Raw genomic sequence first — 57671 nt, 5'->3', positions numbered from 1 at the left:
TCCCTGGAAGCGGTTGTCTCATACATTTCACTGCTACCGATCACCTGCCCATTCGAGGCTTTCAGGTTGAAGAAGTGTTTCTCGTTTTTCGATTTTTTGCTCTCGTAGCGGTTGTCAAAAGCTGCATTAATTCTGACAGATGCGATGCCGTTGTCACAACTCGCCCTGGATTTGTAGCCTTCACTCACTAAAATGGTTTGACCATTACCTGCTTTAAGGTTAAACTGGAATTCTCCGTTAGACCTTTTTGTAATAATGAATTTTCCCATCAGAATTGATTTTTATTAAATAAACTGGAGAAGTGGATACTTGTTTATTTTGAGAACGCTTGCCTTTATACGCCAGCTAGTAAAGCGGCCTTTCAGTTCAAATGTTGTCTTACAGTGCTGGTATCCGAAGAACTTGCCCAGGGTATATTTTATCCGGGTGAGTAAGCATAGGCTTATTAGCTTCGAAGATGACAGGGTATTTTTGTAAGTCCCCATAAACTTCCAAAGCAATTTTGGAAAGGCTGTCGCCACTTTTGACTGTATGATACCTTGCCGGCGATGCAGGTGTTGCAACTTTGAGCCTGCTGTCTACGAGCTCTACACCTTCCACATTACCCACTGCAAGCGCAATCTTTTCGGCGTCTGCCTGCGTTGTTACTTCGCCTTCGAGGATAACAGAATCCGCAGAAGTCTTCACTGAAAGGGAATTGTACGAAAGTCCAAGTGCTTTTACATGTGCAAGCAATGCACTTGCACGTAGCGGTTCTGCCTCAGCAACCGGTAAGGCAGCATCCTCTTTCTTAAAAATTTTTTCGCCTACACCTTTAAAAAATGATAGTAATCCCATGTTTCGGTTCTGTTTAGTTTGTGCCTTTCAGCATTATGTTTACTGTGCAAACATCCGTTTTTAGAAAGTGTCGATTTGTAGCAGATTGTTTGAAAGCTGATAGTATTTAGATGACAGTGTAAGTGACAATCCTACAACGTGTCCTAAGAAATCCTATCAAAACCTTCGTCGCCAGCTTTTAGTTTTGTGTAACACTTTTCGAAGTGGTGAGGAGGGTTAAATTTTCAGGCATACATAATTCCTTTGAAATGGATCCACAATACCATATCATCACCTGGTTCAGTCAGGAAGATTTTGCATTTATCGCGCAAATAAGACAAGTCCCGCAATGTATAGCCCAAGGTCAAACCGAAGAGGAGGCGTTGCTAAATCTTAAAACCTTAATTACCAACTATTCGCCGGATACGAATGGCCCTTTCAACTTCATTGTTACCTGATTTACTTTTTAATTCGTATTACCCTTTTTACCTCCGTTTTTCTAAATGAGCCTATCGTGTAAACCTAAACGTGTGTAGCAAAATAACTATAACACTAGTACAGAAACGCAGCGATTTCATCTTTTTTTTTACAATCCCTTTCTGCCGGACGTCCTAGTTTTGTCACCGTAAAAAATGAATGAAATACATCGCCATTTATCCTTGTGACATTCCAAAAAATACTGTTTAAAAATATAGTATACCTGATTGAAAGTTGTCGATAAAATCATTTATGAAACCGGCGACGGTGTGTAGAGCAAAGCTGTACTATATCAACGTTAAAAATACCAAAAGCACAATAACTCCCCGGTGGTTGCAAGGCAATCGTAGCCAAAATCGGAAGCGCCCTGCATCATACTTTACATACATTATCATCTTCATATAAAAGTAAAAGGTAGTTTCATGAACGTTGAGTGTAGTGTGGTCAACCTCCTGGCATTACCAGGAGGCTTGATTTTAAAACGGCTGCCTTAATGGGCAGATCACTGGTCTCTAATTCTGAAAAGCAACTTTAAGTATCGATTTACATTCTACAAAACGATTTTATGATCCAGGAAAACTTCAATTGGGAGCTAATCAAAACCCAGGGCATGGCGGCCATCACACAATATGGCGGAAAGCTTTTACTTGCTGTTGTTGTCTTCATAATTGGCCGTATTGTCATTGGCAAACTGACGTCTGTTATCCATAGGGCGATGGACAACAGAAAGGTTGACCCGCAGGTACAGCCTTTCCTGAATTCGCTGATAGGCGTTCTGCTGAACGTAATGCTGCTATTAAGTATCGCTGGGATCATTGGCATCGAAACTTCGTCATTTGTGGCAGTGCTTGGCGCAGCCGGTCTGGCCGTCGGCCTGGCTTTGCAGGGTAGCCTGGCAAATTTCGCAGGCGGCGTACTGCTCCTGATCTTTAAGCCTTTCCGCACCGGTGACCTGATCGCCGCCCAGGGCTTTACGGGCGTTGTAGAAGGCGTCCAGATATTTAATACAGTGCTTCTGACACCTGATAATAAAACCATCATTATACCCAACGGTCCGCTTTCAACATCTCCTATCGTCAACATTTCAGGGAAAGGCAAAATCCGCGTGGATATGGTCTTTGCCGCAGGGTCACAAAATGGGGCGGATAATATAAGATACTCGGTTCAGAAGGTCGTTGATGCCTGTCCTACCGCGCTCAGGGGTACGGAGCACGATGTGCTGGTAACGAAACTGACCGAAAACGCAATTTTCTTCGATGTCCGAGTATGGACGCTCAGCGAAAACTATTGGGCAACTTATTACAATGTCCACGAAGGAATCAGCCGTCAATTCGCAGCAGATGGCATTCAGGCCCCGAAACCAGCTGAAATAAGCGTAGCACTTAAGCAGTAAAGGCCTGAAAATTTGAGTATGAACCGGGATATAATCCTGGCTGAATAAGATCAACAACTGGAAATTAATCGTTCGCTCTTCTGTATTTCGGGAGAGCGAATTTTAATGCCCGTACCTCAGGTAGTGACCGTTTCAGCAAGTCGCGATATTTGTTTGTATATATCGGCAGGATACTCAGATACGTACCCGGGATAGCCCATGCCGGAATGCCGCGAAATTATTGTTAATGAAGACTTTCATCAGTAGTCGAATCCCAAACCTGGCAAAACATTTAATTGACAGGTGTCGAAAATATACTAATGACGTATATCAACCTTTCAGGCTAATAAAGAAGCAGGTCCCCAGTCTGACGGGTGTATTTGGCCGTAAGAATGGAAAGAAAAAGATTTTCATATTAAAAGAGGAGGATAAAATCAGTGCACGTATATAGTATGTAGTAAAGGAACTACAAGTGTCTTATTATATCTTCTCGGCTTCGCATTCAGACTGACATTGTACCTATAAACACATAACTACTTTTGCATGGTTTAAGCTCACCTCAAGCAAATCGGGGCCCTTAACTCGTACCAATTTAAAAAAGGTAGTACCTACCGATAGTTATGTTAACAATTGGAATAATTGATCCCTTCCCAATTATGAGGACCGGCTTATCGGTCTTGCTAAATACACATTATGAAGATGCCAGGCTTTTTCAATCCCGTAGTCTTGAAGAATTTCCGCAAATGCAGCAAGCGGATCTGCCGTTTGTTGTTATTTTGGGTATCAGCGAAAATGCCAAAGAAAACCGTCTTATATCAGTAAGGAAGTGTAAAAAGGCATTTCCAACAGCAAAGATTGTTGTATATGACTATGATTTAGTCCAGGAAATGATTTTTAGTTATTTTATGGTCGGTATAGACGGGTATCTTTTGAAGCAGCATAGTGAGCATCAGTTGATTACGTGTATAGAATCCATCATTGGCGGCAAACCTTTCCTGAGCCCCGAATTGCTTGACGACTTTGTGCAGCCGTTACTACTCAGGACGGATAGTCCGATAAGAAAAATTAGAAAATTGACAAGCTATGAATTTGAGCTTGCAGTTTATCTGAGTCAAGGCCAGAAGAATACAGTAATTGCCGGCATTCTTGATTGTAAACCGTCGTCAGTAAGTTCTATCAAGCGTGTGATTTTTAAAAAACTAATGATCCAATCACTGTCTGAACTCAGGGGAATATTGAACCTGAAGTAATTGTAAGACTGATGATGATCAATTTGGTATAGACAGCCGACAATACTGATATCTGCGATAAAACTATTCAATGCATGTCGGGCCCCTTCGCGCATTAGGGGATGGTCATCGGCAACAAGAATTCTATCATAAATGCTAAGCTCAGTATACGAATCGGATCTCGATTTTTAAATCTATTCCTGTGTAGATTTTGCACTATACCTATCATTGAATTATCTGAAAAATGCTTGGATTTTTTATAACCTGTTATTTTTATCAAAGTTAATTTTACAACTGTGTCAACAAGCAGTTAGACCAAATTTATTCACCAAATGCCTGCCAAATGTTAACGGTTTGCGTCATAGAGAGTTCCCCAATAACAATAAAAGGAGTTAGTATTTTGTTGAACAGGCATTTTTCGCCCATTCAACTATTTTCTGCCAGTAACCTCGAAGAATTGCTGCTGCAGCTCAACGGCATTGTACCAGACTTGATCATATTAGGTACTAACGATTCAGGTAGAAATCATTTTCGAACCGGGCAATCTGCACAAACAGTCCTTGCATGTCGGGAGCATTTTAAGCTCGTACCAGTTATTGTTTTTGAAGAAACCTATTCTATCGGTAGTACCGTTTCCTATTTTCAATTCGGCGCCAGGGGATATTTATTGAAAAAAAGTACCGAAAACGAATTTGTGAAATGTATCGAACGGGTGCTGAACAATAAGTATTACCTATCACCGGATTTACATATCCGGACGCTGGCGGAAGGCCCTGTTTTAACTGCCTGAACGGTGAGGAGAAATTGTTCACGATATCGTTTCTATTATGAAAAGGAACCCGCTGCTCTATTCTTCAAAAGCCCGAAAGTTTCCATTTCTCTGGACAGCGGTATTAACAATCATATTCGGTTTGCTATTTTGGCTTCTGGTCGTAATTATTTTTAATCGAATATGCAGCGTATTCGCTTAAATTTTCGATGCTGATCTTTGCTGACGAACACATAAAATCTGCATATTAAATAAGAAATGGAGCTCACGTTTAACGGGGCTCCATTTCTTATTCATTCTTCATATTATTTTTTAACAACCCTGATTGCAATCCTGCGGTTTTGGGCCCTTCCCTCCTCCGTATCATTGGTAGCTACGGGATGTTCTTTTCCATAACCTTCTGCCTCCACCCGTTCCGCCTTCACACCCTGGGAAACAATTGCATCCTTTACCTGCTCGGCCCGGCTTTGTGATAATTTCTGGTTAATTAGGTCATCGCCTGTATTGTCTGTGTAGCCGCCAATTTTCACTGACACATTTGGAAACGCTTTGAGGATTTCCGCAATATTTGCAGTCTGCTCCATTGACTCACTACTCAGCTTCGCGCTGCCGGTTTCAAAATTGATCCTGTCAAAATTAAACCAGGTGGTCACATCGACAGGTGTTGAAGGATCTTCAATGAATTTAATAAGCTTATTTTCCACACCCAGTTCCGGGATATCCAGTTCAATACCATTAGGTAATTTTCTTTTAAAGAAATCACCTAATGCATCTATGCCGGTTCCTACTTTACTAGCCACCGAATCGGCTATTTCCGAAATGCCGCCTGCAAGTGAATCCATCTCGACGTGGGTAGTTGCCAGGGTCGATTTTTTCTTATCCTCACAAGTTTTAAACATCCAGATACCAGCAATCAATAACAAAGCTCCTGCCAGCCATGGAAGCCAGCCAGGCATTCCACTTTGATCGCTCTTCTCGTTATAATCGACCTGCTGGACGTGCTTGCCAGACGAAGTGCCGGCTCCCCGATAATCACCCAAACCGGAAAAATTGGAGAACGTCAATAACCCGGCAGGCAAGGAAGCTTTCACAGCATCTTTCTGGCTCATCAAAAGATTGACCAGGCCGGAATTACCCATTCCTGAAGTTTTAAATTGCTTCCCAATCAAGCTCATCAAAACGGGTGCGGCAATGTTCAGAAGAACGGAAGCTCCCATCTTACTGATCCCACTCTCTTCGGAAACAACATCCTCTACTTTTTCTATCTTTTTTCCAAATATAGATTGCAGCATTGTGAATCCGGAGTAGATCAAATTATCCAATTGTTTCGTCTCACCCGCACCTTTAGAAAATGTTTTGAGCATGGATTCCTCATCATTCTTATTAAATATTGAAATGAGCTGCTCGATACCGTTGGCGGTAGATCCTTTTTCCATAATTCCCCCCAAAACAGAAGGCAGGATTGCATTCATCGCCGTTTGCACGACCGGCACATCTTCTCCGATTTTATCGGCGATTTTTTCGATAACAGACTTGGTAAAGAACTCTTTGGCAATTTCAAGAATTTCCATGTGTTAAATTGTTTTGCATGAGTATTTGATAAGGAATTGCAGTCCGACCATTTAAGTATAGATCGATAACTATGGCAGGGCAATGTAGGTTAATAATCGCGTTTGCGATTTCCATTATTTTTCGGTCTTCGTGTAGTTTTTAACCTATTTGTGTAGTTAATATTTGGTCTCCCCATGGCCGGAAATTCGTGCGTAGTTCAAGTATATGGTATATCATATAGATACTACAATTCAGCAGGTGAGATCCTGATAGGTCTTTGGCTATATGGCCTCAATTTTGAGTGCTGAATTACTGAGAATCAACCTGGTCAATCTACTTCATATTTATTAGGATGGGTAGTTCAATTGAGGTGTATTGACTTTGATACTGTTCGATGAAATATTTTGTCCCACTATTTAAAGTGCATGCATAAAAATGGACATGCAGTATCGTCTCAGTACTATTAAAACAATGAAAAACCCCTCTTGCGAAGCAGTCAATTAAAAACAGTTTCACTTAGTGATAGCACATTTACATCTACATATTCTCAGAGCGCAGATGGTATTAATTCTGCGGGTGGTTTTTTGTAATCCATGCTACATCTCTATTCACAACGATAACATTGACGCATACGCAGGGATATGTAAGCTCAACTCAAAATCAGGGTGGAGCGTCAGTCTCCGATGGGCAAACCGTGTATGCCGCCAGCAAAATGCCCCCTTAACCAGGCTCGTCGTCGGTCATGTTCCAAAAGATCTCTCCTATAATTTAGAAACATGTAGTATTAAATCTATAATTGCAGAATCTTCCTGGCTTTTATTTCGAAAATAACCGATGATTAGAAACGGATGATCTCTTCGCGCTACTTAAAAATGCATTGGATTATTAACCTGGTATTTGCGGCCTGGCTGGCTTCGTGGCCCAAACCAGCTGCCGCCCAGGATTATGCTATTGCAAAACTGAAGTTATTTCCTGACCGCGAGGAAGTTTTGATTAAAGACGTGACAAGAGACAGCCTGGGCTTCATCTGGTTTCTGACCAACGGCGAGATATATAGGTATGACGGTTATCGATCACTTGATATTTTAAAAACCATTGCAGACCAGCGGCCCATGGATGATATACCGCAACGTATCATCGTCGATCATCGAAACCGGCTTTGGATGGTGGGGAACACCAGTCTGAGTTACCTCGATCTTAAAACCTGGAAAGTACATCCGGTGGATTCGACGCTACTACCGCCTGTCAGGGATCGTACGGTATACTGGGTCAAAAAAGTATCGGATTCGGCTGTCATGGTCGCCTACGAAAATGGCCATCTCCTGCTTCTGGAAGGGGATCGGTGCACCCGGATTGATGGATTGTATGGACTCGGTGTCGGTGCCAACAACAATAAAGTCCTCCCCAGGAGCGCAACGTGGTGGAAAGGCAAATATTGGGTGGGCACAACCGTAGGCACTTTATTTTCAATCGACCCTCAACGGGGATACCGGATCGAGTATCACGCATTATACGGTGTCAGCAATGTGATTATGAGTCTGATCGCGCAGCAAAATGGCCTGATTCTGGATGTTTATGAACAGGGAGCCTTCCGGTTTCAAGGTGCAGATCGTTTGGATAAAGTAGTTATGGATGGTTTTATGATATCCCCTGACAAATTCAATGTACTGCAACAGGGAGGACGCATCCATGTGTATGCGGATGAAGAGTCGGCGTGCATACTCGATACAAACCTTCGTGTATTGCAGCGGCTGGCGATCCCGTCGGTACACCGTTTTCGAACGGCATCGGTTAACATTGTGGGTAATGAAGTATTGTTGGGGAATGAGGAAGGTATTTTCGTAGTTTATCCCAAAACCAAAGGGTTGTCACATTTGAACCCGGTCAACCCAGGTGCGAACAAAAGCACGAGGGGTATCTACGCTTATCCGGACGGAGCTATTTTTTATGGTACCTATAACGGGGCTGGCTACATTGAATCCGACGGGCGAACCTATACTTTTCAGGGGCTTCGGCATGCCTACGTAATGCTCCCGATGAACGATAACGATTTGCTGATCGGTACAGAGGGAGGTTTTCTTAAAATATTCGACCGGCGGAAGCGCAAAATAACCGACCTGAAATATACACTCTCTGCGGATGCTAAAAACTTGCATGCGTTCAACCTGCCTGGTTATGTGTTTAGTTTGGCCCAAACAGATACTGATTTCCTCATAGGTGGTACCAATGGTCTCTGGTTGCTGGACAAGAAAACTTTTGTCCTGAGCAGGTTTGAAGCATCCGTCAACGGTACGCAGGTTTCTGATCTTCAGGTGCGGCATATCCGGTTGGCCGACGGAGGCAGGGTCCTGTTAAGTACCAATCTTGGGCTTTTCGAGATTGACCACCAAACTTTAACCAAAAGATACCCTCAATCGGGCAATCTGGGAGTTTATAAATCGCTGGTCGTAGGCGATACGCTGTGGCTGGCTACTCAGGGAAAAGGCCTGGTGGCTATTGACGGACAGGGGCGCACTTTGCAGGCATTCACAACAGCAACAGAAAGACTCAGCAATAACCTCGTTTACAGCCTGGAGTATGCCGAAGGAACGCTGGTTGCTGGTACCGCGGACGGATTGAACCTGATCAAAGGGCACCAGATCCGGCGTATCGGTACGGCAGAAGGGTTGAATCAAACCGAATTCAACTCCGGGGCTTCGTTTTGGGACGCTTCCAAAAAACGCCTGTACATCGGCGGCCTGATGGGTTACACGGTGCTGGATATGACCCAACGTTGGTTCGAAACCGGGAATCAACTGGAGAGTTACGTAACTGAAATATATACCTCGACAAGGAATTCCGGCGAGAAGAAAGCGGACTATACCTGGCCCTATTGCGGTGAGCGGACTTTGGTGCTCAATCCCGGGCAAAGCCTCACTGGATTGTATGTCGGCACACCACAAAATTACCGCGCCGATGGAAGGGTAAAATATGCACTTAATGCAGGGGAGTGGGAAGAACTGAGGCGGGGGCAGTTTATTTCTCTCATCGGGCCATCACCGGGAGACTACCACATCCGGTTAGACACCCGGAGCACAGGCACGGAAGGCCGGCAAAAGGAGTTTACCATCGTCAAACGCCCTTATTATTACGAAACCTGGTGGTTTAAGAGCCTGATCGTTCTGTCGGCAATGAGCCTGGTACTGCTATGGTACCGGAGCCGTTTGGAGAAAATCCGTCGCGAGCAGGACATCCGCAACCGCATTGCAGCAGATCTCCATGATGAGGTGGGCAGCTCGTTGACCCGTATCTTTTTGCAGGCCGCTACCCTGTCGGCTACGCAGGGATTGGGGGATAAGGAGGATAAACAACTGCAACTGATAGCCGACACAAGCAAACACGCGCTGCTGACCATGAGCGATATGGTCTGGTCTATCGATTCGAGGTTCGATACGATGAAAGACCTGGTTATTCGCATGAAAGACTACGCGTATCGGCTCCGTGAGGAAATTGACTTTAGTTACCGGTTTGAAGAGTTTGGTAATATAGAATCGGCCAAAGTTTCTCAGGCTGTACGCCAGAATTTGTTTCTCATTTTTAAGGAATCTCTCACCAATGCCATCAAATATGGAGACGGCTCAAAAATATTTATTTCCCTTCATATAGATTCGGTCATCAGACTGATTATTGCCAACCGTTATACCGGTAATCAAACTGAGGTAGATTACCGTCAGGGTGGGCGCGGCCGGGAGAACATGGAGCAACGGGCAGCGAAGGTCGGCGGCAAACTTCTCCTTACAGAGGATGATGGTATGTTCCAGGTTATGTTTGAGCTACCACCCAAGAGAGGGATATAAACCGACCTAAGCATACTATAACTTTGTATCATGATACGCCTTGGCATTATTGAAGACGACGATCAAATCAGGAGCATGCTGGATCAGTATTTCAGCAGCCAGCCTGGTATTTCAGTGTTATTGTCCGCATCTTCGGTGGAAGCATTTTTTGAGCGGTGGATCGATACCGTGCACCTTGATATCGTTCTTTCCGACATCGGCCTGCCCGGTGAGTCGGGCATTAAAGGGATATCCCGCATTAAACGACGGGCACCCAAATGCCAGGTCCTGATGCTAACCGTTTATGATGACGCCAACCGGGTTTTCCAGGCGTTGTGCAACGGAGCTTCGGGCTATTTGTTAAAACAAACCCCGCTGTCGAAGATCAAAGAGTCGGTCTTGTCTTCGTATGAAGGTGGCGCCCCCATGTCACCAGGCATTGCCAGAATGGTTGTGGAGTATTTCAATCCAAAAAATACAGGGCAGTTGGCTGAAAACCTGACGCCCCGGGAAGCGCAGATTGTTGCCGCCATAGAAGAGGGACTTACCAACAAGGAAGTGGCTATCCGGCTGGCTATCTCGCTGGAAACCGTCAAATACCACATTAAGAACATCTATGAAAAGCTACAGGTAAATAGCCGACACGCGCTTATCAGCCGGAAATACAGGTAGCTGGGAGATTGCTACTCCTAAAAAAGGGGATAACGCCCTTCATTCTCAGTCCTTGACCTTGCGCTCTCAGCTGCAAGCTTCGTAGACTTTCCTGTCTTCACTATCATGAGTCTTCCATGTTGCATGCTTTTCTAACGATAGAGCAGTCGAGACAGAGGGCGGCCTTTCCGCAATTTCAAAACACTGGGAAAGTTCGCCGGTACTCTTTTCCGACATCAGCATTGTAACCACTCGTGCTTAAAATCAGCATCATTACTCCTCCTTCGGGCTTTACCCTGTTCGCTTCTCCGTTGTGTTGCAGCTTGTGAGGAAAAATGTGTGCCGTTTTGGCAACCCGCTCAATTTACCAAGGTGATTGTAGTGATAGAACTATGTAAGTAGTGCAAAAACGTAACTAGTCCTCCTTTTTCTTTACAATCCTTTCTTGCTTAGTGCACTAGCTTTACCACCGATAAGATAGAATGAAACAGATGCCATTCGATAACCTATGAAAACAAATTAAAAAGAGAAAACATGCATTCAAAATTTCATTTCAGACAGACGCATATTCGGAAGCGATGGTGGGTCGCGAAATGCCGGAGAAGAGATGGCCGCACATCCGCCAAAGAAATCAGCTCTGCCACAACCTACTTTTAATCGCATACTAAATTATTCATTTTTATGGCCTACTTTTCAACATTTAAGCTCCTTTCTTATTTTAAAGTCTGTATTCTCACAGTGGGTTTACTGGGCTACATCAACAACGCTTATGCGCAGTGCCCAACGGATATTTCCATTACAGCGCCACCAGATGTTGTTGGCGCGACCTGTCCGTCTTCGGGGCAGGTTACTATTCACTCGGATGTAGAAACAATATCAACAGCTACATATCAGATCATTTCTGCAACAGAAATTGGTTCGACCACCCCATTGGAAGGATATCAGACCACTGCACAAAGTTCTAACAACTTCTCTAGTCTAGCCGCAGGTGATTATACCGTGAGGATCTCCTGTGGAACTGTTTTTGAAGACGTAACTTTTACCATTGATGACTTATACACGCCCTTGACTTTAACGCCTACTGTAAGCAATGTCTGCGCAGGCGGTGGTTTGGGTGGAACAATTACAGCCGCAGCTACGGGAGGCAAACCGAGTCTAACCTATGGTTTCCTTCAATCAACCAACGCGGCAGAACCCGATGCTAATTTTACCTATGTAACTTCAAATGTCTTTACTACACCTGGTTTTGGTATTTATCAGGTAAGGGTGAAGGATGCCTGTAACAATTTTACAACGGCATCTGTGGATGTGCAGCCCAGCTCTCCAAAGGCAAAGTTTAGGCTACAGTATGAGAGTTTTACATGTGCCTCAACGACCTATACTGGGAACAGGTTGTTGAGATTAGGCGACGATAGTCAAATCGATCCGGATGGATCTGGTTATGTGGTCGATATGTGGAATATCTTATCAACGGACCCTTGCACTGTACCTGCCGGTGCTCCTGATGTGCACATCACGGTTAACTCAAATGCTGACATTAGCAGTATTACATTTCCAAGCACGGCACAAAAGGTTCTTATTCGTACCACTTCACCATGTGGAGAAGTAAATATTGAATGTGTAGACATAAAACATCCTGATATCTTATCCTATGGAACAGTGCATGTCGGTTGTCCTGAGGGCAGTGAGGTTAACCTTGCACTCAACACATTTAATGGTGTACCATTTCCCGCTGCATCAGGAGACTATTACGAATTGGACGTACAGGGATACGATGCCAGTAATAATCCGGTAGCAGGCACCACCCTAACCGACTATCACTGGGTATGGGGTGCTGCGGTTACCATTCCATACGCAGATCATTATGTTTATACGGTAACTGATGCGTGCGGAGATACCGAAACCAGAACGATTGTGACGCCCAAGCCGTCCACTGCTGGATTTGTTAATTATGCAGGCTACTCCTTAGCTTGTGTAACTACGGTAGGGGCACTTGATTTGGATATTCAAGTGGCTGGATACGTGCCTGATCAGGATTTTTCAACTATTAAACTGTTAAGGGCTTCTGACCATAGCTTTGTAGCCAATGCTACCGGATATGACCAGGCCAATGGTGGGGTGTCGTTCAAAGCAATACCTCCAGGCTCCTATATTATTCAGTTTACACCCACCGACGCCACTTGCGGCGTGATAACGGAAGTCCCTTTTACCACAGACCCTGCTCAGACAGGATTAACACTGGGATTAACAGGCACCACTTCACAGCTTTGCGGAGGTAATGGGACCATTAACTCAACGCTTACATACAATGGTAATAGGCCCGTAAGTTTCGAGTTACTTCAGGGATCGACAGTACTTGCCACAAATTCGTCGGGGAGCTTCCCTAACCTTGTTGAGGGTACCTATACATTACGGGCTACCATGGACATGAGTAATTGTGGTATTCCTAATTTGGTAGTTGATTCTCAGGAATTAACAATTACACCATCTGGTTCAAACCCGGTAGTTGTAAGAAAATTAGGGATCAACTGCGAGGGTACGGTAGCGACGGGCAAAGCGATATTCCAATTTGCGGGTTCGGGGCCGTTTATTCTGGAAATGAAAAAAACGACTGAAACAAATTACACAGTCATTGATCCCGCCGTCCCCAATAACTATACCGCCGAAGGCTTAGACCCGAATACAGACTATGATGTGCGCATAACCGACCAATGTGGAAAAACTCAAGTAACCCAGGTATCTGTGAAGCCTCTGGTTGCCGTTATGGTTACAAATACTGCCCAGCCTTGCCTTAATCAGCCCTATACACTGAGTGTTGATGAAATTACAGGCGCCACCTATGAATGGACATTCAACGGAGCACCGTTAACGGGGGTTACAGGTAAAGATATCGTTTTCGGAAGCTACACAGCGGCTAATAATGGTACTTATGAATGCACTATAAAGCTTGGCGATTGTATTACGCGGATTACAACGGTTAATTTGAACAGCATTAACTGCAGTCAACCACTGGCTAAATCCGGATTAGGGGATTATGTATGGAATGATAAAGATCAGGATGGGATCCAGGAAGCGGGAGAAGCGGGGCGGAGCGGAATTACAGTAACATTATTTGAGGCAGACGGAACGACTGTGATCGCGACTACCACCACGGATGTAAATGGTTATTACAATTTCTCTAATTTAACGGCAGGCTCTTACGTTGTAGGATTTAGTATACCAAGCGGCTATGAATTTTCTCCTAATACCGGCGCATTAAACGATGCCAACAACAGTGATGCGAGTTTATCGGGGAAAACGGGAGTAATTACACTGGCTGATAATGAGTTTAATCTTAACATCGACGCGGGTATTTACTACGCCCTTCCTGTCACGCTCATCAGTTTCAATGCGAAAATGATTGAGAAGAATGTACGTCTAAACTGGTCGACATCCTCGGAGATGAACAGTGATCATTTCGAAATAGAACATAGCTTAGATACCAGATCATGGACTACAATAGGAACAGTTGAGTCTAACGGAGAAAGTGCAACGGTGAAAAATTACACTTTCGTAGATCCGCATACTGTATCAGGGCAACATTTTTACAGACTACGCATGGTGGATACCGACCTGACCTTTGCTTACAGCCAGATCGTAAGCGTTAAAGTGGAGGGGAAAGAAAAATTATCTGTCTATCCCAATCCTGCGTCGGATATCTTGTTCATTAACAACTTAACTTCCAGTCCGGTAAGCGAGGTTACATTGATCAGCACTTCTGGCCAGGTTGTCTATCAAACTCAATCGGTAACACCAGAGGGTATCAGTTTAAAGAAACTACCCATAGGTATTTATACGGTACGAATGAAACAATCGAACGGGTCTGTGGTGAGTATGAAAGTGCTTGTAGTAAGATAATCAGACCAGATTTTCAATCGATACCTCACCGGTATAAGTTTTACAAAAAATTAAAAAACCGCTTTACGCTGTAGAGCGGTTTTTTAATGTGCGTTGGATTTTTGAAAGTAAAGGTATAGCAATTTGTGAAGCCAGGGTTATTCAGTCTCAGATGGATGTCAGCCCACTATTTTAAATGCTTTCATGAATGACAGCATCTGGCGCATGTCCTAAATTGTGTAGCAAAACAAAAAAGCACTTAACAATTTCTTGCTAAGTGCTTCATTTTCAGGCTCCCGAAGTTGGGCTCGAACCAACGACCCTCTGATTAACAGTCAGATAAAATACGCCTTTTTTTGTTTTCACCAATTTTTTGATATTTATACAACTATCTATTTTACAGATAGTTAGAAAATTATTTTGCACTTTTATTTGGTGATGTCTTTCGATGTTTTTTAATTTACTATTGCAAGTTTATTGCAACTAGAACGAAATGACCAAGAATCATGAGCGCTACAACGGTAAATTTATTCCTCGACAAAAGAGCTTCAAAAGGTGATGAAGGTGTGATAAAATGGTTGGTTTCTCATGAGGGAAAACAGCGACTTTTTACCACGGGTTTGAAAATCTCAGAGCAGGATTGGGACTTTCTAAAAAAGCACAAATCCGGTATGCCCGGACAAGTGAAAAACGACTACAGAAGAAAGTTATGGAACAAGCTTTTCGGAAGTACTTATGAGGAAGAGTATACCGGCAAGGAGGTCGAAAGTTATCTGGGTAGAGCCAGGACAATTGTGGGTAAACTAGAGGACGACTTCAGTTTTGAGCGATTCGCTTATGAGATAAGTATGTTTGGTCAGGAATCGAAGCCTAGCAAAGAGACCAGGGATAAAAACAATGTCATTCAGGCTCTCACTTTGAAAGCAAACGACATGAACAAGGAAGGTCGGATTGGAAATGCATTAAGCTACACTTCAACGTCCACCTCATTACTACGTTTTCTCGAGTCTCTCACCGAAAAGCAACGTCAGGAATTGCTGAACCTTCCGCCCCTACCAATCAAAGAGGCGAAGGAAAAGGAGATTGTACTCCGCTTTGAATATCTGACTCCAGCGTTTTTGACAAGTTATGAGAAATGGATGCTCAAGCATGGTCGAAAACGTAGGGGACCAAAAGGAAGCCCATCCCCCGCTACCCTGACAACCGTTGGCATATATTGCCGGCACATCAGATCTGTTTGTAATGACGCTATTGACGCGGGCGTTATGAATAGAGAGTTATACCCTTTTGGCAAGAGAAGGTATATGATACCGGCTGGCAGCAATACCAAAAAAGCACTCAGCAAGGATGACGTACTAAAAATCATAACGCATAAATGCAGTCCAGGATTCGAACAGCGAAGCCGTGATTTATGGGTGTTTTCCTATTTATGTAATGGGATGAACATGAATGACATTTGTCGTGTCCGCTGGCAGGATATAGAGGGCGACCGATTAACATTTATCCGCCAAAAGACTGCTCGCTCAACCAGGGGTAACCAAAACACGATCAAAGTCACCTTATTCAAAGAAACTATTGATATAATTGAACGCTGGGCGGTAAAGAGCAAAAACCCGAAGGATTATGTCTTCCCATTTTTGGAGCACGATATGACACCAGAAAGACAAAAGACCGTAATCAATCAGGTGGTGAAAATCACAAATCAATACATGAAGGACATTGCGGCCGCTAATGAAATCACAGGAGACGTTAATACATACAGCGCCAGACATTCCTTCGCAACGATCCTTCTCCAATCAGAAGCACCGCTTGCATTCATTAGCCAGGCGCTCGGGCATACTTCAATTTCGACCACAGAAAGTTATTTAGGTAGTTTTGATGATGAAAAAACAAAGAAATATCTCAGCGCATTGTTGTAGTTTTTGACAGCAAGCATCGTCTGATAGTCTTTACTAGATTTTATTAAGCATGGAGCATTTCAAGGAATATTTTACATTCTTACAAAAATTTGACCTTCGACTATCTGAAATCAGGGACAAGCGCGAATCTGGCGAACTCGGCCCAGTCTTCAAATCAGGATATGATATTACCCATCAGACCCCACATTTCTCATTGCAGTTTGCGAAGCATCTGCAGATCTTGAAGGATCTCGCAGTCATTGACATTATAGGCGCAGACCCTGGGAGGCGAAAAGCATATTTGGATCAGACGAAGAAGCTTTTATTCCTATTCAACAGGTACTGGGAAAATTACTTCCGTCATTATCCTGCGAATGGAGAAAACTTGCAGGACAACTTCCTGCTTGTTATCGAATTTCCAGAAATCTTCTACACTGATCTTTTAAAGCCTAATAAAACTGAGGTGATCATCACGCCGGAATTTGTGGAAGACCTTTGCGATTCAATCCGGGAAAGGGAGGAGAGCTTGGCGGGTTTTATAGCAGAAGTCACCGCGCTCGAAAAAACAGGAGATCAAAATTCCGAGATTGAAATGGCAACTGCTCACGAACCAACGCCAATACGAATCCGCCGCTATCCTGTATTTATTGAAGGTATAGCCGATCAGTTTTTCAAGATCTTCAAGGAGTATTTTGAGGAGAAAGAACAGCAGCCGCTGTTCTCGCTGCTAACCAACAACGTATCTCCGAAAAAGAAGCTGCTTTTTAATAGCAATGGTAATCAGCTTGCTGATGCATTCAAGCAGTTGATAGAAGCCAATCTGATCGTTTCTTGTAGTAAGGCCGAGCTAGAAAGTTGGATCATAGCACATTTTCAATACGTTTCAAATGCTCAGGCCAAGCCGTTCACAACTGGCTACCTGAATGGTATCATTTCATCAGATGTTAAAATTTGTAAGTCACCAATTTTGACTGTGAACAGAAAAGGATCCGGAGAGCCCGCTTTGGCCGTTATTGGCAGAAATAGGAAAGGAAGTGATAGCTCAGTGTAAAGTCCTCTTTAATATTTGTTACATAATATGTAACAATTTATTGCAAATTTGGTTACCAATTATGTAACTTTACTGTGAATTAGCGTCATGAGAATTATTACAACAACCCGTTTAAGAGAGTTCTATCATACGCATGCAGATTCGAAGATCGCGTTAGAAGTGTGGATTGCTAAAATCAAGGATATAAATATCCGAAACCTGAACGATCTTAAGCAAGTGGCCAATTCAGTGGATATTATTGGAAATAACAGAGTAATATTTGATATCAAAGGGAATAAGTATCAAATCATCACCGTCGTCCTGGTGCACCGGCAAATAGTTTACATCAGGTGGATTGGTACGCATGCCGAATATGATAAGATTGATGCCCATTCCGTATAAATCATATTATTGTTCAAACGACTCAAATCTAAGCAATCAATGAGTACAGTAACTGTAACCCCCATAAAAACAGCATTAGACTATCAAAATGCCCTGAAGCGCATCGACGAATTACTTATTTTAGATCCGACCCCTTATTCTGAATTGGACGATGAGCTCGATGTCATAAGCACTTTGGTTCATGCTTATGAACAAACGCACAACGATATTCCTAATCCGGATCCGATTGACGCAATCAAATATTTGATGGAAGAAAATGGCTGGAAAAATAAAGATTTGGAGCAATTCATAGGTCCCAAATCAAGAGTGTCTGAAATACTTAACCGGAAGCGATACTTTACCTTGCAGCAAATTCATAACCTTCATAAGCACTTAGGATTACCCCTGGAGATCTTTATAAATGAGAAAATGCCGCAGGCAGCATAGCAAAGCGCGATGAAGATGCTAATTCAGTTCAATTTCCTCAACCTGCTCTTTTTTAGCCAAGCGGCGAACCATGCAGTCCAGAACATAGAGATAAAGAACAGGCCATAAATGGCACTCCTTTTCAGCTCTTTGTGTTGCATACCAGCACGGATCAAAACACCGAAATAAACGACGGTGACTAACATAAGGATCGGAAGAGCCCATTTACTTTCGTAAAGCGACGGTTTTCTCTTTGGAGCCAAATCGTTGGCTCGTCCGTAAAGAATTAAGGTTTTTTCCAATTCATCGCAGAAGGTATTAAATGGTGCTACGTTACAGAAGTTTTCATTAGCAAAAATGCTCAGTTTGGGCTCGCTAAGTAGCCAGATGTCCAACGCTGTACCATTACCGTATTCCACTTGGAACGACTTGATGCTTTCAAATGGAATGATCCTGGCTTTGCCATTCAATGTTATTTCCACTGAATTTTCAAGGATAGTAGCTTCACCAATCCCTTTCCATCTTTTTCGGTTCGATAGAAAGAAAATAAACCCAATTATGAAAGATGCGATTGGAGTGATACTTATCCCTAAAAACTCTCCAAAGTCTGGAAGCAATAGACCAATTGAAATAGCTATACCAAAGCCAAGCAACATAAGACCAACCGCAACCCAAATGCGGCTATACTCAAAATTAAAATGATTCATAATTTAATAAGATTTTGATTATTAGCGAATTGCATAATACCAAAGGGGATTATGCAATTCGCAAAGGGTAATTAATCTTTTAGAGCAAATTCATTTATTCAGTCAGCTTGATATATTGAAACTCCTACACCTACTGCACCGATAGCGACACCCCACCACCCTTTTATAAAGACTGAGCCCACTGCAACCGCATAGGCTCCAAACTCTACTCATTCTTCGCATTAAAGGGGTTGTCAAAGGGATTTAGCATATAGTCTGAGAACAAATGGTAGATAATTACAAGAGCAATTCCGCATGAAAATACTCCATAATCTTGCTTTACCTTATAGTAACAGCGGATCCGGAACGCAAAGGGGAAGAGTGCGCTCTCCTTGGACAAAACCAAGAAATTTCACAGATCGGCTTTTGCCCTCTTGTTCTGTTTTCTTATTTAAAAAGGGTTATCCGAACATATAGGAGCCTGTTCTGCGGTTCATTCAATTTGTTTCCGCCGATTCGACCACTTGGAGGTTAGAGTATTAAAGGACCCCCATAATTATTACTAAGCTCGTACTCTTCATTCCAAAGTATTCTGGCATTTCCCCAACCTGTCAAGTTGTTAAAATGAACGTAGTTTGGATAAGATGGTCACATGCTACACTGCAAATAGTAGTTTGGCCTCATCAGACAACTTTATCAGCTCAATATTGAGGTCATTTTCCCAGTCGTTCATTAGGTATTATTGGGACAAATAGTCCGGAAGGTGGAATTCGCTGATTTAATGCATGAAGGTTCACATTATTAATACCAATGCCCATTTCCCAGGCAAGGCTCTGCAAAGTCAATGATACCTTCACTTTGTAGCTCTAAGAGCTTTTCTCTAATTGGCAAATACGACTCCGTTGCCGGGACATTCATTACAAAGTAACCGTCATTAAACTTTTCAGATTCGCAATTAAATGCGTTAAAAAAATCCCTAATTTCATTTGTTGGCACATTCTCAATTAGTATCACAACCTGGATAGTAGAATTTCCTGAATACTCAACTGTATCCCGGTATGTCAACCTTTCCTGGCTTTCATCATATTCTGCGTAGACGATGTTGTCCGCGCTGGTAGGTGCATAAAATGGGATATTGTCTATTTTGTAAAGTCCCTCGTCTTCATTAATGATTTCTGCCCAAACCGTTTCCACTGTCCAAGCATCTAGCACGTCACTATGAAACTCGAAAAGAATTTTCACGTGGTCAGTTGTTGGCATATAATACAGTAATGTTTATTTGAAAATGTCATATTCACGATGTACTGTCAGGTTGTTTTATTTCTATCTGGAAATTGATCTACCCGGGTCAACGTAGGAGCGCCACCACCATGATGACTAGAATTAGGATAACTTTTGACCCACTTAACTCCCTCAGGGCCCAAGTAGTAGGTATTCCAGTCTTCATCGCGTCCCACCTCAACAAGCGATTTTAACTTTTCATAGAGCTCTGCTCCCATCAAAGGGGTAGCATCCCTATGTTCTTTCAAAATAATATCTAACATTTCTTTAACCACGTTTGCGATAGACTTGGATGGAAATGTATTCTTAAAATTTGATAAGATAATTTTTCTATTGTTCTTATCATGAACGCTGATTTCTAGCCACTTAATATTAACTCCTACGCCCTCCTGCGAGAGAGTTGTTTTTGCAATTCGCGAAAAATTCAAAATTCGTTTGTGAAATAGCCACTTGAAAACCGGATTGATATTTTCAACTTCAAAGCGACTTTGAACGAGGTCAACTATCAATATATTCTCCCCCCGAATCATGTGGTAAGCCTCGTATGTGCTATAAATTAGCCATAACAAAACCACCAATGCTTCACCCAAATCGTAGCTTATTAGGGAATAGAGACCCAAGACAAACGGGATAACCAACATAAATGAAAGATAAAAGATTGATCCGGTAAGAGAACGATCATTCACGTCTATTACAATTCTGTCCTTACCGATTTTTATGAGATGATCGTGCTTATGCTTTCTAATAAAATGACTCAGCCTCAAGACTGACTTCTCAGTTTTACGATTCATTGCATTTTCAATAAAGCACTAGTATATACAAAAAAATCAAAAAATATCGGTAGGTAAAACTAAGGTGACACTAATTCCTACTTGTAACCCACTAAAACAAGCACATAACATTGCGGTATCAAACAAAAACATCCAATTGTTATGGAGCAATACTCATTTGACCAGCTGCCCCGCGCAGTTTCCGAGCTTCACCAGAAGCTGGACAGCATTCAAGACCTTCTTTTAGAATCTAGGCAGCCAGTTCCGCAGGCCATCGAGCTAATGACGATTTCCCAGGCGGCTGAGTTTCTTAATCTGTCGGTGCAGACGCTGTATGGAAAGGTCTGCCACCGGGAGATCCCGGTTAGCAAGAAGGGCAAAAGGCTTTACTTCTACAAATCTGAATTAGAGGAATGGATTAAATCCGGAAAGAAGAAAACGATGTCCGAACTCCAGGAGCAGCTTCCATCCCTTGTAAGTCCGCACAAAAGAAGACTTCGCTGAGCCAAATTCCTGAATGATGTCAGCTAATAATTATCCGTTGAACCTGCCAGGCAGCTACATACGGGTGCAGACCGGCTACTACAAAAAGTGTATGCAGCCGACTGTCAGCAAGGAATTTATGGAGATGTGGATCCCGTGGTCAGCCGAGATGCTCAGACAGGATCTAGAACCAAGTCAGATCAAGAAGATCAGAAAGTTTGATGGTTTTTGCTGCGTGCCGGATCATCTGGACTACAAAGAAATTGTCGGAAACTTTTATAACCTCTATCACCGGTTGGAAGCCCAGCCACAGCCAGGTGATCCGGCTAATACGCTCGGGTTTATACGGCACATCTTTGGAGAACAGTTTGAGCTCGGCCTGGATTATTTAAGCCTTCTTTACCAAAGACCCACGCAGAAGCTCCTGGTGCTGTGCCTGGTTTCAAAAGAGCGGAAAACTGGCAAGACCACTTTCCTGAATTTTCTGAAAATGATCTTCGGAAAGAACATGACCTTCAACGGCAACAGTGATTTCCGCTCGCAGTTTAATTCCGACTGGATGAATACTTTGATCATTGCCGTTGATGAAGTGCTGCTCGACCGAAGGGAGGATTCAGAGAAAATCAAGAACCTGAGCACCGCCCGGAATTCGAAGGTCGAAGCCAAAGGCAAGGACCGAAAAGAAACCGAGTTCTTTGGCAAGTTTGTCCTGTGCTCCAACAATGAAGAAAACTTCATTGTCATTGACCCGGCCGAAACCCGGTATTGGGTACGCAAGGTGCCGGTGCTGCCCTCGGAAAACATCCATCTGCTGGATTTAATGGCTAGCGAGCTTCCAGCTTTCCTGCATTATCTTATCTCGCGGAATCTGTCAGTTCCCATAGCACAGACCAGGATGTGGTTTTCGGAAAGGCAAATTCGAACAGAAGCATTGATGCGCGTCATCCGAAACAACCGCAACCGGCTGGAAACGGAAATGCTCTTTATCCTTCGTGAGATTTTTGAGAATACGGGCATCAGTAAGCTCGAATTCACCAATAAGGACATGCTTGAACTGTTGAAGCGGAATATGCCAAGGCTTACCCGCCAGCAGGTTTCCAATGTGCTGCAAAATGATTGGGGGTTGAAGCCCGTAGCAAACAGTTTGAACTACCAGACCTATTTGTACAACAGCTGCAATGACCTTGCCGCAGTGCATTCAACAGGCAGGTATTACAGCGTTTCAATGGACTGGATTACCCAAAAGTTTGATGAGGGGTTGTAAAACAAACCGCAACTTGTTAATTATTACAGCATAACACGCTCATCAAAGTATCTTATTTTATGATGAGGTATGATGAGCACGATGAGAAATCTCATCATGGTAAATATGCTTGATGAGGCTTTGATGAGCCCTTAACTTATATCATTATCAATTATTTATATCTATTTCTCATCGTCTCATCATAAAAACGGCTTCTACCAGCCTGCTTAAAACAGGTGTTTGCTTATCAAAAAATAAAACCATGAATATCAAGCAATTAAATCAGCTACCGATCACTGATTTTCTGAGTAGAATCGGTATTGAGCCCAGCTACAAAAGAGGCGAAAGTCAATGGTACGTCTCACCTATCCGCGAGCCAGAGCATTCCCCGTCGTTTAAGGTGAACACGGCCATTAACAGATGGTATGACTACGCGCTCATGCAAGGCGGGAAATTATTTGACCTGGCCGAAAGGCTCTATCCAAATCAGGATGCAAGTAATCTGGTGGAAAAGTTAAACAGCCTTTTTCTCTTTGAACAGCAAAACCAAGATTTTTCCTTGGCAGCTAAACCTATATGGCAAAGCGTTACTGAGAAACGGGTTAATGCTCCTGCTATTACTATCAACGAGATTAAACCCTTGGGAAACAATCCGGCAATAACCAGCTATTTGGAAAACCGGGGCATTCCGCTCGACATTGCTAGACCTTATTGTAAAGAAGTGTATTACCAGTTGGAAGATAAACAGTACTTCGCGGTTGGATTTGAAAACCGGTCTGGCGGGTATGAGCTGAGAAATGCTTACTTCAAAGGCGCATCCTCACCCAAGGATATTACGCATATTGAAAACGGAGGCAAGTCCATTTGCGTCGTTGAAGGGTTCATTGATTTTCTTTCACTGCTCACTTTGCAGAAAAGCCTGCACTCAATCCGCAGTGATTTTCTGGTCCTGAACTCGGTAAGTCTGGCAGATAGAAGCTTGGCTATTTTAGAAGGTTACCAGAATGTTTTCCTGTATCTGGATCATGACAATGCTGGTAGAAAAACGCAAGAAAAATACCAGGCAGCCGGACTCAATACTGTGGATGCCTCTTTAATCTACAAGCAGCACAAGGATGTCAATGACTATTTAATGGCTCAGAAATCTAGCCAAAAAGAAGTAAAAAAGCAGCAGACTTTCAAGAAGTCTGGCGGGCTGCATTTGTAAAGTCTTCAGAGAGCAAGTTTGTGTTTTCGCTTCGCAAAAACCTGTCCCGCTCCCGCGTGACTGAAACTTGCCATTTTCTCCCGGTGGTCGCAAAAGGTTTAAAACGAAAAATGGAATGTGAGATGGAAAAGACAGAAATCAAAGACAGAAAGCCCTATAACCCCAAAGGCGGCAGGCCACCAAAAAAAGTAAAACGGCAGAGCCAACTCATGGTCAGGCTGACAGAAACCGAGCGCTTTTTGATCGAAGAAAAAGCCAAGGTTGCCGGGATGAAACCAAGCGCATGGTTCAGGTTGGCTGCCAAGAAAGCAAAAGTTTTGGCCAGGTTAAAACCCGATGACCTCAAACATTTGAGAACGCTGACAGGCATGGCCAACAACTTGAATCAGCTGACGCACCTTGCCCATAAGGAAGGATTAACATTCATCCGGCAATCCTGCAAGGACCTGCTTCTGCAAATCGATTCGATACTGAAAAAGTTCGGAAGCGATGATCGGTAAGGTAACGGTTGGAAGCAGCTTCGGTGGTGTCGTCAGGTATGCATTGGAAAAGCAGCAGGCCAGTCTGCTGATAGCCGAAGGCGTAAGAACGGATCAGGCCCGATCCATGATCGATGATTTCAACATGCAAAGGAAATTAAACCCTGACCTGACGAAAGCCGTAGGGCATATCTCGCTGAGCTGGAGCAAGGAAGATGCCGCTAGACTGTCGCCTGAGATCATGAAGCAGCGTGCACTGGAGTACATGGGAAAGATGAAGATCAAAGGCACACAGTTTATCCTGGTCGAGCACCGGGACAAAAACCATCCACATCTGCACATTATCTATAACCGAGTAAATGATGAAGGCAAGACCATTTCAGACCGGTTTCAAAAAGAGAGGAACTATAAAGTCTGTAGAGAGATCACGCTTAAATATGGATATCCTTTGGGAAAAGGAAAAGAACAGGTCAACCGGCAGCAGCTTAAAGGTGCAGACAAAGTCAGATATGAATTATATGATGGAATCAAAGCAGCAAGTGCAGGCGCACAAAGCTGGGATGAGTTGAGCGCGAAGCTGGAAAGGCAAGGCATCGGAATCATCTTCAAATACAAATCAGGCACTAGTGAGATTCAAGGTGTCAGCTTTACCAAAGGCGGTCTGCAATTCAAAGGATCGAAAATCGATCGGAGTTTGAGCTTTGGGAAGCTGGATGCATTGATACGGCAGAATCAGAAACTGGCGATGGTGCAGCAGTTTCGAATGCAGCCAGAATATCTGCCTGACCGGCCACAAGAAAGATTCCGGCCCACTCCTCTCTCCCAGCATACTACGGACGATAAAATACTGGATGGCTTGCTCCGACCTGTCCAGCAATTTGACCAACAGATTACAGATCCATCAAAAAAGAAGAAACGTAAAAAATACTTAGGACAAAGCTTATGAAAAAGATAGAAGAACACCTCGAATCGATTGAAGAAGTGCTTTCACTTGTGATCAGGAAAAATGCATCGATTGAGAATCTGATCCAAATGGCGACTGAGTCGCAAAATAAAACGCTTGCAGATACGGTGATTCAGCTAAAAAGGGATTTAGCGCAGGATGCGTCAGCTCAACAGTTGGAAACCTACCTTTCCCAGATAGAACAAGCAGTTGTAAATGTCCCGAAGGCATCAGAAGTCAGGCACCACCATCATTTCGATCTTCAAGCGAAAGGCTTTATTATTTCGGCAGCATTACTGTTGATCTCAACTGCCATAAGCATCGCAGTAGCCATTAGCAATTACAACGAAAGCACACGACTGCAAGAAAGCGATCTCAAATTCCGGATTTCTAGACAACTAAGTCCAGCTGTCGCCGCGAGAGCAGATAGTATCTATTATACAGACCCGGAACGTGCAGAACTTGAAACGCAGAAGCTTGAGGCGCAGGAACTATCAGTCAAAGATGCGGAAGAGCTTTTGAAACGGCGGCAAATGGAGGCTCAGGAAGCGAAAGAGTTGCTTAAACAACTTAAAAAGGAATGAATATCATTGTAGGGGGGCAGGGCACCAACCGTTCTCTTACAAAATAGTCAGATTGGTAACACAATTGGCATATGCTAGTAGCATACGGTTGGATCATAAATGAGTATACAGAAAATTTAATGTTCTGTTACGTGTACGGTCAAAATTCAGGATGTTGCCTATTCATTTGTTAATTAGCAGTGTGGACCACTCGCTAGGAGCAGGTATAAAAGTGAACTGGTAGGTTATCTTAGGAATATCATCTTCCTACAATACATCGAAATACGCGACTTTAAAGCGGGTCGGACTGGGATGAGTAGAAAATATTTGATTGTGATTTATACCCCAATAGCATTTTAATTTCTTTTCAGCCAAATTCAGAGAATAGCATGCGAATTGCCTTGTTGATAGCCTTTATTTTTTTTATTTCATGCAAAGCAAAAAAAGAAGTGCTGGTGCCAGATCCTAAGCCTATTCCCGAGACTGATGGAGACACCTGTAGGATTAGTCGAATAACATTTCCGGGTAACGAAGTACTAGAATATGTCTACGCTGATCAGAAGATAAGTCAAATCATATTAAAGGCACAGGGTCGAGAATATGTCACGACGGCCAGATACGATGCTAATCGTCGGCTGGAAAAGCTTAGTGGGCCTCTTGTTGAATGTACCTACGAATATGATGAACAAAACAGGGTAATTAAGGAAAATAGGTTGCTAGACTTCAACGCACCACGCGGCCAGGGACATTATCAAGCTCGTATTTTCGAATATGACATTTTAGGGTTGATGGTTAAGTGCTCATATGTGGAAGGAGCTGATCACGGATTAAACACATCATTCATTCCAAAAGGTCAAATTTTCGCATATGAGATATATGAATACAATTCATTCGGTAATATAAAGGCGATGACTGAATATTATACCAATTATCCGTCTGCTGGATTTGTACTACTCAGGGAATGGGAGTATGAGTATGATGATAAAATTAATCCATTCTTTGGGCATCCTGGCCTGATGGACTATGGAATCTTTTTCGGAGCGGAATATGGCAACGCGGCGTTAGTTTTCTCCAGAAATAATCGCACTAAAGGTAGGGTGAAGGGTCTGGGTGAAGTACTTACCTCTTATCAATACAATTCGGCCAATCACCCAACTGTTGGAACTGACGTATTTTGGCAAAACGAATATTTGCGACCCGTAACTTTTGAGTATGAGAATTGCAAAAATTAACTACAGTCTGAACTTGAAAGAAAATAATCCAATTTCTTGTTTAAAATTTGTGTCCAGATGACTTTTCGAGTCGGAAGTTAAATCACGATCATTCAGCTTCACTGCTGGACGCCCCAAAACAAAATTCTGTCAAATTACCCAGGATATAGTTTACCCTCCTCTGTTCTGCATATTCCAAATGGGCACTGATCCATTCCTCGGAATGATCGTTTTCGAGTATTTTCTGGAATTCTTGTTGCAAGTAAAGCTTGACATCTTCTTTCGCCAAACGCATCTCCTCCCACAACGACGTGCGGTGGTTCAAAATGTAAACCAAATCTTCAAAGTCGGTACTTGTCCTTCCATCGTTGCCGCCTCGATTCTTGAATGCCTCCAACTTACTTGCGACCAAATACTCCGGTCGGAATATGTTAATCTTGTAACCTTCTCCCAAATCATATTTTACCGCCGTTTTGAAGCCTTCCGGATACCAGATATTACTGAATCCGAGAACCTGTTTGTCGGTAGGCATTACGTCGACAATAATTCCTTGTACTTTATATCTGCAGATTACACCGGATTCCATGTCATTGGTAAATCCTTTAGACCGTAACTTTTCCTCCAAATCCGCATAAGCTTTGTAACCAGTTACTTCAATTAATACATCTACGTCGTCAGTAGGCCTTACTTCTTCTGCAACACGCTGTACATACAAGGCTACTGTTGCCCCACCGATAAAAATTGCAGAATCTTGCAGCTCTTCCAGCGCGTCGTATACGGCTTTGATACGTAGAATATTCTCTCTTTGACTCATTTTCTAAGGATTAACATCTTCATTTGCTCCAAGGCCATTTTCTTCTCTCTCGCTCGTCCAACCCGCAAAATATCGATACCGGAGAGTAATTTGTAAAGTACCTCATCCTCCAAGACTGCTTTTGTTACTCCTTTGTGAAGCGGTTCGATGGATAGACCCCGCATAGTTCCCTGCTCGTCCTTCCAAACGTAATCAACCGACCCAAGAAAATGTGCTTTGTAAAAGGGGTTGGAATACGCGGTTGGAACACCGGTTACAATTTGCCCCGGCACTGCTGGAAAGACGTAAGGCAACCCGAATTCAATAAATTCGACAAGGTTATTAACCCGTACCTTTTTTTTGCTTTCATCTATCAACCCCGCAATATGGCTCCGGCTTAAAGATTCCGAAACTTCGGACACGCTTATATAAAGCTGTGAAGACAAATCTCGGTATTGCCAGGGCTTACCTTCTAAACAGATGATTTTTAACAATATCACCACGTCCAAGGGACGCATTCCGTTATGAGCTTTCATGACGTAAATATACAATTCTGTTCGCTGTTTGCAAATCGCGAACAGCGAACAGAAAAAAGTCATCTTCCACCTGCGGCAGTCTAGTAAGGTTTGAGCTTATATCTCGAAATTGAATATATTGCTAAAACCTTACTCTATAATGATATCATGGGACTATTTGACGGTAAACAACTTGAATATTTAGAGGACGAAAGAAAAAAACTCTGGGATCGGCTAATTCGCAATGAAAAGTATGCAAAGGAGTTAGAAAAGCAAATTCAAAAAAAGGCTACAGACTCGGAAAAAGACGCTGCACAAGCTTCAAGAAAAGCGGCGGAATTTCGAAATAAAGCTGAGGAACGCTACCAAGAAGCCTCTAATTTTGTTAATCAAATTGAAGTTGAGATAGAAACTGCACGAGCAGCTGTTAGCCAGATCAACAAAACAAAGATAGATATTGACGAAGACGAACAATCGATTCAAGAAACTATTGGGAGGCTGGAAGAACTTGAAATCAACTATCAACAAAGATTAAGAGACGTTGATACAAGTATAACAAGAATAAACGCATTTACAACCAAGTATCCCGACTTGGAAACTAAGATAGAAGAGATCAACGGGTTCATTTTAAAAGTTGAAGAGAATCTTGACAAATCTGGGGTAAGTCTTAGTGCTTTAAATAAAAGAAAAAGGGAGGTTGACGACTTGTACCGCGAGATATTCGGATACACCGAAACTAGCGATGAAGATGGCGATGCAACCAAAATTGAAGGCTTAAAGGATGAATTAGAATCCAGTTATAACAAACTCTCTGAAAATCTCGTAGCAGCACTTGAGGAAGTCGAAAGATTACATAGCGATTATTCAACTAAGTATTCTGAATTTGAGAGTGGGCATAAGGAGGGCTATAAGGCAGTAAAGGACGAAATAGCAAGTTTATTGCCTAACGCTTTAACAGCAGGATTGAGCGCAGCATTTTCAAGTAAAAAAGACAATGAAGTTGAAGCGTCTGAGAAATTACAGAAAAATTTCTCTCTCGGAATTTATCTCATGATAGGTGTTAGTGTAATTCCCTTGATCATTAGTGTCATATTTTTGTACCAAGGAGTGACTCTGGAACAAGTCATTATGAAAATTCCAAGACTGGTTCTCGCAATTATCCCAATGTATATTCCTGTTCTATGGTTTACTTACTCGGCAAACAAAAAACTAAATCTTTCAAAACGGTTGATAGAGGAATATGCTCATAAAGAAGTATTAAGTAAAACATATGAGGGTCTCTCTACTCAGATTTCAAATATTAACGACAAAGCACAATCTGAGGAATTGAAATTTAAACTGCTTTCAAACTTTCTCCAAGTCTCGGCTGAGAATCCAGGTAAGCTTATTTCCAATTATGAAGTATCAGATCACCCGATTATGGAGGCCCTGGAACAGAGTTATAAGTTCCAAATTGCTATTGATCGGTTGGAAGGCGTTCCTGGCCTAGGGAAAATTGGCGCAATGTTAGAAAGCAAAGCGAAGAAGAGGATGACCAAACGTGAAGAAAAAATCGTTAAGGCCCTGGGTGTGGATGAGCCTGAGGATGTTGAAGACTAAAAAGTGCTGTACCAACACACACACCGGCCCGGGCATTACAAAAATACCCGGGCCGGTGTGTTCTATCTACACGGACTCGCCATTAGCCACACGTGCTTCTCTGCGCTGATTTTGAAGGCCATTGGGATATCGAGTTTAGCGGCTGGATGTGTGTTAGTCGGAGAGGTGTAAATTAGTTTGAGAGCTTTGAACGGTCTCGACAAAAAGGTAATTTGCCAAAAGAAGGTTGCGAATGCCCACAATCTAAGTCATCGCATGGGAAGAAAAATAAATGTATTGCAAGAATGGTTAGATAATGGCAAAAAGATTTCGTCCGAATTTTTACTAAGGCCGGCTATTAGCCGCGGAGTGTTTTATCGGGTGTACACAACGCTAAAATTGTATTTCGGTGAAGAGTACTTTGTAATTTCTGAGCGAGAGGATAAGTCCATTGATAAACACTTTTGGATCGTAGATCTGTTGGCAAATAAAAATAGCTTTGAATGCATTGCTGCTTTGGACAAAATTGCTAAGCTAACGGACTACCTGCACACACTTCCCCGCCACGTAGTTAAAGAATTTGAGCATTTAAGAGGAGGCTACAACGATCCTAAGAGAGTACATGCAGAGAACCTTCGAAATTTTTTTTATGAAATTTACATAATAAGGCTTCTCGAGCAAAAACGAATTCCAGTTGAAAAAAAGCCTGAAGGTAATGGGAAGCCACTCGATGGTGTTTGCTATCTGGCTGGCAAAAAATTCATAATTGAATGTACCAAACCTGCGATTCCAAAACGAATAGAATTTGATGTCCTTAAAAGAGTTGCGACCGACTTCATATTGTTAATTGAGAAAGCCGTTAAACTTCCCCCCATTATAGTTGTCATTGACTTTAAGGGAAGAATTACACCTGCGTACAGATCACATTTTTCGACTTATCTCATTCACTTGCGCAAGCACCTCAACACCGCTCAAACAAGTGAATCAATGAATTTCGAAGTTGACAGTGAGTACGGCTTGGTGAGAACCGAGCACTTTAGTGATGAACTATTAGACCAGCTAAAAAATGAAGGTCACGATATTATTTTTTATTCAAATGGCTTGGTGGGTCAATCAGTTCCTAATAGCGGAATCAATTTCAAGTTTCCAATAGAGGAACATGAAATCCTTAAACATCTCGAGGCCGTTCTAAAACAAAAAAAGATACAACATATTGATTCAGAAGACAGTGAGAAAATAATTTTTATCGACAGCGAGTCACTTCCAGAGTTTAATTTTGGTTTGTTTCACCAGCCGAGCATGTTGAATCTCGATGAAGTGATGCGACTTTATGAAAAACTTCGAATGGACTGCTTGGTTTGCATAACTATTAGAACCTATTGGTCAGGAGAATTGGTTGTCGCTACCCATCTCATTGCTACCGAACGGCTTAAAAGAGAGACCAAATGGCTGGTAGATAAGCTCAGTGGGACCGCTCATTTTGCTGATATAACCTATTTATCTCTCTAATGAACCTTTTGTCCTTTTTACAGCCTCTATGATCAGTAAAATCTACTCTTGTCTGAGGCCTTCAACGATTTTGGAAAGTTCGAAGTGATCGAGGATACCCTCAGGTAACAGGAAGCGGACTAGGGGGGCTCAAGACCAAAACTTGTGGAGCAACTTGGATTAAGCATATAATTGAGTAAGGCGATACAGGAAGAACTCAACGTTTCTTACCCCTCTGAACTGTGCTCTGAACGCTTTGATTTTCGCGTTGAAGGATTCGGCAGATGCGTTAGTGCTGCGGTTATCAAAGTAATTAACGATTGTCTTATAGTGGTTTTCAATCGAGCGGGCTACGGTATTGAATGACTTGAAGCCAGATTGCCGGACCTTTTCATGCCATTTGGCTAATCTGGTCAACCCATATATTTTTTCCGTTGTAGTCGTGAAGATGTTACTGAGCCCTATCGTTAGCTCGTACGCTTTTTTCAAATCGGGGAAGCGTTCAAAAAGAAGCAGGGCGCGTTCTTTTTGGCTGTCTGTCCAGGTATTGGGCTTTTTGTATAGCGCGTACCTGCTTCGAGCCAGTAGCTGTTTAATGGTGTCGCCATTAGATAATATCTCTGGATGATATTCATTCTGAGACATTTTAGCCTGCTCAATAGCATCGCTTTCCTGATCCAGGACTTCCCAGCGATGTTTGATCCGGATATCTTGGAGGGCATCAACTGCGAGTCTTTGAACATGGAAACGGTCAGTCACTCGCACCGCCCGTGGAAAGCATCGCTTGGCAATCAAGGACATACTGCCCGCCATGTCCAGGGTGATTTCTGACACTTTCTTCCGCAGTGGTTCCGGGATTTTGCGAAGTACTTCAATCACTGCTTCTGCCTTAGTTCCAGCCACTATTGCTACAATGCTGCCACGGCCACCTTTGGCAGATTTATTGGTAAGGATTGTATACAATTCGCCGTGCGAAAGACTGGTTTCGTCGATCGATAGATGAGATCCTAGGTTTTCGGGATACAAGAGCCATTTTTTTGCATGACCTCTTTGCTTCCAATCTTTAAATCCACTCTGAAAATCACGATACTGCCGTAGCAAAGCCCTACCATCAACGCCATAGAAACGACCAATGCTCCAAATATCATTAGCCCTCGTATCCACCAATTTCTTTTAAAAAATCCGCGAATTCAATAGTCATTCGCGTGCCTTCTGCTACTTCTGTCCAGTCTCTATGGACAACTTTGCCAGTCTTGGTATTGAGCCACCTACGACGTTTAATATGAAGGAATACCTTGTGGCCCCGAATTGGGAAATCCTGCAGGGTAATGGTGGGGAAATAACCTTTGGAGAGCAAGTCTGCCTTTATTGGATCAGCTTCTGGATAATTTTTCTCTTCCAAATAGACGTGATAACGTTCCTCTGACTTCTCTACATGGGTCAGTAAGTAATTCTCAATTATAAAATCCGGTAAGATTAACTCGATAAGCGGCAGGAAACTCTCCAAAACAAACTGGTTTGATTAAAAACACAAACCTAGATAAATCCTATCCGCTCCACAAGTTTTTGATTTGATCCACTAGGGGCTAAATGCGACTCTTGCAATGCATTCAATATTGATTCGTTGCAAAACAACTACTTTTTTATCGCCCCCAAGTTTTCGGACTGAATTTTTGGGGCTGATCCCTGATCTGCAACTATTGCAACTTTTATTGCAACTAAAGGAAAAAGCACCTAGCAAATTAATGCTAAGTGCTTCATTTTCAGGCTCCCGAAGTTGGGCTCGAACCAACGACCCTCTGATTAACAGTCAGATGCTCTAACCGGCTGAGCTATTCAGGAGTGTAAATCCGGTTGTTTATTCGAATTATGGTGCAAATGTAAGCGTTGAGGATATATAGCGCAAGTATTAACTTTAAAAAAATGTCAGGCCTGCACCTTTTGCAAGATTAACTCCTTGACTTTCTTGGCATCTCCCTTCGTAAAATTAGTAATAATAATTTCAGGACGCATTCTCGGAATCACCCGGATCGTCGAGAAAAACATCCCGCTATCTACTTCAACTCCCGAAATGTCGGAATAAAACACAAAATTATCGGTACTTCTGAAAAGCTTGCTGACTTTGAAGGTTACGCCTTTCTCTCCAAAAGTAACTCTATCGGGGAAAAGTGGATTCATGAGGCCACTGGCGCTGAATTGTTCGTTCATATGAGTAGGTTAAATTGATTTATAAAGGTACGTAGACGACTTTTTTGGTGTAAAAGAATTCTTCGCTAAAATAATCTGAAAGCTCGTAAATGCGGTTCTTTTGTTTTAGCTCCGCGAGTTCCTCGGTAAGGTCGCCTCCTTTTAAGTATAAAATTCCGTTCCTGAGCTCATGAAAGGAATTGCGGCTGATGTTCTTTTTGACCCAACCCACAAATGGCGTAATACGGGTTACAGCCCGGCTCACCACAAATTCGTAAGAATCATCCAGCTTTTCGGCCCGGATCTGCTCGGCTTTTATATTCGTCAGCTTCAACGCATCGGCGATTTCCTGTACGACCCTGATCTTTTTACCGATACTGTCTACGAGGTGAAACTGCGCCTCAGGAAACATAATTGCGAGCGGAATACCCGGAAAACCGCCGCCGGTACCAACGTCCAGTATGCTAGTGCCGGGCTTAAACCCCTGTACTTTTGCGATACCCAGCGAATGCAGAATGTGTCTTTCATATAAGGTATCGATATCCTGCCGTGAAATCACGTTGACGCGTGCATTCCAGTACTGATACAATTCTTCCATTTCTCCGAACCTGGCTTTCTGATCATCCGTAAGTTCGGGGAAGTATTTATTGATTAATTCCATGTCCGGCGTGGCCTTCTTTTAATTAAAGTTACAAATCCGAAAACGGTATAGTAAGCAAATAATGCGAAATCCATCAGCAAAAAGCTAAACCACTCGACCGTTTTGTCCAGCTTCAGATTGATTATGGTCAGCAGAAACCATTGGATTACCCACCTTGCCCCAACAATAATGCCAAGGTATTGCAAATAAAGAAAGTCCTGCCTGATCAGCCCGTAAGCGAGCGCCGTCAGTCCCAAAAACCAGATCGCGATGTGGCTGCCTGAAAGCAGGCCAAGCAATACCTTATTCCGCGTCTTGTAATAGGTACTCACCGAAATATGCCGCTGTTTTTGCCGATACCAGTCTTTCCAGGTCGTTTTTGGGATAGAGTAAACAAACGAATCTTCTTCGATCGAGACAGTGGTATTGGAGCTGGTGGAAACTTCATTCAGGAAAATATCGTCGTCTCCGCCAAATACATTCTTGTGTTTGTAAAAACCTTTATTGGCAAAGAAAACCGAACGCTTATATAATATGTTGCGGCCGACTCCCATGTACGTCATGCCGGCCATCGCAAAAGAAAGATATTGTACTGCTGTGTAAAAGGTTTCGCAGCGGATAAACCAGTTGAGTAGCCCGGCGCTTCTGGTGTAAGGGGAGAATCCGAGCACAATATCTTTATCCTCCGTAACCCGCGAAGTCATTGCGGTGATCCAGTGGGGGGAAGACGGGCGGCAATCGGCATCGGTCATCAATGCGATCGGGTATTTCGCCTGTTTCATTCCGACGGTCAAAGCGTACTTTTTCGGTGTAACATGATCAAACTGATCGTTGATCCGTATATATCTGATATGCCGCCATTGAAAAATATTGCTGCGGATGTAATCTTCACTTCCGTCGTCGGACCTGTCATCGAGCAGGATTACTTCAAATTCAGGGTAATCCTGTGCATCAAGCAGGGGGAGTAAGTCTTTCAGGTTTTCTATCTCATTCCACGCACATACCAGTACAGTTACTCCGGGTCTCGAGTTACCATAATTCGCGCCTTTTCCGTAAAATGCAAGCCTGGTAAAAAAGAAGAGGTAATAGAATAATTGTACAGAAACGAACGCCGCTAGCGCAAAGAGTAAAGAATCGGCCACAATAGAAGAGAGATGTAAAATTTTATCATATTGTTACAAATATACAGTCATTGTCAGGATTCTTCGAGACCTTCAATCTATTTTTGCAGGTCAGAAATTCAAAATTAAATGAAGTTTACATTAGAGGCGAAAGACCCGGGGTCGAAAGCGAGAGCAGGTTATATTGAAACGGATCACGGGATGATCGAAACCCCGATATTCATGCCCGTCGGCACAGCTGGAACTGTAAAGGCTGTGCATCAGCGGGAGCTGCATGACGATGTTAAGGCGCAGATCATTTTAGGAAACACATATCATTTGTATTTGCGCCCGGGACTGGATATCATCAGCAGGGCAGGGGGGCTGCATGCATTTAATGGCTGGGACAAACCAATCCTCACTGACAGCGGCGGATATCAGGTTTATTCGCTCGCAGGTACCGGCAGAAAAATCAATGAAGCAGGTGTGGTATTTAAGTCACACATTGACGGTGGCGTACACACATTCACGCCGGAAAATGTGATGGATATTCAGCGTACGATCGGTGCCGATATCGTAATGGCGTTCGATGAATGCACGCCGTATCCATGTGAATTCTCCTACGCGCGCCAATCCATGGAAATGACCCATCGCTGGCTGAAACGTTGTTGCGAGAGATTTGATAGTACTGTCCCGCTTTATGGACATAATCAGACCCTGTTCCCGATTGTGCAAGGCAGTGTTTATAAGGATCTCAGAAAACAATCTGCCGAGTTTATCGCTTCGTGCCAAAGGGAAGGAAATGCGATCGGAGGTCTGTCTGTGGGTGAGCCAGCCGAGATTATGTACGAGTTGACAGAGGTGGTTTGCGATATTTTGCCAGCAGATAAACCCCGGTACCTGATGGGTGTCGGCACGCCGGCCAACATCCTGGAATGTATCGCGCTCGGTGTAGATATGTTCGACTGTGTTATGCCCACTCGTAATGCCCGCAATGGCATGATTTTTACTACGGAAGGTGTGGTCAACATTCGCAATGAAAAGTGGAAGGACGATTTTTCGCCTATTGACGCCGGATTAGGTGGGTATGTAAGCACGTTTCACTCAAAAGCCTATTTGCGCCACTTGGTAAAGTCGGACGAAATGCTTGGCGCGCAGATCGCAAGTGTTCATAATCTTACATTTTATCTGTGGCTGGTGCGGAGTGCAAGGGAGAGGATCAAGGAAGGGAATTTTGTTTCCTGGAAGAAGGAAATAGAAAAAAAAATAAATCAACGTCTTTGAAAGTTCGGGAAACGGCGTTTCTTTCGGGAAAAATTTAGATCGAAATTCCTGAAACTTTTTCCAATTCTGGTGAACTTCGGTTGATTAAGTGATATTGTTAACCTATTTTTGTGCGCACTAGGCATTTGGTTAACGTACAATTGGCCATGAATTGAATAAATAATTTACCTATAATTGACTAAAGATCAATCCTAGTTAATCTTAATAACGCTAACTTGAATAGTATGAAAAAAGTATCCCAGTTGATTTGTTCGTTTGCCTTGGGGGCAATGATGGCGCTGCCTTCATTGGCGCAACCGCTAGAGCAACCGAATTCTCCGGATTACAATCCCAAAGCAACCTATGATGGTCCCTACAAGCTGAACACCTGGTCAATTTCAGCGCATTTCGGCCCATCCATGTTCTTCGGTGATTTGAGAGAGTACGATTTCTGGCCTGTTACCAAAACATCAGCTGACAGCCACAAAGAATCCGGAACAATTCAAGGAGGCCTCACTTTAAACAAACAGCTTTCATACTGGTTCGGCTCACGTCTGGATGTATCGCTCGGTAACCTGAGAGGTATGAAACGCCGTAATTATAACCGTTATTTTGAGGGCAATTATTTTGATGTTTCTGTTGCCGGAACGGTGAATTTGAAAGGTCTTTTGATGGGACCTAATAAAATGAAGCGCTGGAAAGTAGATGCATATGTTGGAGTGGGACAAGTATTTTACAATTCCGACGCATATGACCTTACTGGCGGTGTTAAGTTGCGCGAAACCGGCAGCATGAATGACTGGATCGTTCCGACCGGATTGAACGTAAACTACGAAGTAACAAAAAGAATCGATATCGGACTTGACTTCCGTTTGACTCATACGAATTCTGATTTCCTGGATGCTACTTATGGTGGTGACTATGACAGGACTGAGAATCTGAATCTTATTAAAGATCATAGAACTTCCCGCAAAGGAAATTCTGAATTGGATAGCTACGGATACGGTGCTGTACAGGTAACTTACAAATTGGGTAAAAATCCATTGAAAGTTGCGAAAGTGGATGGCAAATGGGATTACAAACCTGAGGAAGGCGGATACTACCACCTGCGTTACACAGATCCTAAGGCGCTTATTAAGCCTCCAAAAATCCTTACGCTTGAAGAGATGGACTCTGTTGCAAAAGCAAATCGTCCAAAAGATATCGACCCAAGATTGTTGCTTGATACAGATGGTGACGGTGTTTCTGACTTCTTCGATAAAGAGCCAAATTCACCAGCAGGAAGTATTGTTGACGGTGGTGGCCGCGTTCTTGACTTCGACGCTTATGTTAAAAATGCACTTAAAAACGGTGCAGCTTGCGCAGAGATCTTTGCTAACGTGATGTTTGATACTGATAAAAACACGATCAAGCCTGAGGCTCAGGAAATGCTTAAAAATGTGGCGAAACTAATGAACCTGAACGGTTGCCGCCTGCAATTGGCTGGTCACACAGACCGTCGTGCATCTGACCGTTACAACATTGCACTTTCACGCCGCCGCGTTGATGCAGTTAAAAACTACCTGATCAACGAAGCAGGATTAACTGACCCGAGCAAAGTGATCGTTGATTACTTCGGATCATTCAAACCAATCGCTGACAGTGCTAGACGTGAAGGTCTTCAGAAAAACCGTCGTGTAGAACTTAAACTTCTTCCATAATATTTAGTGGAAAAAAGATAAAAACAGAACAAGGTCTCCGTTTGGGGACCTTTTCTGTTTTATAAAAGAGTTAGAAAAATTCAATACTCACATTATCATTCTAAACACTTAATGAAACAATACGATTATCTGATAGTTGGTGCGGGTTTATGGGGTTCAGTTTTTGCTCATGAAGCGACTAAGCGCGGAAAGAAATGTCTGGTAATAGATCGCAGATCACATACCGGCGGAAACGTTTATTGCGAAAATGTAGAAGGAATCAATGTCCACAAATATGGTGCACACATTTTTCATACAAACGATAAGGACGTCTGGGATTATGTAAATTCTTTTGTCGAATTCAACAGGTACACCAATTCCCCAATTGCTAATTTCAACGGAGAGCTCTATAATCTTCCGTTCAATATGAACACCTTCTATCAGCTTTGGAAGGTACGCACGCCCGCAGAGGCCAAAGAGAAGATCAGGCAACAAGTTGAAGCCGCTGGTATTAAAGACCCTCAAAATCTGGAAGAACAGGCAATATCACTGGTCGGTACGGACATCTATGAAAAGTTGATCAAGGCGTATACAGAAAAACAGTGGGGACGTAAAGCAACAGAGCTGCCTGCGTTTATTATCAAGCGATTACCAGTTCGGTTTACATTTGATAATAACTATTTCAACGACCGCTACCAGGGAATTCCGATCGGAGGTTACAACAAGCTGACGGAGGGACTTCTGCAAGGCGTGGAAGTGAGACTTGGGGTTGACTTTTTTAAGGAGCGCGAGGCGCTGACTGCACTTGCAGGAACGGTCGTTTATACCGGTCCAATAGATGAATACTTCGATTTCCGTTTTGGCCAGCTTGAGTACAGGAGTCTTCGTTTTGAGAACCAACTGCTGGATCAGGAGAATTATCAAGGTAATGCAGTAGTAAATTATACCGACGGTGAGACGCCATTTACGCGAATTATTGAACATAAACACTTTGAATTCGGTACACAGCCCAAAACTGTGATCACTCATGAGTATCCTCAGGAATGGGTAAAAGGAGCTGAACCCTACTATCCAGTCAACGATGATAAGAATACTTCGGTCTTTAATCAATATAAGACGCTGGCTTCGCAGGAGGAGAAAGTAATCTTTGGAGGCCGCTTGGCAGAATATCGTTACTATGATATGCATCAGGTTGTGGCTTCGGCATTGAAAAAAGTCAAAGTCCATTTCGCTGAATAAAAGCTGTTAAAACGATGTAATCCCCGGTTCTACAAGGTCCGGGGATTTTTTTTTGAAAAATTTTCAAAAAAATTTCGGCTACCGCGTTACGTAATTTACAAACCGCCGTCTAAATCATACTAATCTAACCAAGTATGTATGGCGGATGAAAATTTGGCGCTCGTCACCAGTTTAAGGCCTGACGGCAATAGTGTCTTTGATAGTGAATTTTTGAAAGAAATCTTTCAACGCTGGCCCCTTTTTCTGTTTTGTTTACTGGCCAGCCTTCTTGTTGCTGCTGTTTTTCTGAGGTATGCGACACCTCAATATCTGGTGGAGTCTTCATTGCTGATCAGGGACGATTCAAGAGGGGCGAATTTTGAGGATGCAGCCGCATTGGAAAATTTGGGTCTGTCGTCTGTAAGTAGCAGTATTGATAATGAAATCGAAATTCTGCGAAGCCGAAGTCTGGTGGAAAGTATTGTAGATGCACTTGCGCTCAATATCAGCTATTTCGCCGCAGGTAGTGTGAAAACTACGGAGCTTTATGGCAAGTCGCCCTTTACAATCGACTTTCTCGCCAAAGAACAACTGAGAAGCAAACCTGGTGTATATCAAGTATCGCTGTTGCAGGGAAATTCATTCCGGATTGATAACGGGAAGAAGACAATTGTCGGGGAATTCAATGACACCATGACACTGGATCATGGAAGGGCGATTATATCCAGGACCGGTCATATTTTTTCCCCTGACGACAATTATTCCGTGATTATTTCGGATAGGGAACAGGTTATAAAGGCGTTAAGCGCAAATTTGTCCATATCGGTCGCTAATAAATTCGCCAGTCTGATTGAACTCTCGATCAGGGAAACCATCCCGGAGAAGGGTGAGGCAATTCTGGCAGCGTTGATAGGTCAGTATATCAGCAACAATATCAGCGATAAAAACCGCGTCGCGGATAATACGCTGGCTTTCATCAATGAAAACCTCTCTCATATATCTGCGGAGCTGGGTGCGGTTGAAAGCAACATAGCAGAATTTCGTAAAGCAAACCAACTCCTCAATATAGAGGAGGAAAGTCGGCAATTGATACATCAAGCTGGCGTTGCTGGAAATCAATTCAAGGAATATTCGATCCGGTTAAAGATCGTTGATGCTATCGTCAGATATATAATCGAAAACCCGGCGCGCAGCATTCCCAGCTCTTTGATACAGCAGGAAGCAAATTTTGCTGAGCTGGGCAGGAAGTACAATGATTTGCTCCTGACACGGACCAGGAACTTAATTTCGGTCAACAAGGCACATCCGGCTATCTTGGCTATTGATGATCAAATTGCTGCGTTACGATCAGATCTTTTGTCGGCGTTAAAAAACCAGCAGACTGAATTAAAAATAAGTCTGGATGCATTTCGTCAAAACGGGGAGGAATATGAGCGTGACATTTCCAGAATACCTTCCAGGCAAAGAGTTTATCTTGATTATACCAGGCAACAGCAAATTAAGCAGGAACTGTATCTCTTTTTGCTGAAAAAACAAATGGAGACATCTATTTCCAGGTCGGCAACGGTCGGAAATACAAAGATTATCGATCCTCCGAAAGCAGATTCGAATCCTGTTACTCCCAACAGACGGCTCGTATTCCTCATATCGGCCTGTATTGGTCTCGGTATTCCAGCAGCAAGCCTGCATTTTTCCAGAATTTTAGGAGACAGGATTGCCAATAAAAAAATCCTCATTCAGTATTGCAAAGCACCTTTGATCGCCGACATAAGTTATCAGAGGAAGACCCGTTCGCAATTTTTACAACCAGATAGTAAAAGTCTACTTTCTGAGCAATTCAGGACACTCAGGGTCAATATGCTTTTTGCATCGGGCCCGGGAAGTTGCCAAACGATCATGATTACCTCAGGGGTTGCCGGCGAAGGGAAGTCCTTCGTTGCCGCCAACCTTGCGCAATCCTTTTCGATAAACAATAAAAAGGTGCTGCTTATTGAGTTGGATCTTCGTAAACCTTCACTAGCAGGGTACCTGGAATTAGATCCGGCCGGTTTTACGGAATATATGTTCGGAAAGGCAGATGCAATGTCTGTAATTCAAAACGCAGGATCCAAAGAAGGCTTTGATGTAATTACCTCCGGTTTTCCTCCCCCTAACCCCGCTGAGCTGCTATCAACCACCAGATTTGAAAGGTTAATGGCGATGATGAAAGAGAAGTATGACCATATCATCATCGACACGCCGCCGGTCGGACTTGTATCAGATGCGCACATGCTCAGGCCATTCGTCAATTTCACATTGTATGTTTTCAGGCAAGGCCTTAGCGGCAGGCAGCAAATAGAGGACCTGAACAAGCTGTTCACAGAAAATCGTTTAGCAAGTCCTCACTTGATTTACAATGGTTACAGGCAGGCTACTCGCCACTATCAATATTATGAAGGCGATGACAAGAGCCGTTTATCAAAATGGATACAAAATTTTAAACTAACGAAATGCTAATGGAGAACATTTACATGATTTGTGAGGTCGGTCAGGCGCATGAAGGAAGCATCACACTAGCCCATGCATACATCGATGCAGTTGCCAAATCGGGTATCAATGCAATCAAATTTCAAGTGCATCTGGCTGATGCAGAAAGTGGTCCCTACGATAGTTTCAGGCAAGTATTCCCGTTTGCCGACACCACAAGAATGGCATATTGGAAAAGAATGGAGTTTACCAAGGCGCAATGGGCTGAGCTGAGGCAGCATTGTGAATACTACGGTCTCGACTTTATCGCGAGTCCGTTTTCAGTAGCTGCCGTAAATCTTCTGCATGAAATAGGAGTGACCACATTCAAAATAGGCTCGGGAGAAACAGAAAATTTTCTAATGCTCGACAGGATAGGGGCGATTGCGAAGGAAATTATCCTTTCCACCGGAATGAGTACATTCTGTGAGCTCGACGCAACTATTTCATACTTAAAAAAATACCAGTGCGCGCTTTGCATTATGCAATGTACAACTGCCTACCCAACCGATCCGGAACAATGGGGATTGAATGTTATTCAGGAACTGAGACAGAGGTACGGTTTGCCGACTGGTTTCTCTGATCATTCGGGCGCGATTTTCGCCTGTCTGGCGGCCGCGACGCTGGGAGCCAGACTGCTGGAATTTCATGTGACTTTCGACAAAAGAATGCTTGGTCCCGACGCTTCCTCCTCCCTCACGGTGGATGAAATATTCAGGTTGGTAGAAGGAGTGCGCGCAATTGAATATGCATTGAAAAACCCGGTGGATAAAGCAGACAATTCATCGTTTCGAATCCTAAAAGCCCAGTTCGGAAAGTCTCTGGCTATCAACAAAAGCATGAAAAAAGGACAGTTTATAAGCCTTGCAGACCTCGAATCAAAAAAGCCCGCCGGATTGGGAATTCCGCCGGGGAGTTACCAACAGATCCTTGGGAAAGTATTGACCCGGGACACGCAGCAATGGGATTTTATAACCGAAAACCATTTTTGAAATGCGAAAAGTCTGCGTTGTAATTACCGCCAGGGCTACTTATGGCCGGGCTAAAACTTTATTGAGTGCGATCCAGCAACATCCTGACCTTACTTTGCAGCTGGTAGCAGCCGGCAGCGCTTTGTTGGAAAGATACGGTCACGTAGTAACTCAGATTGAAAATGACGGTTTTTTTATAGATGCGCGGATCTCCAACTCATCTATAACGGACGACGCAACCTCTGCTGCTGTTACGACTGCCTCAGGAATCAGCGAACTTGCGCGCATATTCGAAAGGATCAGGCCGGATGTGGTCGTCACTGTTGCTGATAGATTTGAAACGATGTCGACCGCCGTGGCAGCAGCTTATATGAACATACCGTTGGCCCACGTCCAGGGAGGAGAAGTGACTGGCAATATTGATGAGAAAGTTCGGCATGCAATCAGTAAAATGGCTGATGTTCATTTCGTTGCGACATCAGAGGCCCGTAAACGGTTGATCCGAATGGGCGAAGTGCCGGAGACAGTATTTTACACGGGTTGTCCGTCGCTGGATATTGTCATGGAAGTCCTCAAAAATCCTGAACTGGATTTTGATCCATATAAACTGTATGGCGGAATTGGTAGCCAACCGAATTTGACCGATCCCTTTCTTACTGTTCTACAGCATCCCGTCACAACGGAGCCTGATCTTTCAGAAGAGCAGCTTAACAGTACATTAAGTGCCATTATTTCCCTTCAACTTCCTGCGCTGTGGTTTTTACCCAATGCCGATCGCGGTACCGCCGGAACATTCAATAGGATTAGCACTTTTTATGCACAGAACACACTTTTGCCATTTCACTTTTTCAATAACATGCGTCCCGAACATTTTCTTAAAATCCTCAAAAACTGCGCTTGTTTCATAGGAAATTCTAGCTGTGGGATTCGTGAGGGGGCAACGCTGGGTGTGCCTGCGGTCAATATCGGTACCAGACAAAAAGGGAGGGAGCGAGGACAGAATGTACTGGATGCCGAGCACAGAAGCGACTCCATATTTGAAGCTGCGCAAAGGCAGATATCACGTGCGCATTTTCCACCCGACTTCATTTATGGAAAGGGGAATGCAGGGCAGCAAATCGCAAATCTGCTTGCTATTATACCATTAAGTATCGAGAAAAAGATCACTTATTAATGAAAGCGCAACCTAGGATTTTAGGCATTATTCCTGCACGGGAAGGCTCAAAGGGGATTTACAATAAAAATATGAAATTGCTGGGCGGCAAACCCCTCATTTATTATACGATTGAATCCGCTCTCAGATCAAAACTGCTCACTACGTGCATTGTTTCAAGTGATTGTCTGCGGATTCTTGAATATTCGCGGCAGTTCCCGACTATAGAGGTACCATTTGTCAGGCCGAAGAACCTTGCGTCAGATTTTGCGACGTCAATCGAAGTTGTCAGTCACGCGGTCAATCATTATTTGGAAAGGAGTATCAAGTTTGATTATGTCGTGTTACTACAACCGACGTCTCCATTTCGCAGTCGGGATCTGATTGATAAATCTATTCATTTGATGCTCGAATCGGGCGCGGATAGCCTCGTTACGGTTCAGAAAATACCTGACAAATTTCATCCCAACTGGGCTTTTTTCCTAGGGCAGGAGGGGTTGCAGAAAGCTATCTATAACACCGAAAGGATTATCCCACGTCGCCAGGATTTGGCTGACAGCTACTACCGGGATGGTAAAATATACATTGCTAAAACGACCCTGATCATGGAAGGCAAACTGCTAGGCGGAAAAATTGCCAGCCTTGTGGCCGAAGGTGAGCCGGACATCAATATTGATTCCTATGCCGATTGGGAAATGGCGCAAAAACAGATTTATAAATGGAAGCAATGCCAAAACGAAAGCTATTGGTTTTGATCACTAATCATTTTGCGGTGATCAATTTGATACACACAGGGTTTTTGGCAAAGATTGCTAAACAATTTTCGGTGTCAATAATTTCTGACGTCATAGGAGCAGCGGAAGTGAAACTGATCAATGAACACTTCAATTGCTCGCTGAAGTTGCTGACTGTACCTGTTCCGGCAGAGACCAGATTACTTCGCGTCCTGCGACTTATTCAAAAAGCGCTGTTTTTCCTGTTATTCGACACATGCACGCGCAGGGTCAAGTTGTTGCAATTGCATCCAGCAGCAAGATTTTTGATATATTTTTTAGAAAGAATACCCTTAACGTTGCGCCTGTTCAAAATAATGCTGGCAAAGATCTGGACTTGTATCATTTCAATCTCCTCCCGCAAGTTTAGGATTGATGCGCGCGATTTGTCTTGTTTTGATGCGATTCTATCTTCATCTCCTCTGGATATCCGGGAAAATACCATTATAAATTCAATTGTGCGGCACAACGCGATACCGACAATGGGGATTGTAATAAGTTGGGATAATCTGACATCAAAAGGTTTGATCAACTCGAATTTTGATCGCCTTATGGTTTGGAATCAGCAAATGGCCGGGGAGTTTGAAAAGCTCTACTCCTGTTGCGGGGCAAAGCCCAAAATTCATATTACCGGTGTCCCAAGATTTGATACATATTTCGAAAAGCGGCCCGCAACTCCTTCGATAAGGCAAAAGATAGTTCTGTTCGCTAGCAGTGCACCGAAACATTTCCCCGGGCAGTGCCAGATCGTGGACGATTTAGTGGAATACATTGGTTCAAACGATGATGTTTTATTGCTTGTAAGGTGTCATCCGGCAGATAATCCATCGATTTACGATCAGTATAAGGCCGCGAAGAATATTGTAATCTGGCCGCCAGCTACTCCTGGCTTTTGGAAGGGCACTTCGGATTTTCCGCCGCTCGATTTTCTGAAAGTGCTCTCGGAAATGATGTATAGTTGTGATGTCTGCGTGCAAGTAGCTTCTACCATGCGCCTTGATGCAGCTGCGTGCAACAAGCCCGTTATCAGTATTGCTTATGACGGAAAGTATAAAGTGCCTTACAAACGATCCGTGAGACGTTTGTATTGCTATTCGCATCAGATACCGCTTAATTTCCTTCGCCTGGATTACCCTGTTTTCAGTAAAGAAGAATTGTTTTGCTTTCTGGATAAAGTACTTGCGGAAAACTATTCAGCTCCTGATCAAAGACCTGCATTGCGAAAATTGGTTCATTACACTGAACCAAGGTCGGTCGATTCGATGGTTCAATATATGCAGGAATGGCTGGGTTAGTTGTCGAGATTCTACTGAAAGGGCTGCTTTCCATTGGCCTTACGATGGCTTTACTGATCGCGTTTCCTTCGTTTTTGACGTTAGGTGAGTCGGATTTTCAGACAATCGGGGTACTTTCCTTTTACGTTTACTGCTGTATCGCATTGTTTACATTCTCCACTGATAAGCTATTCCATATCATCTCAATACCTATTCTCACCCAGTTTCTGCATTTATTTCAAAAGTATTCATTTTCGGCAGGCGCGAACTCTTTATGGCGGTTAATGCCGTTCGTTATTCTTTGTATATACTTTTTCGACTTTTTCATCCGGAAAAAGATAGCACTCGCAGACAATGAAAAGTTGTTTTTACTTGTGTGGACAATATTTAGCTTTTTTTACCTCATCATTTCACCTAACGTGGGACAAATCGTGCTTGGGGCCACCCTCCTCGGCCTGATCGTTCTTCCCTGTTACTTTGTATATCTGAGGTATGCAACCACGGCAAGCAACTTTTGTAGTGCGCTTGAAAAATACCTGTGCCTGAGTTATCTGATACTGGGATTTGGGACTTTCGGGTTAGTAATTACAGGTGCTGCGTACAAAGGATCTGACAATTTGCTGGCTACAAGAAATATCTCTGATACCAATATAACAATGGCCTATTTCGTGCTTTTGTGGCCGTTTGCACTCCTGTACATTACCCGCCTGCGATGGATGACTTTTGTAATGTTGACAGGAGTACTGGCGATTTTCATTGCTGTCGTCGGCTTATCCTTTTCCCGGGGCGCAGTGTTCATCATAGCTCCTTATCTGCTGATTTCGCTCTGGCTGATTTCGACGCGAAGTCTTTGCTTTCTTATCGCCTTACTGACCGTGGTTTTACTGCTTTTTATGGCCCGTATAGAAAATTTTCTCGACACACAGGATCTGACTTATTTCTGGAAACTGAGATTTGGCGGGATGTCAGCCAGGCCTGCATTTGGAAAACTTCTCGAAACAAGCGGGCGAAACGAAATACAGGCAATAGCATATCAATTGTTTCTGGAAAGTCCGTTGATTGGACACGGTACCGGAAGCTTTGAAAAATTGGGTCCCGGCTATCGCGAGGCACATTCACTCTGGTACACGCTTTTGACCGAGAACGGTTTACTAGGTGCCATTTTAGTCTACTTACTTCTTTTCAAATGCGGCTGGACTACCTGGAAAGCGCAGGTCTGCGGGAAAAAATACGGGGTACTATACGCTGCAGTACTAGTCTATCTGATTTTTAATCACACAGTCGGAAGCGTATTCATCATCATCCCTTCGAAAAGTGTAACCATCAATTGTATAGCACCGATCCTGTTGATGTGCCAGTACTTCTACGCAAAACGAATAGCCTTATTTGATGAAACCAGCTAAAATACTGATCATTGGCCGAATGCCTCCCCCAATAGGAGGAATCACCACACACGTAAGCCGCCTTGTTGAAAACCTTAAGCAGAAAGGTTTCGAAGGTTTCTATTTTGCAGATTTAAATAGAGGCTTTCTGAGTATTCTGCCAAAGTTGGTAAGACATCATGCTATTCATTTGCACTTGTCTAGTCCATACTGGCAATTGTGTATTGCGCTTATGTGTAAGATTTTCTCTAAAAGGCTGGTTATCACCTACCATGGAAACTGGGGCCGGTACAACCGGGCAGGGAACGTCGCGGTAATCCTTTCGTGCAGACTGGCTTACATCCCTATCGTTCAAAACGAAGATAGCTTTAAAAAGGCATTTCGCTGGAATAAAAATGCTAAACTGATCTCCGCTTATCTCAGTTCCAGATACATCATGCCGCTGGATACGGAGCATATGCTGCGGCTTCTGAATTTCCGGAAAAGGTACCATATCGTCGTTTGTACGAATGCCTGGAATGTGACATTTGATAAACATCATCAGGAGATTTACGGAATTTCCGCACTGATAGCATGGATAGCTTCTCAAAAAAATTACGGGCTGGCTATCTCAGATCCCTCCGGAAATTACGCCCGATATATCGAACAGGCACATTTTCCGCTTCCGGCTAACGTACTATTCCTGTCAACACCCCACGATTTCAGGAATGTGCTCAAAGTTTCAGATGCATTCATCAGGAACACAACTACTGACGCGATATCCATATCAATTTGCGAGGCGCTGGAATTAAATGTGCCGGTCCTGGCATCAGACTCGGTCAGTCGACCAGACAATTGTCTCGTTTTCAGCGAGTTGAGTAAAGTTGATCTGGAGACTGAGATAGCCGCGGGAAAGGAGTTGCTGCGAGAAAACCCAAAGGGACAATGTACGCAAGCGACTATTGAAGAGCTTTTAACCGTATATAGTGTGGTTTTGCCCCAAAATAGAAGGAAGTGCTCTAAAAAAACAAAGGCATAGAAAAATTTCCATGCCCTGTTTCACACTATACACACACTATATTTTTAATATCTGAATGCTCTATTTAATGGTAAGGTATTTGATTCCAATACCGCAAAATAACAAATTAAAGTAATTAGAAAAAAACTTTCGTTTGTGAATTTCTAAATTCTAATAAAGAAAATAATGGACAAATCTGTAAAACAATTCGACGAAATCCACCAGGGCTTCAAATTTACGGAAATATTCTGTAATAATTGCTCAAAGGTTTGCCTCTCATTACATTCGTACAAGGATAAAATCAACAAGTTCTCCTGAAAGCGATGATTTTCTGAAAATCAGCACGTCTGTCAAATTTTTGCATTGTCTTTTTTGTTGATGTAGGCATGGTGTGCTGCCGTCGCATAATGTGTGCAAACCACTTCATTCAATCAAAATACACAAATGAGGATTAATCCTGAAACCATTGATCGCATCAAGCAGGCTACCGATATAGTCGAGGTGGTGGGGGACTTTGTGTCTCTGAAGAAAAAAGGGGCCAACTATTCGGCATGCTGCCCTTTTCACAATGAAAAGACACCGTCGTTCAATGTAAACCCGGTTAGGCAGATCTATAAATGCTTTGGCTGCGGTGCGGCGGGTGATTCAATCAAGTTCGTGATGGACGTTGATAATGTTGGTTATGGTGAGGCTCTGCGCTACCTGGCCGGCAAATACAATATCGAGATTGAAGAGGAGGAAATAACCGATGAGGAGGCGCTCCGGCAAAACGAACGGGAAAGCCTTTATATCGTCCTCAACTTTGCCAAAAATTTCTACCAGAACCAGCTTCAAAATTCAGATGAAGGCCAATCCATCGGACTGAGCTACTTCCGCGAAAGAGGATTTACCAATGAGATCAGGCAAAAGTTTGAACTCGGGTACAGTCTGGATACCTGGGATGCGTTCTCGAAAGAAGCGCTGGAAAAAGGTTACTCAGCCGAATTACTGGAAAAAGCAGGTTTGCTTATTCCGAGGGAGGGCAGCAGCAGCGGTGGATACGACAGGTTCAGAGGGCGGGTTATTTTTCCAATTCACCATGTAGGAGGAAAGGTAATTGCTTTCGGGGCCCGTATTTTGAAATCTGACGGAGGTTCAAAAGCCAATCAGCCCAAATATCTGAACTCGCCCGAAACGGCAGTATATCATAAAAGTGACGTACTGTATGGTATTTTTCAGGCAAAAAATGCAATTCGTCAACTGGATCATTGCTATCTGGTAGAAGGGTATACAGATGTGATTTCTCTTCATCAGGCCGGTATTGAGAACGTCGTGGCATCTTCGGGAACTTCCCTGACGATTGAGCAAATACGCCTTATAGGTCGTTTCACACCAAATGTGACGATTCTTTACGATGGAGATATTGCCGGGATCAAGGCTGCTTTGCGGGGGTTGGATTTAGTATTAGAAGAAGGTCTGAATGTCAATATCGTACTATTTCCTGACGGGGACGATCCCGATAGTTATGTTCGGAAAGTTGGTGCTGAAGCTTTTAAGCAGTATTTGAAAAAAGCTTCCAAAGACTTCATCACCTTCAAAACCGAAGTATTGTTACAGGATGCGGGGAACGATCCGTTCCGGCTGGCGGCAGTAATCAGCGAGGTGGTGAGCAGCATTGTCAAGATTCCTGATGCGATAAAAAGACAGGTGTTCTTCCGACGTACATCCGAGATGATGAACGTGGATGAACAAATGCTGATCACGGAAGGTAATAAGCTGGCCAGGAAGCTGTCAACTCAGAAAAAGCCCGACAGGACTTCGTTTCAACCGGATCATGTGCCCGAAGGTCCCGGTGATATCGGTTCTCTGCCTGGGAACTTTACCTTTTCTGAGGAGGATGTTAACCCTTTCGAGCCCGAGCCGGTTACCTACGAACCTCCGCAGAAAAGTAAGCTGTATTATCAGGAAGAAGCATTTACACGCTTGCTGGTACTGTTCGGTACCAAAGAATTGGAACCAACCATCACAGTGTGCCAGTATGTACTTGGAGAGATCGATGGTATTGATTTCAAAGACCCCGTTTTTCAGCACTTGCTGACGCTTTTTCGCGAAAATCTAAGTCGTAACCATGTTTTACCGACCGAATATTTCCTGAATCATCACGAATCTGAGATCAGGACATTGACAATTGGCTGGCTGACGAGCAAATATGAGCTGAGCGAGTTATGGTCGGAAAAGTACGAGATTTATGTACCCTTCGAAGCCGATGTGCTTGACAAAACGGCCTTTGTTAATATTCTCAGGCTGAAAAAAGCATTTATAGAAGAAAAAATGAAGGTATGCCTTAACCAGGCTGTGCACGCAACTTCTGAGCAGGAACAGAATAGTATTATGGGGGAATTTATGTTTTACAAAGGAATCAGTATGGCGGCTGCCAAAGAGTTGGGGAGCGTTATCGGATAATTTTAATATAGCTGATCATGAAAAGTTGCATTTATGCGATTCTGGGACTTGCATTTATCTATCTATCGGGTTGCGGTACTTCCTATAAATTATTAAAAACGAAGCAGGAGGACGGTTTCAGGCTTTCTGATTATCCGACATTCGGATTTTATGAGATTGAGGCTTCCGGTGATACGATCTCGAAGAATTTTGAAACAAATGTCAGCATAATCAAAGATGCAGTGGCGCGGAACCTGCAGGCAAAGGGGCTTGATGAGGCGAGGGACGCGAATCTGAAAGTTAATATCGCCCTTTCTGTCGAAGAAAAAGAGCAGACGCGTCAAACCGACTTTCGTACCGAGGGCTTGCCGAGGTATATGGGCCAGCGCCGCTATTCCTGGAAGAGCGAAGAGGTAGTTGTCGGGAAATATCGTGAAGGGACTTTAATGATCGACCTGGTCGATGCTGCGAATAACAAAATGGTTTGGCAGGGCGGGGCTTCTGGTATTATCCCTGCCAAAAGCGGAAATTTCGAAGACGTTGTTAACCAGGCGGTCTCAGAAATCATTGGTAAGATCCCGAAATGAAAAAAGGCCGCTTCGCGAAGAAACGACCCTGTAAATATTTCGAGTAAGGAGTTTTAAAGATTCGTGTTGACAGCGCCACGAACTTTATCGTTCACATTGTCAGCAACAGCTCCTGCTTTGTCTTTTACAGTGTTCACGTTTTTCAGAAAGCCTTCTTTTAGCCTATCAGCCAGAACAGATAATTCTTCCAGGCTTTTTTCATATTTGTCTTTCGCATTCCCGCCAAGATCATTCGCTCTGCTCTTGATCAGTTTACGGGTATCTTTTCCATTTTTAGGAGCAACCAGAAGGCCGATTGCAATGCCGGTAAGGAGTGCACCGAGAGAGCCTATCAAAAATTTTTGATTCTTGTTCATATGAATTTCCTATTTTGTGATAATAATATAATAGAATGGTAAGCAACACAAATACTGTGCCAATTTCTCCAAATATTTTTCAAACAAGCCCCTTCGGCTATTTAATGGGGCTTCTGACTTTTTTGCAACTTATCCTGTCACTACCTGTCACTGCGCAATGGAAGATCACAAATATTAAAAAAGATGTCAATATGCGGGCAGTGCATACGGTAACTCCCACGATCTGCTGGATAGGTGGCTCCAAGGGGACAATGCTGAAAACAAGCAACGGCGGGAAGATGTGGACTACTTATAAAGTCCCCGGTGCCGACTCACTGGATTTTCGTGATGTACACGCTATTAACAAGAACACTTTGGTAGCAATGAGTGCAGGAGAAGCCGAAAAAGGGCAGGCTAAAATTTACCGGACAGAAGATGGCGGAGAAAGCTGGAATCTTGTGTACCAAACTACACAAAATGGGGTTTTTCTGGATGGAATCGACTTTTGGGATAAAAACAGAGGGATTTGCCTGGGCGATCCGATTGACGGAAAACTATTCATACTGACTACCGACGATGGTGGCAAAAGCTGGATTGAGCTGCCCCTTGAAAAGCGGCCGGTAGCGGAGCCGGGCGAAGCCTGTTTCGCGGCGAGTGGCACTTCGATTATGGCATTTGGGAAAAGTAATGTGTATATCGGAACCGGAGGTTCAAAAATGGCGAGGGTGTTCAGGTCGGACGATTTTGGGCGAACCTGGAAAGTGTCTGCAACGCCGCTACCTGCCGGGCCCACGAGCGGCATTTTTGGATTAAGGTTTTGGTCAAATAGAAATGGGATTGCGGTAGGAGGGGACTATAAGAAAACAACCGACTCAACCCGCAATGTACTGCTTACCAAAGACGGAGGAGTAACCTGGACACTTTCTAAGATGACGGTTCCGGCTGGCTTGAAAGAATGCGTCGCATTATACCAAAAAACCGATGCAATATGGACGGGGGAAACACAGCTTCGTGCCGATGACTACGCGCTTGTGGCTACCGGCCCTTCTGGCAGCAGTTATTCAATAGACCGTGGTAAATCGTGGCGCTCGCTCGGCAAAGAAGGGTTTCACGCCGTGAGTTTTGCAGGGAATGTAGGTTACGGCGTAGGAGCCAGCGGCCTGATCGGTAAAATTGAAAAAATTTCAATGAAAAAGAGGAAGCGTAAGTTGGCAATAGTGGAGGAGTAAGGGCGTAACTACACTAAATCCGGTCAATAAGCTCCTTCACAATTCTGATCTCCCGGCCGGCAAGGTGGTCTGCAATTGCGGCTGCATGATCGCGGCCATTTTCAATAAAAATTTTCTCAGTAAATACCCCCGCCATCACGGTGCCGCACAGGTAAAGTCCGGGCACATTGGTTTCGAAATTTTCAGAGTTGAATGTAGGAACCTTGGTTACCGGATTTAAGATCACGCCGCATCTGGCAAGCAAATGTTCGTCAGGCAGATAGCCCACTAGCAGGAACACGAAATCGGCAGAAAGCCACTCCGTCTCGCCGGTTTCGAGGTTCCTGATCAGCATTCTGCCCGGCTCAATAGCTTCGGTTACGCTATTGAAGCGCGTGTGGATCCTGCCTTCCTTTACCCGGTTTTTTACGTCTGGTACCAGCCAGTATTTCACTTTCGTCCTGAAATCGGCCTCTTTGTGCACGATTGTTACGCGTGCGTCGTGGCGATATAGTTCCAGTGCCGCTTCCACCGAGGAATTGGAGCCGCCGACTAAAACTACATTGGTGTATGAATATTTGAATGGCTCATCATAGTAATGCGAAACGTGCGGCAGGTTTTCGCCCGGCACATTCAGTAGCCTCGGCACATCAAAATAGCCGGTAGCGAGCACTACATTTTTAGATTGGAAGATCTGTCCGTCATTTGTGTAAGTAAGAAAAGTGCCGTCAGGCTGCTTCTCGGCGCGGTCCACATCTACAAACAGTCTGAAATTCAGATTGTAGTATCCTGCAACTTTACGATAATATTGAAGCGCTTCATTACGGTTGGCCTTCACTTCCGAAATAGCAAAGGGTATCCCGCCGATCTCAATGTTCTCAGCGGTCGAAAAAAAGCGCATCCGTCTCGGATAATTCCTGATCGATTCTGTCAGGTTTCCCTTTTCCAGAATCAGATAGTCCATGCCGTTTTTGGCCAGTTCCACTCCCATCGCCAGCCCGCAAGGTCCGCCGCCGATCACTATGACATCGTAGATGTGCATTACCTGATTACGTTTTAAACTTTTTCTAACCTCTCGCAGCCAGCACGGCGGCGCTATTCATTTTAACCAGCCAAATCACATATTGGTTTCTGAACTTTGTAAATTCGCTCACGGTTAAAAATAAGCGATATTCCGCAGCAAATTGGAAAACGACCTCGGTACTTTTACGAACAATCTGAACAAATGGGGCAGGGAGGGAACCCCGTTTGTGTTTCTTGTGGATTACAAGATGCAGAAGCCCGTTGCGTGGAAGCTGCCGGATATTGATTCATCTGAAATTCTTTTCGATCTCAATGGATTTACCAACGCTAAGCGCCGGGTAGCCGGATTTTCAGGAGATATTTATTTTAATAAATCACCCATTTCTTTTGCAGAGTACGAGCCCAGGTTTGACCATGTGATCAGCAATATCCGGGCGGGCAATTCTTTTCTGCTCAACCTGTCGGTCCCCACGCCGGTAAAAACCAATCTTACTTTGCGGGAAATTTTCGAAAACAGCGACGCGCCTTATCGGTTTTGGCTGAAAGACCAGTTTGTCTGTTTTTCTCCAGAAATATTCGTCAGGATCAGCGGGAACCGCATTGCGTCTTTTCCGATGAAAGGTACCATTGACGCGTCGGTACCTGATGCTGAGCATGTGATTTTGTCCGATTTCAAGGAGGCGGCGGAACACGCTACGATCGTGGACCTGATCCGGAACGATTTGAGTATGGTGGCGAAAAAAGTCTGGGTGGATCGGTACAGGTATATTGATAGAGTGCAGGCTTACGATAAGACCTTGTTGCAGGTGAGCTCAGAGGTTGCTGGTATTTTGCCTGACGATTTCCATGGTAATTATGGAGATTTATTGCTCCGGTTGCTGCCAGCCGGATCCATCACCGGTGCCCCGAAACCAAGTACTTTGAAAATCATTGAAGAGGCCGAAGGTTATGAAAGAGGCTATTACACTGGGATCATGGGTTATTTTGACGGAACAAATTTTGAAAGTGCGGTGATGATCCGTTTTATAGAGAATCAGAATGGCAGCCTCGTTTTCAAAAGCGGTGGCGGGATTACTGCACTCAGCAATGCACAAAGTGAGTATCAGGAGTTAATAAATAAGGTATATCTTCCATTTAATCCTATTGCGCATGTTGTGTATTGAGACAATCTGCGTCGAAAACCGTGAGCTGAAAAATCTGACCTACCACGAAGCCAGGCTCAACAGGACGCGCAGTGAACTTTTTGGTTATCAGGATCAATGGAAATTGGCTGAGATGATCGGGATTCCGGATTCTATTGATAATGCTATTCATAAATGCAGGCTTGCGTATGACCAGGATATCGATAATATCAGATGGGAACCTTACGTGCAGCGGCACATTGGAAAGCTTCGGAGAGTATATGATAATGGCGTAGATTACAGCTACAAATACGATCAGCGTGACGAGCTGAACACACTTTTTGCACAGCGCGAGGATGCCGATGATATATTGATCATTAAAAACGGCTGGGTAACCGACTCTTTTTATTGCAACGTGGCATTCGGTGACGGAACCGGTTGGTACACACCCAGTACCTATCTGTTACCTGGCACGCAAAGAGCGTTTTTGATCGATCAGGGAATTATTCAGGTGCGTGAAATTTCCGAGACCGATATCTTTACATTCGATTCTGTGAAGCTATTCAATGCAATGATCAGCTGGGAAAAAGCGCCTGTAATTGACGTGCGGATGATAGACTGATTAAAGAGCGAAAGCAAGACAATTATTTTTTTAACTTTTTCTGCGCAAAATGACCTCTTTTTTTGAGGAAGAAACCACACTCTTTGCTGATTTGATTTTGCCGGTTCCGGTGCCTTCGCTTTTTACGTACAGGGTACCGCGGGAAATAAGCGGGCTTGTGAAAGTGGGCGCACGCGTGATCGTTCAGTTTGGTAAAAAAAGAGTGATCACGGCGGTTATTGCAAAAATACATACAATGCCCCCACAGCAATATCAGGCTAAGTATATACTGGAACTGCTTGATGAACAGCCCATTGTTACCGGCAAGCAACTTGAACTGTTTAAGTGGGTTTCGGAATATTACCTCTGCAATATCGGCGAGGTATTGAATGTAGCATTGCCAGCCGGATTGAAAATCACGAGCCAGTCGAGGATCCAGCTTAACCCCGAGTTCGAATACGAGGATCTGCTTACTGACCAGGAGGCGATCGTGGTGGAGGAGATAAAAAAGCACCAGACACTTTCGTACGAAGAGGTAGAGCGGCTGCTGCAAAAATCAAACATTACTTCGATCATCAAATCCCTGGTTGGCAAACGGGCTGTGATCCTTTACGAAGAAGTGAAGGAGCGGTACAAGCCGAAAGTTGTCAAAAAGATCAGGCTTACAAGCGCGTACCTGAGTAATGAGGCACTTTCCGCATTGGCCGGATCGCTGGAAAAAAATCAGAAACAGCAGGATATTTTACTTAAATACCTGAGTTACATACCCGTTTACAACAATCCCGATCTGAACCAAAAGGGTTTGGACAAATCTGTTTTCGGCGGAGACGATTCCATTTCCGCTTCCTCTTTAAATACCTTGATCAAAAAAGGGATCTTCGAGCAGTTTGAGATATTTATTTCCAGGTTCGAAGAAATCCCGGCCGGTAATATGGCCACTATTTCTTTAACCGAAACCCAAACAGAAGCTGCACGACAGATACAGGAGTATTTTAAACAGAAAGAAGTGGTACTGCTGCACGGAATCACGGGCAGCGGAAAAACCGAAGTGTACATTGACCTGATCAGACAAGTGCTGGAAAGCGGCTCGCAGGTACTTTTTCTGTTGCCCGAGATCGCATTGACAACGCAGATTGTGGTACGGTTAAAAAAGGTGTTCGGCGATGTCATGGGAATATATCATTCTAAATTCTCTGACAATGAACGTGTTGAGGTTTGGAAAGGTATTCTCGATGGCAAGTTTCAGTTTGTAGTCGGCGTGCGCTCTGCCATATTTCTGCCGTTTGATAATCTGGGGTTGATAATCGTAGACGAAGAGCACGAATCCTCTTATAAACAACACGATCCCGCGCCGCGCTATAATGCACGCGACGTGGCGGTGATTATGTCTTATATGCACAGCGGTAAAACGCTCCTGGGCTCTGCAACTCCTTCATTGGAAAGTTATTACCATGCTTTGAGCGGCAGGTACGGGCTGGTGGAAATGAAGCAGCGTTTCGGAAATGCAGCATTGCCGACATTTGAACTCATTGATATAAAAAAGGAGAAAAAGCAGAAGAAGATGAAAAATGAATTTTCTTCTGTGTTGATTGAACATTTGCAGCATAACCTCAAACACAAGGAGCAAACCATTCTTTTTCAGAACCGCCGAGGGTATTCGCCCTATATGCAATGCGAGGAATGCAACTGGATTTCTGAATGC

General features: G+C 43.6%; 51 protein-coding genes and 1 tRNA gene (2 of these 52 cut by a window edge). 36 read left to right on the top strand and 16 right to left on the bottom strand.

What is annotated here, in order from left to right:
• Positions 1–269: the 5' portion of a YegP family protein gene (locus FXO21_RS07780; protein WP_149639560.1), read on the bottom strand. 64 nt of this gene lie to the left of the window's left edge; the window shows 269 of its 333 coding nt (coding positions 1–269); its start codon is at positions 267–269; the stop codon falls past the left edge of the window.
• A 109-nt stretch (positions 270–378) separates the two neighbouring features.
• Positions 379–837 carry a peptidoglycan-binding protein LysM gene (gene lysM / locus FXO21_RS07775; protein WP_149639559.1) on the bottom strand — a complete coding sequence of 153 codons (459 nt, stop codon included), beginning with the start codon at positions 835–837 and terminating at the stop codon, positions 379–381.
• A 248-nt stretch (positions 838–1085) separates the two neighbouring features.
• On the opposite strand from lysM, the gene FXO21_RS07770 reads away from it, so the two are divergent.
• The 4 genes from FXO21_RS07770 (at position 1086) to FXO21_RS07755 (ending at position 4684) form a co-directional block, all read left to right on the top strand.
• On the top strand, positions 1086–1274 hold the full coding sequence (locus tag FXO21_RS07770) for a type II toxin-antitoxin system HicB family antitoxin (protein ID WP_149639558.1): 189 nt from the start codon (positions 1086–1088) through the stop codon (positions 1272–1274).
• A 584-nt stretch (positions 1275–1858) separates the two neighbouring features.
• Positions 1859–2686 carry a mechanosensitive ion channel family protein gene (locus FXO21_RS07765; protein ID WP_149639557.1) on the top strand — a complete coding sequence of 276 codons (828 nt, stop codon included), beginning with the start codon at positions 1859–1861 and terminating at the stop codon, positions 2684–2686.
• Positions 2687–3285: 599 nt separating this feature from the next.
• Positions 3286–3915, top strand: coding sequence for a response regulator transcription factor (locus FXO21_RS07760; RefSeq protein WP_149639556.1), 630 nt, complete (start codon positions 3286–3288; stop codon positions 3913–3915).
• A gap of 436 nt (positions 3916–4351) precedes the next feature.
• The gene (locus FXO21_RS07755; protein WP_149639555.1) at positions 4352–4684 is read left to right on the top strand and encodes a response regulator; all 333 of its coding nucleotides are present in this window, start codon (positions 4352–4354) and stop codon (positions 4682–4684) included.
• A 284-nt stretch (positions 4685–4968) separates the two neighbouring features.
• Here FXO21_RS07755 and FXO21_RS07750 read toward each other — a convergent pair whose 3' ends face one another.
• A complete protein-coding gene (locus tag FXO21_RS07750) occupies positions 4969–6234 on the bottom strand; it encodes an OmpA family protein (protein WP_149639554.1) in 1266 nt (421 codons plus the stop codon).
• Positions 6235–7086: 852 nt separating this feature from the next.
• Here FXO21_RS07750 and FXO21_RS07745 point away from each other — a divergent pair.
• The 7 genes from FXO21_RS07745 to FXO21_RS07715 all read left to right on the top strand — a co-directional run bounded on the left by FXO21_RS07745 (position 7087) and on the right by FXO21_RS07715 (position 18312).
• On the top strand, positions 7087–10050 hold the full coding sequence (locus FXO21_RS07745) for a sensor histidine kinase (protein WP_192579187.1): 2964 nt from the start codon (positions 7087–7089) through the stop codon (positions 10048–10050).
• A 30-nt stretch (positions 10051–10080) separates the two neighbouring features.
• The gene (locus tag FXO21_RS07740) at positions 10081–10701 is read left to right on the top strand and encodes a response regulator transcription factor (RefSeq protein ID WP_149639552.1); all 621 of its coding nucleotides are present in this window, start codon (positions 10081–10083) and stop codon (positions 10699–10701) included.
• 909 nt (positions 10702–11610) lie between these two features.
• Positions 11611–14577, top strand: a complete 2967-nt coding sequence (locus FXO21_RS07735) for an SdrD B-like domain-containing protein (RefSeq protein ID WP_192579186.1) — start codon at positions 11611–11613, stop codon at positions 14575–14577.
• Positions 14578–15062: 485 nt separating this feature from the next.
• On the top strand, positions 15063–16475 hold the full coding sequence (locus FXO21_RS07730) for a tyrosine-type recombinase/integrase (protein ID WP_149639550.1): 1413 nt from the start codon (positions 15063–15065) through the stop codon (positions 16473–16475).
• Between the two features lie 49 nt (positions 16476–16524).
• A complete protein-coding gene (locus FXO21_RS07725) occupies positions 16525–17505 on the top strand; it encodes a hypothetical protein (protein ID WP_149639549.1) in 981 nt (326 codons plus the stop codon).
• 87 nt (positions 17506–17592) lie between these two features.
• Entirely contained in the window at positions 17593–17886 is a 294-nt protein-coding gene (locus FXO21_RS07720; RefSeq protein WP_149639548.1) for a type II toxin-antitoxin system HigB family toxin, read from the top strand.
• Between the two features lie 39 nt (positions 17887–17925).
• Positions 17926–18312, top strand: coding sequence for a helix-turn-helix domain-containing protein (locus FXO21_RS07715; protein WP_149639547.1), 387 nt, complete (start codon positions 17926–17928; stop codon positions 18310–18312).
• Between the two features lie 23 nt (positions 18313–18335).
• Here the strand turns inward: FXO21_RS07715 and FXO21_RS07710 are convergent, their stop codons facing one another.
• From FXO21_RS07710 to FXO21_RS07700, 3 genes are all read right to left on the bottom strand, one after another.
• The gene (locus tag FXO21_RS07710) at positions 18336–18998 is read right to left on the bottom strand and encodes a hypothetical protein (protein WP_149639546.1); all 663 of its coding nucleotides are present in this window, start codon (positions 18996–18998) and stop codon (positions 18336–18338) included.
• A 780-nt stretch (positions 18999–19778) separates the two neighbouring features.
• On the bottom strand, positions 19779–20237 hold the full coding sequence (locus FXO21_RS07705) for a DUF4265 domain-containing protein (protein WP_149639545.1): 459 nt from the start codon (positions 20235–20237) through the stop codon (positions 19779–19781).
• A gap of 47 nt (positions 20238–20284) precedes the next feature.
• The gene (locus FXO21_RS07700) at positions 20285–21049 is read right to left on the bottom strand and encodes a hypothetical protein (protein ID WP_149639544.1); all 765 of its coding nucleotides are present in this window, start codon (positions 21047–21049) and stop codon (positions 20285–20287) included.
• 141 nt (positions 21050–21190) lie between these two features.
• Here FXO21_RS07700 and FXO21_RS07695 point away from each other — a divergent pair, with 141 nt between their 5' ends.
• From FXO21_RS07695 to FXO21_RS07665, 7 genes are all read left to right on the top strand, one after another.
• Positions 21191–21532, top strand: a complete 342-nt coding sequence (locus FXO21_RS07695) for a helix-turn-helix domain-containing protein (protein WP_149639543.1) — start codon at positions 21191–21193, stop codon at positions 21530–21532.
• Positions 21533–21545: 13 nt separating this feature from the next.
• On the top strand, positions 21546–22775 hold the full coding sequence (locus tag FXO21_RS07690) for a primase-helicase family protein (protein WP_225865609.1): 1230 nt from the start codon (positions 21546–21548) through the stop codon (positions 22773–22775).
• Positions 22776–23016: 241 nt separating this feature from the next.
• Positions 23017–23961, top strand: a complete 945-nt coding sequence (locus FXO21_RS07685; protein WP_149639542.1) for a toprim domain-containing protein — start codon at positions 23017–23019, stop codon at positions 23959–23961.
• Positions 23962–24083: 122 nt separating this feature from the next.
• Positions 24084–24461, top strand: coding sequence for a plasmid mobilization protein (locus FXO21_RS07680; RefSeq protein WP_192579185.1), 378 nt, complete (start codon positions 24084–24086; stop codon positions 24459–24461).
• Positions 24451–25386, top strand: coding sequence for a relaxase/mobilization nuclease domain-containing protein (locus FXO21_RS07675; RefSeq protein WP_149639540.1), 936 nt, complete (start codon positions 24451–24453; stop codon positions 25384–25386). Before FXO21_RS07680 ends, FXO21_RS07675 begins: the two co-directional genes overlap by 11 nt.
• Positions 25383–25967: a hypothetical protein gene (locus tag FXO21_RS07670; protein WP_149639539.1), complete on the top strand. Its 585-nt coding sequence runs from the start codon at positions 25383–25385 to the stop codon at positions 25965–25967. The genes FXO21_RS07675 and FXO21_RS07670 overlap by 4 nt, the downstream gene beginning before the upstream one ends.
• Before the next feature lie 368 nt (positions 25968–26335).
• A complete protein-coding gene (locus FXO21_RS07665) occupies positions 26336–27178 on the top strand; it encodes a hypothetical protein (protein WP_149639538.1) in 843 nt (280 codons plus the stop codon).
• 88 nt (positions 27179–27266) lie between these two features.
• On the opposite strand, the gene FXO21_RS07660 is transcribed toward FXO21_RS07665, so the two are convergent.
• Together FXO21_RS07660 and FXO21_RS07655 are read right to left on the bottom strand one after the other, a co-directional pair.
• Positions 27267–27971 carry a nucleotidyl transferase AbiEii/AbiGii toxin family protein gene (locus FXO21_RS07660; RefSeq protein ID WP_149639537.1) on the bottom strand — a complete coding sequence of 235 codons (705 nt, stop codon included), beginning with the start codon at positions 27969–27971 and terminating at the stop codon, positions 27267–27269.
• Positions 27968–28486 carry a hypothetical protein gene (locus tag FXO21_RS07655; RefSeq protein ID WP_225865608.1) on the bottom strand — a complete coding sequence of 173 codons (519 nt, stop codon included), beginning with the start codon at positions 28484–28486 and terminating at the stop codon, positions 27968–27970. The genes FXO21_RS07660 and FXO21_RS07655 overlap by 4 nt, the downstream gene beginning before the upstream one ends.
• 90 nt (positions 28487–28576) lie before the next feature.
• Here FXO21_RS07655 and FXO21_RS07650 point away from each other — a divergent pair, with 90 nt between their 5' ends.
• Together FXO21_RS07650 and FXO21_RS07645 are read left to right on the top strand one after the other, a co-directional pair.
• Complete coding sequence (locus FXO21_RS07650) at positions 28577–30064, top strand: hypothetical protein (RefSeq protein WP_149639536.1); 1488 nt, start codon at positions 28577–28579, stop codon at positions 30062–30064.
• Positions 30065–30319: 255 nt separating this feature from the next.
• Entirely contained in the window at positions 30320–31552 is a 1233-nt protein-coding gene (locus FXO21_RS07645) for a hypothetical protein (protein ID WP_149639535.1), read from the top strand.
• Positions 31553–31711: 159 nt separating this feature from the next.
• On the opposite strand, the gene FXO21_RS07640 is transcribed toward FXO21_RS07645, so the two are convergent.
• The 6 genes from FXO21_RS07640 to FXO21_RS07615 form a co-directional block, all read right to left on the bottom strand.
• Positions 31712–32695: an ISAon1 family transposase gene (locus FXO21_RS07640; RefSeq protein WP_225865555.1), complete on the bottom strand. Its 984-nt coding sequence runs from the start codon at positions 32693–32695 to the stop codon at positions 31712–31714.
• A complete protein-coding gene (locus tag FXO21_RS07635) occupies positions 32679–33038 on the bottom strand; it encodes an ISAon1 family transposase N-terminal region protein (protein ID WP_149638820.1) in 360 nt (119 codons plus the stop codon). Before FXO21_RS07635 ends, FXO21_RS07640 begins: the two co-directional genes overlap by 17 nt.
• A gap of 261 nt (positions 33039–33299) precedes the next feature.
• Positions 33300–33373: transfer RNA gene (locus FXO21_RS07630), tRNA-Asn, on the bottom strand.
• Between the two features lie 84 nt (positions 33374–33457).
• Positions 33458–33739, bottom strand: a complete 282-nt coding sequence (locus FXO21_RS07625) for a hypothetical protein (RefSeq protein WP_149639534.1) — start codon at positions 33737–33739, stop codon at positions 33458–33460.
• Between the two features lie 19 nt (positions 33740–33758).
• Entirely contained in the window at positions 33759–34379 is a 621-nt protein-coding gene (rsmG, locus tag FXO21_RS07620; RefSeq protein ID WP_149639533.1) for a 16S rRNA (guanine(527)-N(7))-methyltransferase RsmG, read from the bottom strand.
• Positions 34370–35500, bottom strand: a complete 1131-nt coding sequence (locus FXO21_RS07615) for a glycosyltransferase (RefSeq protein ID WP_149639532.1) — start codon at positions 35498–35500, stop codon at positions 34370–34372. The genes rsmG and FXO21_RS07615 overlap by 10 nt, the downstream gene beginning before the upstream one ends.
• Positions 35501–35608: 108 nt before the next feature.
• Between FXO21_RS07615 and tgt the strand changes: the two genes are divergently transcribed.
• From tgt to FXO21_RS07555, 12 genes are all read left to right on the top strand, one after another.
• Complete coding sequence (tgt, locus tag FXO21_RS07610; protein WP_149639531.1) at positions 35609–36742, top strand: tRNA guanosine(34) transglycosylase Tgt; 1134 nt, start codon at positions 35609–35611, stop codon at positions 36740–36742.
• Positions 36743–36966: 224 nt separating this feature from the next.
• Positions 36967–38421, top strand: coding sequence for an OmpA family protein (locus FXO21_RS07605; RefSeq protein ID WP_149639530.1), 1455 nt, complete (start codon positions 36967–36969; stop codon positions 38419–38421).
• A gap of 111 nt (positions 38422–38532) precedes the next feature.
• Positions 38533–39639: a UDP-galactopyranose mutase gene (glf, locus tag FXO21_RS07600; RefSeq protein WP_149639529.1), complete on the top strand. Its 1107-nt coding sequence runs from the start codon at positions 38533–38535 to the stop codon at positions 39637–39639.
• Between the two features lie 138 nt (positions 39640–39777).
• Complete coding sequence (locus tag FXO21_RS07595) at positions 39778–42114, top strand: GumC family protein (protein WP_149639528.1); 2337 nt, start codon at positions 39778–39780, stop codon at positions 42112–42114.
• Positions 42114–43115 (top strand): N-acetylneuraminate synthase family protein, encoded by a 1002-nt coding sequence (locus FXO21_RS07590; RefSeq protein WP_149639527.1) that lies wholly within the window; start codon positions 42114–42116, stop codon positions 43113–43115. Before FXO21_RS07595 ends, FXO21_RS07590 begins: the two co-directional genes overlap by 1 nt.
• Position 43116: 1 nt before the next feature.
• On the top strand, positions 43117–44268 hold the full coding sequence (gene neuC, locus FXO21_RS07585) for a UDP-N-acetylglucosamine 2-epimerase (protein ID WP_149639526.1): 1152 nt from the start codon (positions 43117–43119) through the stop codon (positions 44266–44268).
• Positions 44268–45002, top strand: a complete 735-nt coding sequence (locus FXO21_RS07580) for an acylneuraminate cytidylyltransferase family protein (RefSeq protein WP_149639525.1) — start codon at positions 44268–44270, stop codon at positions 45000–45002. Before neuC ends, FXO21_RS07580 begins: the two co-directional genes overlap by 1 nt.
• A gap of 569 nt (positions 45003–45571) precedes the next feature.
• Positions 45572–46315: a glycosyltransferase family protein gene (locus FXO21_RS07575; protein ID WP_149639524.1), complete on the top strand. Its 744-nt coding sequence runs from the start codon at positions 45572–45574 to the stop codon at positions 46313–46315.
• On the top strand, positions 46303–47697 hold the full coding sequence (locus FXO21_RS07570) for an O-antigen ligase family protein (protein ID WP_149639523.1): 1395 nt from the start codon (positions 46303–46305) through the stop codon (positions 47695–47697). Before FXO21_RS07575 ends, FXO21_RS07570 begins: the two co-directional genes overlap by 13 nt.
• A 211-nt stretch (positions 47698–47908) precedes the next feature.
• Entirely contained in the window at positions 47909–48694 is a 786-nt protein-coding gene (locus FXO21_RS07565) for a glycosyltransferase family protein (protein WP_149639522.1), read from the top strand.
• Between the two features lie 423 nt (positions 48695–49117).
• Complete coding sequence (gene dnaG / locus FXO21_RS07560; RefSeq protein WP_149639521.1) at positions 49118–51115, top strand: DNA primase; 1998 nt, start codon at positions 49118–49120, stop codon at positions 51113–51115.
• A 17-nt stretch (positions 51116–51132) separates the two neighbouring features.
• Entirely contained in the window at positions 51133–51681 is a 549-nt protein-coding gene (locus FXO21_RS07555; protein WP_149639520.1) for a DUF4136 domain-containing protein, read from the top strand.
• 53 nt (positions 51682–51734) lie between these two features.
• On the opposite strand, the gene FXO21_RS07550 is transcribed toward FXO21_RS07555, so the two are convergent.
• The gene (locus FXO21_RS07550) at positions 51735–52037 is read right to left on the bottom strand and encodes a YtxH domain-containing protein (RefSeq protein WP_149639519.1); all 303 of its coding nucleotides are present in this window, start codon (positions 52035–52037) and stop codon (positions 51735–51737) included.
• A 35-nt stretch (positions 52038–52072) separates the two neighbouring features.
• Between FXO21_RS07550 and FXO21_RS07545 the strand changes: the two genes are divergently transcribed.
• Entirely contained in the window at positions 52073–53245 is a 1173-nt protein-coding gene (locus FXO21_RS07545; RefSeq protein WP_225865607.1) for a WD40/YVTN/BNR-like repeat-containing protein, read from the top strand.
• Between the two features lie 13 nt (positions 53246–53258).
• Here FXO21_RS07545 and FXO21_RS07540 read toward each other — a convergent pair whose 3' ends face one another.
• On the bottom strand, positions 53259–54266 hold the full coding sequence (locus tag FXO21_RS07540) for a YpdA family putative bacillithiol disulfide reductase (protein WP_149639518.1): 1008 nt from the start codon (positions 54264–54266) through the stop codon (positions 53259–53261).
• A 142-nt stretch (positions 54267–54408) separates the two neighbouring features.
• On the opposite strand from FXO21_RS07540, the gene FXO21_RS07535 reads away from it, so the two are divergent.
• The 3 genes in view from FXO21_RS07535 to priA are tightly spaced (at most 49 nt apart) and all read left to right on the top strand, a layout consistent with a single transcriptional unit that may run on beyond the window.
• Complete coding sequence (locus tag FXO21_RS07535; RefSeq protein WP_192579184.1) at positions 54409–55410, top strand: aminodeoxychorismate synthase component I; 1002 nt, start codon at positions 54409–54411, stop codon at positions 55408–55410.
• Positions 55397–55990 (top strand): aminotransferase class IV, encoded by a 594-nt coding sequence (locus FXO21_RS07530; protein ID WP_149639517.1) that lies wholly within the window; start codon positions 55397–55399, stop codon positions 55988–55990. Before FXO21_RS07535 ends, FXO21_RS07530 begins: the two co-directional genes overlap by 14 nt.
• Positions 55991–56039: 49 nt before the next feature.
• Positions 56040–57671: the 5' portion of a replication restart helicase PriA gene (gene priA / locus FXO21_RS07525; RefSeq protein ID WP_149639516.1), read on the top strand. The gene runs 864 nt beyond the window's last position; only the first 1632 of its 2496 coding nucleotides appear in the window; the start codon lies at positions 56040–56042; the stop codon falls past the right edge of the window.

The organism is Dyadobacter sp. UC 10, from assembly GCF_008369915.1.
Taxonomy (GTDB): Bacteria; Bacteroidota; Bacteroidia; order Cytophagales; family Spirosomataceae; genus Dyadobacter.
Note: the sequence above shows the minus strand (reverse complement) of the source record. Positions and strands in the feature narration are given on the sequence as shown.

Bases quoted from the DNA above. Each gene is read 5' to 3' on its own strand.
- lysM (WP_149639559.1), bottom strand. From the start codon at position 837: ATGGGATTACTATCATTTTTTAAAGGTGTAGGCGAAAAAATTTTTAAG.
- FXO21_RS07770 (WP_149639558.1), top strand. From the start codon at position 1,086: ATGGATCCACAATACCATATCATCACCTGGTTCAGTCAGGAAGATTTT.
- FXO21_RS07765 (WP_149639557.1), top strand. From the start codon at position 1,859: ATGATCCAGGAAAACTTCAATTGGGAGCTAATCAAAACCCAGGGCATG.
- FXO21_RS07760 (WP_149639556.1), top strand. From the start codon at position 3,286: ATGTTAACAATTGGAATAATTGATCCCTTCCCAATTATGAGGACCGGC.
- FXO21_RS07750 (WP_149639554.1), bottom strand. From the start codon at position 6,234: ATGGAAATTCTTGAAATTGCCAAAGAGTTCTTTACCAAGTCTGTTATC.
- FXO21_RS07745 (WP_192579187.1), top strand. From the start codon at position 7,087: ATGCATTGGATTATTAACCTGGTATTTGCGGCCTGGCTGGCTTCGTGG.
- FXO21_RS07740 (WP_149639552.1), top strand. From the start codon at position 10,081: ATGATACGCCTTGGCATTATTGAAGACGACGATCAAATCAGGAGCATG.
- FXO21_RS07730 (WP_149639550.1), top strand. From the start codon at position 15,063: ATGAGCGCTACAACGGTAAATTTATTCCTCGACAAAAGAGCTTCAAAA.
- FXO21_RS07725 (WP_149639549.1), top strand. From the start codon at position 16,525: ATGGAGCATTTCAAGGAATATTTTACATTCTTACAAAAATTTGACCTT.
- FXO21_RS07720 (WP_149639548.1), top strand. From the start codon at position 17,593: ATGAGAATTATTACAACAACCCGTTTAAGAGAGTTCTATCATACGCAT.
- FXO21_RS07715 (WP_149639547.1), top strand. From the start codon at position 17,926: ATGAGTACAGTAACTGTAACCCCCATAAAAACAGCATTAGACTATCAA.
- FXO21_RS07710 (WP_149639546.1), bottom strand. From the start codon at position 18,998: ATGAATCATTTTAATTTTGAGTATAGCCGCATTTGGGTTGCGGTTGGT.
- FXO21_RS07705 (WP_149639545.1), bottom strand. From the start codon at position 20,237: ATGCCAACAACTGACCACGTGAAAATTCTTTTCGAGTTTCATAGTGAC.
- FXO21_RS07700 (WP_149639544.1), bottom strand. From the start codon at position 21,049: ATGAATCGTAAAACTGAGAAGTCAGTCTTGAGGCTGAGTCATTTTATT.
- FXO21_RS07695 (WP_149639543.1), top strand. From the start codon at position 21,191: ATGGAGCAATACTCATTTGACCAGCTGCCCCGCGCAGTTTCCGAGCTT.
- FXO21_RS07690 (WP_225865609.1), top strand. From the start codon at position 21,546: ATGATGTCAGCTAATAATTATCCGTTGAACCTGCCAGGCAGCTACATA.
- FXO21_RS07685 (WP_149639542.1), top strand. From the start codon at position 23,017: ATGAATATCAAGCAATTAAATCAGCTACCGATCACTGATTTTCTGAGT.
- FXO21_RS07680 (WP_192579185.1), top strand. From the start codon at position 24,084: ATGGAAAAGACAGAAATCAAAGACAGAAAGCCCTATAACCCCAAAGGC.
- FXO21_RS07675 (WP_149639540.1), top strand. From the start codon at position 24,451: ATGATCGGTAAGGTAACGGTTGGAAGCAGCTTCGGTGGTGTCGTCAGG.
- FXO21_RS07670 (WP_149639539.1), top strand. From the start codon at position 25,383: ATGAAAAAGATAGAAGAACACCTCGAATCGATTGAAGAAGTGCTTTCA.
- FXO21_RS07665 (WP_149639538.1), top strand. From the start codon at position 26,336: ATGCGAATTGCCTTGTTGATAGCCTTTATTTTTTTTATTTCATGCAAA.
- FXO21_RS07660 (WP_149639537.1), bottom strand. From the start codon at position 27,971: ATGAGTCAAAGAGAGAATATTCTACGTATCAAAGCCGTATACGACGCG.
- FXO21_RS07655 (WP_225865608.1), bottom strand. From the start codon at position 28,486: ATGAAAGCTCATAACGGAATGCGTCCCTTGGACGTGGTGATATTGTTA.
- FXO21_RS07645 (WP_149639535.1), top strand. From the start codon at position 30,320: ATGGGAAGAAAAATAAATGTATTGCAAGAATGGTTAGATAATGGCAAA.
- FXO21_RS07625 (WP_149639534.1), bottom strand. From the start codon at position 33,739: ATGAACGAACAATTCAGCGCCAGTGGCCTCATGAATCCACTTTTCCCC.
- rsmG (WP_149639533.1), bottom strand. From the start codon at position 34,379: ATGGAATTAATCAATAAATACTTCCCCGAACTTACGGATGATCAGAAA.
- tgt (WP_149639531.1), top strand. From the start codon at position 35,609: ATGAAGTTTACATTAGAGGCGAAAGACCCGGGGTCGAAAGCGAGAGCA.
- FXO21_RS07605 (WP_149639530.1), top strand. From the start codon at position 36,967: ATGAAAAAAGTATCCCAGTTGATTTGTTCGTTTGCCTTGGGGGCAATG.
- glf (WP_149639529.1), top strand. From the start codon at position 38,533: ATGAAACAATACGATTATCTGATAGTTGGTGCGGGTTTATGGGGTTCA.
- FXO21_RS07595 (WP_149639528.1), top strand. From the start codon at position 39,778: ATGGCGGATGAAAATTTGGCGCTCGTCACCAGTTTAAGGCCTGACGGC.
- FXO21_RS07590 (WP_149639527.1), top strand. From the start codon at position 42,114: ATGGAGAACATTTACATGATTTGTGAGGTCGGTCAGGCGCATGAAGGA.
- neuC (WP_149639526.1), top strand. From the start codon at position 43,117: ATGCGAAAAGTCTGCGTTGTAATTACCGCCAGGGCTACTTATGGCCGG.
- FXO21_RS07580 (WP_149639525.1), top strand. From the start codon at position 44,268: ATGAAAGCGCAACCTAGGATTTTAGGCATTATTCCTGCACGGGAAGGC.
- FXO21_RS07575 (WP_149639524.1), top strand. From the start codon at position 45,572: ATGGTTTGGAATCAGCAAATGGCCGGGGAGTTTGAAAAGCTCTACTCC.
- FXO21_RS07570 (WP_149639523.1), top strand. From the start codon at position 46,303: ATGGCTGGGTTAGTTGTCGAGATTCTACTGAAAGGGCTGCTTTCCATT.
- FXO21_RS07565 (WP_149639522.1), top strand. From the start codon at position 47,909: ATGTGTAAGATTTTCTCTAAAAGGCTGGTTATCACCTACCATGGAAAC.
- dnaG (WP_149639521.1), top strand. From the start codon at position 49,118: ATGAGGATTAATCCTGAAACCATTGATCGCATCAAGCAGGCTACCGAT.
- FXO21_RS07555 (WP_149639520.1), top strand. From the start codon at position 51,133: ATGAAAAGTTGCATTTATGCGATTCTGGGACTTGCATTTATCTATCTA.
- FXO21_RS07550 (WP_149639519.1), bottom strand. From the start codon at position 52,037: ATGAACAAGAATCAAAAATTTTTGATAGGCTCTCTCGGTGCACTCCTT.
- FXO21_RS07545 (WP_225865607.1), top strand. From the start codon at position 52,073: ATGGTAAGCAACACAAATACTGTGCCAATTTCTCCAAATATTTTTCAA.
- FXO21_RS07540 (WP_149639518.1), bottom strand. From the start codon at position 54,266: ATGCACATCTACGATGTCATAGTGATCGGCGGCGGACCTTGCGGGCTG.
- FXO21_RS07530 (WP_149639517.1), top strand. From the start codon at position 55,397: ATGTTGTGTATTGAGACAATCTGCGTCGAAAACCGTGAGCTGAAAAAT.